At 62.0% G+C, this 55815-nt stretch carries 56 protein-coding genes and 1 pseudogene (1 of these 57 only partly in view); 17 read left to right on the plus strand and 40 right to left on the minus strand.

All coding sequences use genetic code 11. The annotated features are described in order from the left end of the window. Positions 1–110: 110 nt before the first annotated feature. From R4P70_RS19975 to R4P70_RS20000, 6 genes are all read right to left on the minus strand, one after another. Positions 111–875 carry an SDR family NAD(P)-dependent oxidoreductase gene (locus tag R4P70_RS19975; protein WP_003945543.1) on the minus strand — a complete coding sequence of 255 codons (765 nt, stop codon included), beginning with the start codon at positions 873–875 and terminating at the stop codon, positions 111–113. A gap of 146 nt (positions 876–1021) precedes the next feature. Beyond that, positions 1022–2074 carry an acyl-CoA dehydrogenase family protein gene (locus tag R4P70_RS19980; RefSeq protein ID WP_317831342.1) on the minus strand — a complete coding sequence of 351 codons (1053 nt, stop codon included), beginning with the start codon at positions 2072–2074 and terminating at the stop codon, positions 1022–1024. Continuing rightward, on the minus strand, positions 2071–3036 hold the full coding sequence (locus R4P70_RS19985; protein WP_084326859.1) for an acyl-CoA dehydrogenase family protein: 966 nt from the start codon (positions 3034–3036) through the stop codon (positions 2071–2073). Before R4P70_RS19985 ends, R4P70_RS19980 begins: the two co-directional genes overlap by 4 nt. Then, positions 3033–4193: an acyl-CoA dehydrogenase family protein gene (locus R4P70_RS19990; RefSeq protein ID WP_007734181.1), complete on the minus strand. Its 1161-nt coding sequence runs from the start codon at positions 4191–4193 to the stop codon at positions 3033–3035. The genes R4P70_RS19985 and R4P70_RS19990 overlap by 4 nt, the downstream gene beginning before the upstream one ends. Beyond that, positions 4193–5065, minus strand: a complete 873-nt coding sequence (locus R4P70_RS19995; protein WP_019746945.1) for an enoyl-CoA hydratase — start codon at positions 5063–5065, stop codon at positions 4193–4195. Before R4P70_RS19995 ends, R4P70_RS19990 begins: the two co-directional genes overlap by 1 nt. Further along, positions 5062–6603 (minus strand): FadD3 family acyl-CoA ligase, encoded by a 1542-nt coding sequence (locus R4P70_RS20000; RefSeq protein ID WP_317831346.1) that lies wholly within the window; start codon positions 6601–6603, stop codon positions 5062–5064. Before R4P70_RS20000 ends, R4P70_RS19995 begins: the two co-directional genes overlap by 4 nt. 55 nt (positions 6604–6658) lie before the next feature. On the opposite strand from R4P70_RS20000, the gene R4P70_RS20005 reads away from it, so the two are divergent. The 4 genes from R4P70_RS20005 to R4P70_RS20020 all read left to right on the plus strand — a co-directional run bounded on the left by R4P70_RS20005 (position 6659) and on the right by R4P70_RS20020 (position 10608). Next, complete coding sequence (locus tag R4P70_RS20005; RefSeq protein ID WP_020968470.1) at positions 6659–7888, plus strand: acyl-CoA dehydrogenase family protein; 1230 nt, start codon at positions 6659–6661, stop codon at positions 7886–7888. Then, positions 7888–8700, plus strand: coding sequence for an SDR family oxidoreductase (locus R4P70_RS20010; protein WP_003945582.1), 813 nt, complete (start codon positions 7888–7890; stop codon positions 8698–8700). Before R4P70_RS20005 ends, R4P70_RS20010 begins: the two co-directional genes overlap by 1 nt. A gap of 76 nt (positions 8701–8776) precedes the next feature. Next, positions 8777–9448, plus strand: coding sequence for a TetR/AcrR family transcriptional regulator (locus tag R4P70_RS20015; RefSeq protein ID WP_003945807.1), 672 nt, complete (start codon positions 8777–8779; stop codon positions 9446–9448). A gap of 11 nt (positions 9449–9459) precedes the next feature. Then, positions 9460–10608, plus strand: coding sequence for an acetyl-CoA C-acetyltransferase (locus R4P70_RS20020; RefSeq protein WP_317831351.1), 1149 nt, complete (start codon positions 9460–9462; stop codon positions 10606–10608). A gap of 54 nt (positions 10609–10662) precedes the next feature. Here R4P70_RS20020 and R4P70_RS20025 read toward each other — a convergent pair whose 3' ends face one another. Both R4P70_RS20025 and R4P70_RS20030 read right to left on the minus strand, forming a co-directional pair. Continuing rightward, entirely contained in the window at positions 10663–10980 is a 318-nt protein-coding gene (locus R4P70_RS20025) for a DUF4333 domain-containing protein (protein WP_073512010.1), read from the minus strand. A 97-nt stretch (positions 10981–11077) separates the two neighbouring features. Next, positions 11078–12478, minus strand: a complete 1401-nt coding sequence (locus R4P70_RS20030; RefSeq protein WP_317831355.1) for a cytochrome P450 — start codon at positions 12476–12478, stop codon at positions 11078–11080. 95 nt (positions 12479–12573) lie between these two features. On the opposite strand from R4P70_RS20030, the gene R4P70_RS20035 reads away from it, so the two are divergent. Next, positions 12574–13161: a TetR/AcrR family transcriptional regulator gene (locus R4P70_RS20035; RefSeq protein ID WP_317831356.1), complete on the plus strand. Its 588-nt coding sequence runs from the start codon at positions 12574–12576 to the stop codon at positions 13159–13161. A gap of 47 nt (positions 13162–13208) precedes the next feature. Here the strand turns inward: R4P70_RS20035 and R4P70_RS20040 are convergent, their stop codons facing one another. Continuing rightward, on the minus strand, positions 13209–14219 hold the full coding sequence (locus tag R4P70_RS20040) for an ABC transporter substrate-binding protein (protein WP_317831357.1): 1011 nt from the start codon (positions 14217–14219) through the stop codon (positions 13209–13211). A gap of 81 nt (positions 14220–14300) precedes the next feature. Then, positions 14301–15179 (minus strand): bile acid:sodium symporter family protein, encoded by an 879-nt coding sequence (locus R4P70_RS20045; protein ID WP_020968475.1) that lies wholly within the window; start codon positions 15177–15179, stop codon positions 14301–14303. Positions 15180–15311: 132 nt separating this feature from the next. Here R4P70_RS20045 and R4P70_RS20050 point away from each other — a divergent pair, with 132 nt between their 5' ends. Genes R4P70_RS20050 through R4P70_RS20060 form a run of 3 tightly spaced genes read left to right on the plus strand, consistent with a single transcriptional unit; the run spans position 15312 to position 17526 of the window. Then, positions 15312–15584 carry a DUF2277 domain-containing protein gene (locus R4P70_RS20050; RefSeq protein ID WP_003945457.1) on the plus strand — a complete coding sequence of 91 codons (273 nt, stop codon included), beginning with the start codon at positions 15312–15314 and terminating at the stop codon, positions 15582–15584. Positions 15585–15589: 5 nt separating this feature from the next. Then, entirely contained in the window at positions 15590–17011 is a 1422-nt protein-coding gene (locus R4P70_RS20055; protein ID WP_317831359.1) for an alpha/beta hydrolase, read from the plus strand. A gap of 23 nt (positions 17012–17034) precedes the next feature. After that, positions 17035–17526, plus strand: a complete 492-nt coding sequence (locus R4P70_RS20060; RefSeq protein WP_317831360.1) for an NUDIX hydrolase — start codon at positions 17035–17037, stop codon at positions 17524–17526. Positions 17527–17894: 368 nt separating this feature from the next. Here the strand turns inward: R4P70_RS20060 and R4P70_RS20065 are convergent. The 11 genes and pseudogenes from R4P70_RS20065 to R4P70_RS20115 form a co-directional block, all read right to left on the minus strand. Beyond that, a pseudogene (locus R4P70_RS20065) lies at positions 17895–18221 on the minus strand (transglycosylase family protein); the annotation flags it as partial. 475 nt (positions 18222–18696) lie between these two features. Next, positions 18697–19602, minus strand: a complete 906-nt coding sequence (locus R4P70_RS20070) for an oxygenase MpaB family protein (protein WP_020968478.1) — start codon at positions 19600–19602, stop codon at positions 18697–18699. 24 nt (positions 19603–19626) lie between these two features. Next, positions 19627–20184, minus strand: a complete 558-nt coding sequence (locus tag R4P70_RS20075) for a hypothetical protein (RefSeq protein ID WP_019746957.1) — start codon at positions 20182–20184, stop codon at positions 19627–19629. Continuing rightward, positions 20171–21391, minus strand: a complete 1221-nt coding sequence (locus tag R4P70_RS20080; protein ID WP_020968479.1) for an MlaD family protein — start codon at positions 21389–21391, stop codon at positions 20171–20173. The genes R4P70_RS20075 and R4P70_RS20080 overlap by 14 nt, the downstream gene beginning before the upstream one ends. Beyond that, positions 21388–22452 (minus strand): MCE family protein, encoded by a 1065-nt coding sequence (locus tag R4P70_RS20085; protein WP_070385842.1) that lies wholly within the window; start codon positions 22450–22452, stop codon positions 21388–21390. Before R4P70_RS20085 ends, R4P70_RS20080 begins: the two co-directional genes overlap by 4 nt. Next, positions 22449–23546 (minus strand): MCE family protein, encoded by a 1098-nt coding sequence (locus tag R4P70_RS20090; RefSeq protein ID WP_317831364.1) that lies wholly within the window; start codon positions 23544–23546, stop codon positions 22449–22451. Before R4P70_RS20090 ends, R4P70_RS20085 begins: the two co-directional genes overlap by 4 nt. Further along, the gene (locus R4P70_RS20095; protein WP_042950848.1) at positions 23543–24598 is read right to left on the minus strand and encodes an MCE family protein; all 1056 of its coding nucleotides are present in this window, start codon (positions 24596–24598) and stop codon (positions 23543–23545) included. Before R4P70_RS20095 ends, R4P70_RS20090 begins: the two co-directional genes overlap by 4 nt. Beyond that, positions 24598–25629, minus strand: a complete 1032-nt coding sequence (locus tag R4P70_RS20100; RefSeq protein WP_020968483.1) for an MCE family protein — start codon at positions 25627–25629, stop codon at positions 24598–24600. The genes R4P70_RS20095 and R4P70_RS20100 overlap by 1 nt, the downstream gene beginning before the upstream one ends. Continuing rightward, positions 25626–26819, minus strand: a complete 1194-nt coding sequence (locus tag R4P70_RS20105; RefSeq protein WP_317831365.1) for an MCE family protein — start codon at positions 26817–26819, stop codon at positions 25626–25628. The genes R4P70_RS20100 and R4P70_RS20105 overlap by 4 nt, the downstream gene beginning before the upstream one ends. Positions 26820–26852: 33 nt before the next feature. Beyond that, entirely contained in the window at positions 26853–27710 is an 858-nt protein-coding gene (locus R4P70_RS20110) for an MlaE family ABC transporter permease (RefSeq protein WP_029254503.1), read from the minus strand. Next, positions 27710–28519: an MlaE family ABC transporter permease gene (locus R4P70_RS20115; protein WP_019746964.1), complete on the minus strand. Its 810-nt coding sequence runs from the start codon at positions 28517–28519 to the stop codon at positions 27710–27712. Before R4P70_RS20115 ends, R4P70_RS20110 begins: the two co-directional genes overlap by 1 nt. A gap of 531 nt (positions 28520–29050) precedes the next feature. On the opposite strand from R4P70_RS20115, the gene R4P70_RS20120 reads away from it, so the two are divergent. Further along, entirely contained in the window at positions 29051–30325 is a 1275-nt protein-coding gene (locus R4P70_RS20120; protein ID WP_317831367.1) for a TetR/AcrR family transcriptional regulator, read from the plus strand. Between the two features lie 68 nt (positions 30326–30393). Next, complete coding sequence (locus R4P70_RS20125; RefSeq protein ID WP_317831369.1) at positions 30394–31629, plus strand: winged helix-turn-helix domain-containing protein; 1236 nt, start codon at positions 30394–30396, stop codon at positions 31627–31629. Positions 31630–31851: 222 nt separating this feature from the next. Here the strand turns inward: R4P70_RS20125 and R4P70_RS20130 are convergent, their stop codons facing one another. Then, positions 31852–32961 (minus strand): Rieske 2Fe-2S domain-containing protein, encoded by a 1110-nt coding sequence (locus tag R4P70_RS20130; RefSeq protein WP_317831619.1) that lies wholly within the window; start codon positions 32959–32961, stop codon positions 31852–31854. 323 nt (positions 32962–33284) lie between these two features. Between R4P70_RS20130 and R4P70_RS20135 the strand changes: the two genes are divergently transcribed. Then, positions 33285–33965, plus strand: a complete 681-nt coding sequence (locus R4P70_RS20135) for an IclR family transcriptional regulator (RefSeq protein WP_223257971.1) — start codon at positions 33285–33287, stop codon at positions 33963–33965. 77 nt (positions 33966–34042) lie between these two features. Here R4P70_RS20135 and R4P70_RS20140 read toward each other — a convergent pair whose 3' ends face one another. Genes R4P70_RS20140 through echA20 form a run of 4 tightly spaced genes read right to left on the minus strand, consistent with a single transcriptional unit; the run spans position 34043 to position 37545 of the window. Beyond that, a complete protein-coding gene (locus tag R4P70_RS20140; RefSeq protein WP_003945751.1) occupies positions 34043–35104 on the minus strand; it encodes an NAD(P)H-dependent flavin oxidoreductase in 1062 nt (353 codons plus the stop codon). After that, a complete protein-coding gene (locus tag R4P70_RS20145; RefSeq protein WP_019746968.1) occupies positions 35101–35856 on the minus strand; it encodes a CoA-transferase subunit beta in 756 nt (251 codons plus the stop codon). The genes R4P70_RS20140 and R4P70_RS20145 overlap by 4 nt, the downstream gene beginning before the upstream one ends. Beyond that, entirely contained in the window at positions 35853–36761 is a 909-nt protein-coding gene (gene ipdA / locus R4P70_RS20150; RefSeq protein ID WP_195791483.1) for a cholesterol ring-cleaving hydrolase subunit IpdA, read from the minus strand. Before ipdA ends, R4P70_RS20145 begins: the two co-directional genes overlap by 4 nt. A gap of 7 nt (positions 36762–36768) precedes the next feature. Further along, entirely contained in the window at positions 36769–37545 is a 777-nt protein-coding gene (gene echA20 / locus R4P70_RS20155) for a (7aS)-7a-methyl-1,5-dioxo-2,3,5,6,7,7a-hexahydro-1H-indene-carboxyl-CoA hydrolase (protein WP_003945611.1), read from the minus strand. A 102-nt stretch (positions 37546–37647) separates the two neighbouring features. Here echA20 and R4P70_RS20160 point away from each other — a divergent pair, with 102 nt between their 5' ends. Beyond that, the gene (locus tag R4P70_RS20160) at positions 37648–38562 is read left to right on the plus strand and encodes an SDR family oxidoreductase (RefSeq protein ID WP_020968488.1); all 915 of its coding nucleotides are present in this window, start codon (positions 37648–37650) and stop codon (positions 38560–38562) included. 67 nt (positions 38563–38629) lie between these two features. On the opposite strand, the gene R4P70_RS20165 is transcribed toward R4P70_RS20160, so the two are convergent. From R4P70_RS20165 to R4P70_RS20180, 4 genes are all read right to left on the minus strand, one after another. Then, the gene (locus R4P70_RS20165) at positions 38630–39301 is read right to left on the minus strand and encodes a GNAT family N-acetyltransferase (protein ID WP_019746972.1); all 672 of its coding nucleotides are present in this window, start codon (positions 39299–39301) and stop codon (positions 38630–38632) included. 94 nt (positions 39302–39395) lie between these two features. After that, on the minus strand, positions 39396–39809 hold the full coding sequence (locus R4P70_RS20170) for a hypothetical protein (protein WP_021342917.1): 414 nt from the start codon (positions 39807–39809) through the stop codon (positions 39396–39398). Between the two features lie 57 nt (positions 39810–39866). Further along, positions 39867–40355 (minus strand): nitroreductase family deazaflavin-dependent oxidoreductase, encoded by a 489-nt coding sequence (locus tag R4P70_RS20175; RefSeq protein WP_029254509.1) that lies wholly within the window; start codon positions 40353–40355, stop codon positions 39867–39869. Between the two features lies 1 nt (position 40356). After that, positions 40357–41520, minus strand: a complete 1164-nt coding sequence (locus R4P70_RS20180; protein ID WP_046377965.1) for a steroid 3-ketoacyl-CoA thiolase — start codon at positions 41518–41520, stop codon at positions 40357–40359. A 174-nt stretch (positions 41521–41694) separates the two neighbouring features. Here R4P70_RS20180 and R4P70_RS20185 point away from each other — a divergent pair, with 174 nt between their 5' ends. Continuing rightward, positions 41695–42945, plus strand: a complete 1251-nt coding sequence (locus R4P70_RS20185) for a cytochrome P450 (RefSeq protein WP_003945573.1) — start codon at positions 41695–41697, stop codon at positions 42943–42945. Between the two features lie 194 nt (positions 42946–43139). Here R4P70_RS20185 and R4P70_RS20190 read toward each other — a convergent pair whose 3' ends face one another. From R4P70_RS20190 to R4P70_RS20215, 6 genes are all read right to left on the minus strand, one after another. After that, positions 43140–43520 carry a VOC family protein gene (locus tag R4P70_RS20190; RefSeq protein ID WP_020906296.1) on the minus strand — a complete coding sequence of 127 codons (381 nt, stop codon included), beginning with the start codon at positions 43518–43520 and terminating at the stop codon, positions 43140–43142. Positions 43521–43693: 173 nt separating this feature from the next. Continuing rightward, the gene (locus tag R4P70_RS20195; RefSeq protein WP_019746977.1) at positions 43694–44104 is read right to left on the minus strand and encodes a nuclear transport factor 2 family protein; all 411 of its coding nucleotides are present in this window, start codon (positions 44102–44104) and stop codon (positions 43694–43696) included. 9 nt (positions 44105–44113) lie between these two features. Beyond that, positions 44114–44977 carry a TIGR03619 family F420-dependent LLM class oxidoreductase gene (locus R4P70_RS20200; protein ID WP_019746978.1) on the minus strand — a complete coding sequence of 288 codons (864 nt, stop codon included), beginning with the start codon at positions 44975–44977 and terminating at the stop codon, positions 44114–44116. A gap of 35 nt (positions 44978–45012) precedes the next feature. Further along, positions 45013–46194: a thiolase domain-containing protein gene (locus tag R4P70_RS20205; RefSeq protein ID WP_003945946.1), complete on the minus strand. Its 1182-nt coding sequence runs from the start codon at positions 46192–46194 to the stop codon at positions 45013–45015. Then, positions 46194–47264, minus strand: coding sequence for a thiolase domain-containing protein (locus tag R4P70_RS20210; RefSeq protein WP_003945801.1), 1071 nt, complete (start codon positions 47262–47264; stop codon positions 46194–46196). Before R4P70_RS20210 ends, R4P70_RS20205 begins: the two co-directional genes overlap by 1 nt. Before the next feature lie 10 nt (positions 47265–47274). Continuing rightward, complete coding sequence (locus R4P70_RS20215; RefSeq protein ID WP_021342921.1) at positions 47275–48252, minus strand: Zn-ribbon domain-containing OB-fold protein; 978 nt, start codon at positions 48250–48252, stop codon at positions 47275–47277. A gap of 73 nt (positions 48253–48325) precedes the next feature. Between R4P70_RS20215 and R4P70_RS20220 the strand changes: the two genes are divergently transcribed. Together R4P70_RS20220 and R4P70_RS20225 are read left to right on the plus strand one after the other, a co-directional pair. Continuing rightward, the gene (locus R4P70_RS20220) at positions 48326–49363 is read left to right on the plus strand and encodes an LLM class F420-dependent oxidoreductase (protein WP_019746980.1); all 1038 of its coding nucleotides are present in this window, start codon (positions 48326–48328) and stop codon (positions 49361–49363) included. Positions 49364–49534: 171 nt separating this feature from the next. Next, positions 49535–50509: a hypothetical protein gene (locus tag R4P70_RS20225; protein ID WP_020968491.1), complete on the plus strand. Its 975-nt coding sequence runs from the start codon at positions 49535–49537 to the stop codon at positions 50507–50509. 125 nt (positions 50510–50634) lie between these two features. Here the strand turns inward: R4P70_RS20225 and R4P70_RS20230 are convergent, their stop codons facing one another. Continuing rightward, on the minus strand, positions 50635–51459 hold the full coding sequence (locus R4P70_RS20230) for a crotonase/enoyl-CoA hydratase family protein (protein WP_070796348.1): 825 nt from the start codon (positions 51457–51459) through the stop codon (positions 50635–50637). Between the two features lie 79 nt (positions 51460–51538). Between R4P70_RS20230 and R4P70_RS20235 the strand changes: the two genes are divergently transcribed. Next, complete coding sequence (locus R4P70_RS20235) at positions 51539–53212, plus strand: acyl-CoA synthetase (RefSeq protein ID WP_317831374.1); 1674 nt, start codon at positions 51539–51541, stop codon at positions 53210–53212. After that, positions 53212–54327: an NAD(P)H-dependent flavin oxidoreductase gene (locus R4P70_RS20240; protein WP_003945863.1), complete on the plus strand. Its 1116-nt coding sequence runs from the start codon at positions 53212–53214 to the stop codon at positions 54325–54327. Before R4P70_RS20235 ends, R4P70_RS20240 begins: the two co-directional genes overlap by 1 nt. 55 nt (positions 54328–54382) lie before the next feature. Here the strand turns inward: R4P70_RS20240 and R4P70_RS20245 are convergent, their stop codons facing one another. From R4P70_RS20245 to R4P70_RS20255, 3 genes are all read right to left on the minus strand, one after another. After that, a complete protein-coding gene (locus R4P70_RS20245; RefSeq protein ID WP_019746984.1) occupies positions 54383–54538 on the minus strand; it encodes a hypothetical protein in 156 nt (51 codons plus the stop codon). A gap of 67 nt (positions 54539–54605) precedes the next feature. Next, complete coding sequence (locus tag R4P70_RS20250) at positions 54606–55343, minus strand: FadR/GntR family transcriptional regulator (RefSeq protein WP_024487763.1); 738 nt, start codon at positions 55341–55343, stop codon at positions 54606–54608. Between the two features lie 60 nt (positions 55344–55403). Next, a protein-coding gene (locus R4P70_RS20255) for an ABC transporter ATP-binding protein (RefSeq protein ID WP_283309522.1) crosses the window boundary here: on the minus strand, positions 55404–55815 show its 3' portion. Its footprint extends 407 nt past the window's final position; the window shows 412 of its 819 coding nt (coding positions 408–819); its start codon lies off the right edge, out of view; its stop codon occupies positions 55404–55406.

Genomic DNA, 55815 nt, shown 5'->3' on the forward strand with positions numbered 1-55815 from the left:
CGCCCGCGGCGCCGGGGCGGGGGGGGCGGGGGGGGCTCGACTGGGGGGCGGGGTGGGGGGGGTGCGCCGACCCCCCGGGGGGGGTTAAAACCCCGCCCCACAGCAGGGGATCACATATGCGTGCCGCCGTCGATGCGGATTTCCGTTCCGGTGACAAACGAGCCGTCCTCGGAAGCGAGCATCGCGATCACACCGGCGACCGCGGACGGGGGCGCGAAACCCTCACCGATTGCCGGGGCCAGCTTGCCGAGCAGCGTGAAGTCGATGTCGGCCGGGAAACCGGGATCGGACGTCATGCCCGACGCGATGCTGCCGGGTGCGACGGCCACGGCGCGAAGACCCTGCTTGCTGTACTCGAGTGCAAGTGCGTGCGTAAAGGATTGGATTCCACCCTTCGACGCCGCATATGCCGTCATGTACGGGTGGGCGAAGGTCGCCGAAGTGGAACTGAAGTTGACCACGACACCTGCTCCGCTTTCGAGCAGTGCCGGCAGGGACTCCCTCGTCATGAGGAATGTTCCGGTGAGGTTGACCCCGATGACGGTGTTCCAGAAATCGAGTGTCATCTCGTGGGTGTGTGCGGAGCGCAGAATGCCCGCCGCATTGACCAGCACGTCGAGCCCGCCCAGAGCCTTGATCGCAGCGCCGACCTGTTCGCGAACAGACTCTTCGCTGGAGATGTCGACCTTCACCGTGGTGAGGCGATCGGAGTGGCCGGCGTCCTTCGCGGCGTTCAGCGTCTGTTCGAGGCCGGTCTCGGAAATGTCGGCGGCGACGACGGTGCCTCCTTCTGCCAGGATGCGGGCAACGGTGGCCTGGCCGATTCCGGACCCTGCGCCGCTGATGAGGACGCGCTTGTCGTCGAATCGATTCACGAGAAAACTCCGGTCTGTGAGATGGACAGCTGTCTGGTGACCGATTCTGCGTGATCCAGCCGCATAAATCTGCGGTTCATTCCACTGACTGGGCAGCATCGGTGCTTGTTCGCCCGGGATTGCGAGCGAACAAGCACCGATGTGTCTTAGAGACCCGCGGCCTGAGCGAGGCTCGGCAGGTAGGTGCTCGGCTGTCCGAAGAGCTGAGCGCTGCCGTGTGCACGCTTGAAGTACAGCTGAGCGTCGTGCTCCCAGGTGATTGCGATTCCGCCGTGCAACTGAACTGCTTCGGAGGTGATCTGCTGCAAAGCTTCCGAGCAGTAGACCTTCGCCACTGCCGCGTCGTCCGCCGACTGCGTCGCCACGGCGGTGTACGTCATCGACCGCGCCGTCTCGACCAACGTGTACATGTCGGCCATCCGGTGCTTGAGGGCTTGGAAAGAACCGATCGCGCGACCGAACTGCTTGCGCGACTTGGTGTATTCCACGGTCTGTTCGACGATCGCTGCGGCCGCTCCGACCTGTTCAGCGGACAACGCGATCAGAACGACGGTTCGGATGCGATCGACCAGATCTTCGGACCACTCCAGTGGCCGACCACGAACACCGGAGAACGTGACCTCCGCCAGCGTTCGCGTCGGATCCATGGTGGGGACGCGTCGGCGGGAGACGCCCTCGGCCGCGGGATCTACTTCGTAGAAGCCGTCGGCCGTGAGAACGAGCAGGGTGTCAGCGACGTGTCCGTCGAGGACGTACGACGCCGTGCCGGTCAACGCATCCTCGGTTGCCTCGACGCCGAAGGTGCTCCAACCCGCAGCCCCTGCCCAGCACAGGGCGAGCGTGCTCTCGCCGGACGCGACACCGGGCAGCAGTCGCGAGCATGCGTCGTTGTCACCGGCAAGCAGCAGTGCCTGTGCGGCAAGAATCGCCGAACCCAGCATCGGTGAGGGGGTCAGCGTGCGGCCCAGTTCCTCCTGGACCACATGTACCTCGCCCAAACCTGCTCCGACGCCGTCGAACTCCTCCGGAATCGCCAGCGCGGCGACGCCGATCTGCTCGCACAGCTTGCTCCACAACGCGGCGTCGTAGCCGATCTCTGTGGTGATGGCAGCGCGGACGGCCGCGGAGTCGGAATGCTTGCTCAGCAGATCGCGTACCGACGCACGTAGTGCTGCCTGGTCTTCGGTGTCGATGCTCATGATGCAACCAGCGCTTCGACGACGCGCGCGCGATGCTCGGACGGTGTGCCCCATGCGGTGAGCAATGCTCGTACCTTGGTGAGCCACAAGGAGAGATCGTGTTCCATCGTGTAGCCGATGGCGCCGTGAACCTGGAGTCCGACGCGGGCGGCCTTGTAAGCAGCATCCCCGCACGCGACCTTGGCGGCAGAAATGTCACGCGAGGCGTCGGCCGACTGATCGCGAACCGACAGAGCGGCACCGTGGAGCAGGGGGCGAGCCATTTCGAGCGAAACGGCAACTTCTGCCAGGTGGTGCTTCATTGCCTGGAACTGTCCGATGACCTTGCCGAACTGCTTGCGCTGCTTCGCGTATTCGGTGGTGACCTCGAGCAGTGTCTGGCCGAGACCTTGCAACTGCGCGGCAGTGGCAAGAGCGCCCATGTCGAAGGCTGCGGAGAAGTCGGCGGAGCCCAGCGATTCGCCGGCGGAAACCTCGTAGAGCTTGCGGGAGAGATCCACCGATGCCTTGGCTTCGCCAGGGATGCCGAGTGAGACGGTGCCGTCCTGCGCGAGTAGAACCAGATCGACCGCATTGGCGTCGAGCGCGAACGGTGTGCGCGGGGGAGCGGCGACGGTTGCCAGCGAACCCTCGGCGAGAGCAGAGAGACGTTCCGGTGCAACGGAAGCCAGGAGCGTCGGTGCTACTGCGATGGTCTCGACGACCGGTCCGGGTACTGCGTGCCGACCGAGCTGTTCGAGTGCAACGACCAGGTCCACGGCGTCGGCGCCGAGTCCGTCGTGTTCTTCGGATATGACGAGGCCGTTGACGCCGGTCTCGGCAAGGCGCTGCCAGAGCTTCTTGCCCGGCTCGGTGTCACCGTCGTTCCACGAACGGATGACGGAGGGCATGTCGGACTTGGTCAGCAGTGCATCGATGCTTGCAGCGAAGTCCTGGTGGGAGGAGTCGAGCGCGAATCTCATCGGTCCGCCTTCGGTAGGCCGAGCAGACGCTCAGCGATGACGTTTTTCTGAATCTCGTTGGTGCCTGCGTAGATCGGGCCGGACAGGGAGAACAGGTATCCGTCCATCCAGTTGTCGGCCAGCTCTGCTTCAGGGCCCTGCAGTTCGAGAGCAGTCTCGTGGGTGGCGATATCCCACTCGGACCAGAAGACCTTGTTGATCGAGGACTCGGCGCCGAGTTGCCCTCCGTCAGCGAGACGGGTGACGGTACCGAATGTGTTGAGCTGGTAGGCGCGAGCGCCGATCCAGGCGTCGGCAACCTGGTTACGCAGAGCGCTGTCGTCGGTTCGTCCGCTGGACTTGTACAGTTCGAGCAGTCGGTCGACGGTGGCGAGGAAGCGGCCGGGGCTGCGCAGCGAGAGGCCACGCTCGTTGCTCGCGGTGCTCATCGCGACGCGCCAACCTTCGTTGACGTTGCCGATCACACCCGACTCACCGGGGTTGGCCGGGTCGTCTGGCACGAAGACGTCTTCGAGGAAGATCTCGGCGAAGCCGGGCTCGCCGTCGAGTTGATCGATCGGGCGAACGGTGACGCCCTTCGAGCGCAGGTCGAACATGAAATACGTGATGCCCTTGTGTCGCTGCGCATCCGGATCGGAGCGGAACAAGCCGAAGCCCCAGTCGGCGTAGCTTGCGCGTGAGCTCCACGTCTTCTGACCGTTGAGCAGCCAGCCCCCGTCGACCTTCTTCGCACTCGAACGCAGGCTCGCGAGGTCGGAACCGGATTCGGGCTCGGACCAGGCCTGGGCCCAGATGTCGTCGGCACGAGCCATGCGCGGCATGATGCGAGCCAACTGCTCGGCATTTGCATGCTCGAACAGTGTGGGAGCCAACAAGAAGATGCCGTTCTGGCTTACGCGCCCGGGTGCGCCCGAGCGGTAGTACTCCTCCTCGAAGATGACCCATTCGAGCAGGGACGCATCGCGTCCGCCGAGTTCCTTGGGCCAGGAGACGACGGCGTAGCCGGCGTCGGCGAGAGTGTGCTCCCACTGACGGTGCTCTTCGAAGCCTTCGGCGGTATCCATCGACTTCAGGGGAGTGGCGGGCACATTCGCCTCCAGGAACGAGCGGACCTCGTCACGGAATGCGGTTGTGGCGTCGTCGAATACGAGATCCACTAGTTTGTTCCTTCCTGCGGTGCGCGAGCACTGGCAGCCATGGCTTTGGCGTCGAGACCACCAAGCGAGTCTTTGCCGACCTCGGCGTTGTGAGCGTGAGCGAAGTGATGCAGACCGAAGACGGAGTCGATGCCGTTGCGCATCCCCATCTGATCCTCGCACTGGTTGACGGCCTTTTTGGTCAAAGCCAGTCCGAAGCGCGGCATCTCGGCGATACGTCCGGCGAGCTCGAACGTCTCCTTCTCGAGATCCTTGCGGGCGACGACGCGATTGACCATGCCGATTTCGTAGGCGCGTTGCGCGGTGAACCGATCGCCGGTGAAGAGCATTTCCTTCGCGAAACGTGAACCGACCATCCACGGGTGCGCGAAGTATTCGACGCCGGGGATGCCCATGCGGACAACGGGATCGGAGAAGAAGGCGTCGTCGGCCGCGACGATCATGTCGCAGACCCATGCGAGCATGAGCCCACCGGCAATGCAGGCGCCTTGGACCATCGCGATGGTGGGCTTGGGGATCTCCCGCCAACGGCGGCACATGCCCAGGTAGACCTCCATTTCGCGGGCGAAACGCTGGTCACCGCCTGGCTTGTCGACGTGATCCCACCACATGGTGGCCTTGTTCTCGTACTCGACGTGATGGTCGCGTCCCGGAGTTCCCAGGTCGTGTCCGGCGCTGAAGTGAGGTCCGTTGCCTGCCAGGACGATCACCTTCACGTCGTCGTCCTCGACGGCGCGCTGGAATGCCGCGTCGAGGGCGTACGTCACGACCGAGTTCTGGGCGTTGCGGTAGTCGGGTCGATTCAAGGTCACGACGGCGACCGAGTCACGAACCTCGTAGGTCACGACGTCGGCTTCGAAGGGAACGGTCATGATTGTTCCTCGCGCAGAACCGTTTTGAGGACCTTGCCCGAAGGGTTACGGGGCAGGTGATCTACGAAGCGCACCTCGCGGGGCACCTTGAAGCCTGCGATCTTCTCCTTGAGGAAAGCGATCACCGACTCTTCGGTGAGGCCGGCACCGTCGAGTTGGGCGATGTAGACGCGGCCCACCTCTCCCATCCGGTGATCGGGGATGCCGATGGCAGCAGACTCGTGGACGCCGGGCAGGCGAGCCAACATGCCCTCGATCTCGGCGGGGTAGACGTTGAATCCGCCGCTGACGTACATGTCTTTCAGACGGTCGGTGATGTCGAGATAGCCACGCTCGTCGAGGGTTCCGACGTCTCCGGTGTGCAGCCAGCCGTCGGCGTCGATTGCCTTGGCGGTGGATTCGGGGTCGTCGAGGTATCCGAGCATGACGTTCGGTCCACGAAGTAGGATCTCACCCTGGTCACCGATCTTGACCTCGAAATCGGCTGTCGCGCGGCCGGAACTGGTGGAGACGGTGACCGGGTCGTCGTCGGTGCGGCACATGGTCGCGACCACTGCCTCGGTCAGACCGTATGCCGTGAGGACGGCGTCGAAAAGCTCTGCCTGCATGCGCTCGACGAGAGCAACCGGCACGGGTGCTGCGCCGGTGATCGCGATGCGGAGCGAGGACAGATCGTATTCGCTGCGGCGGGGGTGATCGAGGATGGTCTGGTAGATCGTCGGGGCGCCAGGCAGGATGCTGATCTTTTCGCTGTTGACCAGGGCAAGAGTGTCGTCGATGTTGAAGACGGACACCGGCACGATCGTCGCACCATTCAGCAGGCAGACCAGGATTCCGGCCTTGTACCCGAAGGTGTGGAAGAACGGGCTGATGATGAGGAAGTTGTCGTCGGCGGTGACCTCGGCGCATTCACCCCACGACTTGGCGACAGCGATGGACTGACGATGCGCGGTGATCGCACCCTTGCTGCGTCCCGTGGTGCCGGAGGTGAAGAGGATGTCGCTGACGTCGTCTGGCTGCACCTTCGCAGCACGCGCATCGGCTTCGGTGCGGGCGGCGTCGGTGGCGAGCGCGAGGAAGTCCTCGAACTCGATGACGCCGTCACGGTCGTCGTCCCCGTCGATCGGTACCTGGATGACGGTCGGGATCGACAGGTCCGGGTTGGCGTCGAGCAACTGCTGATACCGATCGGCCTTGAGGAACGTGCCGACGACCACCAAGGCCGCGGCGTCGACGCGCTCGATGATGTCGAGCGCTTCGGTGCCGGTGTATCGAGTGTTGATCGGGATGATGGCCGCGCCGGCGTATTGAGCGCCGAGCAGGGCGATCACCCAGTGATACGTGTTGGGTGACCAGATGACGACGCGATCGCCTACCTTCACCCCACGGTTGATCAGCGCGCCGGCGAAATCGCGGACACGTTGATGTAGCTGTGCGAAGGTCAGTCGGGTGTCGCCATCGGCGATAGCCGCGCGCTCACCGAACTCCTCGGCGGCCCGGATGAGGGCTGATGGGATGGTTCTCGGTTGTTCGGTCACTGGACTCCTACCTGACACGCTACCTAGCAAGTGCTTGGTAGGTTATCTTACATATGTGGACCAGAGCGAGAGCCCGGACGGGCAGATGACGGACGACGAGTTTGCGGCCACGGTCGCGCAGTGGTTGGCCGAGAACTTGACGGGCAAATTTGCCCAGCTCAAGGGTAAGGGCGGCCCCGGCAGTGAGCACGAGTTCTTCGAGCAACGCCTCGAGTGGGACAAGCACCTCGCAGCCGCAGGGTGGACGTGCCTCGGGTGGCCGAAGGAGTTCGGCGGGCGGGGAGCAAGCATCTCTCAGCAGGTCATCTTCCATCAGGAGTACGCGAAGGCCGGTGCGCCCGCTCGCGTCAGCCACATCGGTGAAGAGTTGCTCGGCCCGACGCTGATCGCGTACGGAACCGACGAGCAGAAACGCCGATTCCTTCCTGGCATCAACACGGTCAGCGAACTGTGGTCGCAGGGCTACTCCGAGCCTGGCGCCGGTTCAGACCTCGCGAACGTCTCCACCACCGCACGCCTCGAAGGCGGCAAGTGGATCATCAACGGCCAGAAGGTGTGGACCTCACTGGCTCACGTCGCGCAGTGGTGCTTCGTGGTCTGCCGCACCGAGGTGGGCTCCAAGCGTCATCAGGGCTTGAGCTTCCTGCTGGTCCCGTTGGATCAGCCTGGTGTGACAGTTCGGCCCATCCAGCAGCTCACCGGTACGTCGGAGTTCAACGAGGTCTTCTTTGACGACGCCGTCACCGACGCCGATCTGGTGGTCGGGGAACCTGGCGAGGGCTGGAAGATCGCGATGGGGCTGCTCACCTTCGAGCGCGGGGTATCGACGCTCGGACAGCAGATCGGATTCGCTCGCGAGCTCCAGGGCGTCGTCGACCTGGCGAAGGCCAATGGCAGTGACCAGGATCCGCACATTCGCGAGAAGATCGCTCGCGCCTGGGTCGGACTGCGCGTGATGCGCGCCCACGCGATGCGTACTCTCGACGCGGTCGACGCCGGAACCGGTGGCGGAGAAGCGTCCGTCGCAAAACTGTTGTGGGCCAACTGGCATCGTGACCTGGGACAGCTGGCGATGGACGTGCAGGGTGCGTCGTCGTTGGTTGCACCGTGGGCGGATTCCGAAGGCAATGCCTCGGACATCACCGACCCCGAGCATCTCGAACTCGACGAGTGGCAGCGCCTCTTCCTCTTCACCCGCGCCGACACGATTTATGGCGGCTCCAACGAAATTCAGCGCAACATCATTTCCGAGCGCGTGCTCGGTCTTCCCCGAGAGGCTCGTTAATGTCTGACACCAAAGCCGCGTCCCCGCTTTCCGTTGCGCCCGAGGAAACCCCGGGCCACGGACTGCTCGCGGGCAAGAAGGCGATCATCACCGCCGCAGCCGGAACCGGCATCGGCTTCTCTACCGCGCGCCGGGTGCTTCTCGAGGGCGGCGACGTTCTCGTCTCCGACTTCCACGAGCGTCGGCTCGGCGAGACGGTGGAGAAGCTGAAGGCCGAGTTTCCCGGCCAGCAGGTCGAGTCCATCATCTGCGACGTCTCCAGCACCGAGCAGGTCGACGCGTTGTTCGTCGGCGCGGCCGAGAAGTTGGGACGTATCGACATCGTCGTCAACAACGCGGGCCTGGGCGGCGAAACTCCCGTCGTCGACATGACGGACGATCAGTGGGATCGCGTTCTCGACATCACCCTCAACAGCACCTTCCGTTCGACGCGTGCCGCGCTGCGGTACTTCAAGAGCGTTCCCCACGGCGGTGTTCTGGTGAACAACGCGTCCGTTCTCGGTTGGCGGGCGCAGCATTCCCAGGCTCACTACGCCGCAGCCAAGGCGGGCGTCATGGCACTGACTCGGTGCAGTGCTATCGAAGCCGCGGAGTACGGAGTCCGTATCAATGCGGTCTCGCCCTCCATTGCGCGACATGCGTTTTTGGCGAAGGTCACCAGTGAGGAACTGCTCGACCAGTTGGCTTCCGGCGAGGCCTACGGCCGCGCCGCGGAGGTCTGGGAGATCGCAACGGTCATCGCGATGCTCGCCAGCGATTACTCCACCTACATGACCGGCGAGATCGTCTCCGTTTCTTCGCAGAGGGCCTAGCGTCCCCGTGCGCGGTTAAGGAGTCCCCGGACTCGCTGACCGCGCACAGGGGAAGGCCCTGGATAGGATTGAATACATGACGCCACCTCGAAATTCCGACGAATCAAACGGCAAGTCCGGGCGCCGCGACGAGCTGCTCGAGATCGCGGCGGGGCTGTTCGCCGATCGCGGAGTGCGCGCGACGACCGTCCGCGACATCGCCGACGCCGCCGGGATACTGTCCGGCAGCTTGTATCACCATTTCGATTCCAAAGAGTCGATGGTCGACGAGATCCTGCACCAGTTCCTCGACGAACTCTTCGGAAAATACCGCGAGATCGTCGCGGCGGGGTTGGACAGTCGCGCGACGCTCGAAGCGCTGGTGGTGACTTCCTACGAGGCCATCGACGCCTCACATTCGGCTGTGGCGATCTACCAGGACGAGGTCAAGCACCTCGTCGGGAACGAGCGCTTCGCTTACCTGGCCGAGCGCAACACCGAATTCCGGGACCTGTGGGTCGGCGTCCTCGAAGCCGGCGTCGCGGACGGGACCTTCCGTTCCGACATCGACGTCGAGTTGGTCTTCCGATTCATGCGAGACACCGTGTGGGTCGCGGTTCGCTGGTACCGCCCGGGTGGATCCCTGTCGGCTCACGCCGTCGCGGCTCAATATCTCGCGATCGTGCTCGACGGGCTCTCCGATCCGGCTACAACTTCAGACGCTATTGCTGAATCAACTTCAAGAACTATTGCTGCACAACGAAACTAGGAGCTAACGCTATGTCCGAGGTTTACATCGTCGACGCCATTCGCACACCGATCGGCAAGAGGGGTGGCGCGCTGTCCGGCGTGCACCCCATCGATCTCGGTGCGCACGTCGTCAAGGCACTGGTCGAGCGCACCGGTATCGACCCCAGTGACGTCGACGACGTGATCTTCGGTTGCGTCGACGCCATCGGCGGCCAGGCCGGCAACATCGCCCGTATGTCCTGGCTCGCAGCGGGATTCCCGGAGCACGTTCCCGGTGTGACGGTCGACCGTCAGTGTGGTTCGAGCCAGCAGGCAGTGCACTTCGGCGCTCAGGCCATCCTGTCGGGCACCGCGGATCTGATCGTTGCCGGCGGCGTTCAGAACATGAGCCAGATTCCGATCTCGGCAGCGATGATCGTCGGTCAGCAGTACGGATTCGACACGCCGACTTCGGGTTCGGTCGGTTGGACCGAGCGTTACGGTGACCAGGAAGTCTCGCAGTTCAAGGGCGCTGAAATGATCGCCGAGAAGTGGGACATCAGCCGCGAAGAGCTCGAGAAGTGGGCCCTGCAGAGCCATGAGCGCGCCAAGGCTGCAATCGCCGCGGGTCGCTTCGACAACGAGATCGTCGCCATGGGTGACGCGACCGTCGACGAAGGACCCCGCGAGACCAGCCTCGAAAAGATGGCGACGCTCAAGGTTCTCGTCGAAGACGGCCGCATGACCGCAGCGGTGGCCAGCCAGATCTCCGACGGTGCGAGTGCGCTGCTGCTGGCGTCGGCGGAAGCGGTGGAGAAGTACAACCTCAAGCCCCGCGCCCGGATTCATCACCTCAGCGCCCGCGGCGACGACCCGATCTTCATGCTCAGTGCGCCGATCCCGGCCACGAAGCATGCTCTCGCGAAGGCCGGTCTGAGCATCGAGGAAATCGACATCGTCGAGATCAACGAAGCTTTTGCCCCGGTCGTCCTGGCCTGGATCAAGGAGATCGGCGCAGATCCGGCCAAGGTCAACGTCAACGGCGGCGCGATCGCACTCGGTCACCCGCTCGGCGCGACCGGCACCAAGCTGATGGCAACCCTGCTCAACGAACTCGAGCGCACCGGCGGTCGTTATGGCCTGCTGACCATCTGTGAAGGTGGCGGCACCGCAAACGCGACGATTATCGAGCGGCTCTGACGCCTTGCTGTGCGCCTTTATTAACCGCCGGCGGTTAATACAGGCGCACAGCAGTTAGTTGTTCGGCGCATCCGCAACCTTGATGTCGAAGTTCGCACTTTCACCGTCAACGCTGGTCACGGTAGCTGTGACGTCGTATTCGGTGCCCTGCTCGGTCAGGATGCACGTGATCGATGCGCCGACTTCTGCGTCGAGGTTCTCCGGACACGTCACGTCGTCAGGTGGCTCGCCGATCTTCTCGGCGAGTTGAGTGGAGATCTGACTTGCGACTTCGGACTTGTCCACTTGCGGCGTCCCGACGCTTGCCGAGCAAGCTCCCGTGGCCAATGCCGCCGAGAGCAAGACGATTCCAACTGCAGGCCTCTTTGTCATGTGAACTCCCAGGGTGCGCCGGTGCTCGCTGCTGCCACCTCAGGGATTACCGCTTTTGGGACTGTTCAACCGACTTACTCGACGCCGTTTGCCGAGCTCAGCGTCGGCGGACCGTCAAGTTGAAGCCTTCGGGCATCAGGGTGAGCCGTTCGGCCACCTTCAACTCGTAGTCCGGATCGGCTTCGATCGTATATTTCTGCAAGATGGTGCCCAACACGAGGACGGCTTCGTGAATGGCGAATTGTCTTCCGATGCAGGCGCGTTCACCTGTTCCGAACGGCTTGTACACGTGCGCCGGCCTGGCCTTGATATTGGCAGGTAGGAAGCGATCCGGATCGAAAGCCTCGGGATCGTTGCCCCACACGGGATCGCGATGAAGTGACGGGATGAGCACGAGCATCCAATCACCCTTTTTCATAGGATATTTGCCGACGAGCGTGGTGTCTTCAAGCGCCGCACGGCCGTAGGCGGGAGCGGTCGGCCACAGACGCAATGATTCGTCGAGGATGCGTCGTACGTATCGAAGTTTCGCGATCTTCTCGAAGGCGGGCTCCTCGCCCTCCCAGACCTTGTCGACCTCGGCTTGCGCCTTGGCCAGCACGTCAGGGTTTCGTGACAGGTAGTACAGCGCGAACGATAATGCGCCGGAAGTGGTTTCGTGTCCCGCGACGAGGAAGGTCACGACCTGATGGCGGATGTTCAGTTCGTCGATACGGTTGGGATTGTTTTCGCGTGCCGCCCGCAGCATCAGTTCGAGAAGATCTTCCGGCCCCGGTTCGGTACTTGTCCGCCGGGCACGGATCACCTCGTCCACAACCTCGGCCATGTACGCCTTGCGGACCTCGTCACGTTGATCGGCGCGACGTGCGAGGACTCGCCCCAGGGCCGTCGACTTCAAGAACGTCGTGCGTTGTGAATGGGAGAGAGCGCCGACCATCGCCTTGACGAACGGGTGCTGCTCTTCACGCTCGAAAGAGTCGAACGAGTAGCTGAATCCAGTGCGTCCGATGGTCTCCAACGTCAGCTTGGTCATGTCTGCGGAGATGTCGACGGGGGAGTCGCTGTCACGACTGTCCCAATGGTCGACCAGCTCTCCGGCCACGTCGAGCATGGTGCGGTGGTACGAGCGCATCGCAGTCTGGCTGAACGCCGGGGCCAGGAGATTGTGCGCCTTGCCCCAGTTGGGTTCGTGGTTGTACGCAGTGAACAGTCCGTCGCCGCCGATTCCGCGGAGTGCTTTGACTCCAGGCGCAAGGTGCTTCGCGAACCGGGACTCGTCGGACAGTTCTGCCACCATGTCCGCGCCCGAGGCGAAGACGAAGCGATTTCCCAGGACATTTCTCTCGAAGATCGGGCCGAGTTCGCGCCCGATGCTCACGGAGTTCTGCAGCGGCGTCCGGATATTGATCCCGAGGACGTCCCCGAGGACTGGCAGGCGCCATGCCGGATGCGGGATCCGAGCATCGGTCGTCGCCTCTGGAGTGGTGTCGACGCTCATGGTGTGTCCCCCGGGTGAGATCGCTTACTGAATTGGTGTCTAGTACGCAAAGTACGCCTTACTGAATCGGTGTCAAGTAGTAATCTGACTTGTCTATGGTCGCACCACGAAAACGCCTGGACCGAGAGCAGCGGCGCACGCAGTTGCTCGACATCGGCGCGCAACTTTTTGCCGATCGTTCGTACGAGGACGTCTGGATCGAAGAGGTCGCCGAGATTGCGGGCGTCTCGCGCGGGTTGATGTACCACTACTTTCCAACCAAGCGAGACTTCTTCGCCGCAATCGTCGAGCGCGAATCGCAGCACCTGCTCGAGGTGACCGCACCGGACGCGACGCTACCGGTGCGCGAACAGGTGGCGGCCGGGTTGGACGCCTACTTCGCGTACGTGAAGTTGCACAGCAGGGGAGTACGCGCCATCAACGTGGGGACGCTCTCCGCCGAGGCCGGTATCCGAGCGATCGTCGAACGCGAACTCGAACAGCAGCAGATTCGAATCCTCGACGCACTGGAATTCGAGGGTGAAAGAAGACAGATCGCTGCCGTCGCAGTTCGGGGATGGATCGCATTCGTCCGAGCTGTCTGCCTCGACTGGTTCGATCAACCTTCCATACCGCAGGAAGAGTTGAGAGTGATTTGTCTGCGGACCCTCTCCGGAGCGTTGGGCATCGACCTCGAAACGTGAAATGCCGACCGCGTGGGAGCGGCCGGCATTTCCACGGACAAGTCTGATCAGTCGAGCGTCGAATAGAGATCGTCCCAGCCCTTGGCTACGTACATGTTGGTGTAGATGGATCCGTAGTACGTACTGCCGCGCAGAACGGTGACGTTCCCGGCCTGCACAGCCGGAAGTCGTTGCCACAACTTGTTGTCCGAGAGCTGATCGAAGGTGGTGTCGCTGCTGTCGGTGACGGAAACCATGAACGCGTCGCAATCGCGAAGGCGATCCATCTCCTCGATGCTCAGTCGCCCCTGATTGTCGAAACCGGTTGTGTTCAATGTTCTTCCACCGATGTCGGCGAGCGTCATGTCGGTGGGCTGGCGATTCTTCTTACCGGTTTCCTCCGACACGGGCAGGCTGTCGATGTAGATCGTGGCCTTGTCCGGACTGTAGGACAAACTCGCGACGGTCTTTCCCGCGATCGCCGAAGCGTGTCGAGAGCGGATGTCGGTGATCAGAGCGTCATAGTCGGTGATCAGGCGATCCATGGTGGGTGTTCGGCCCAACCAATCGGAGAGTCGCGTGAGATTTTCTCGCCACGTCTGCTTTGATTCGGTTGTCAGGACAGGAGCGATGGCTTGGAGTTTTGCAGCGGGCCAGTACTCGTTGTCGGCGTTGACGCAGATGATGAGATCGGGTGCGAGTCCGAGGATCTGCTCCAGATTGGGCTTGTCGCTGAGGTATTCGGCCGAGCCGTCGACGGGGACCCACTCGGTGGCGGGCGAGATGTTGTATCCGAAGACCGGTAGTTCCAGGGCAATGGCGAGCTCGAGGTCGGTGCGGGCGTCGACGGCCAAGACCCGCTTGGGGTTGGTCGGTATGTCGTAAGTTCCCAACGGTGTGGTGACGGTGCGCATTTGAGTGTCGTCAGTTGTACCCGAACCGTCACTGGAACTGCAGGACGACAGAATTGTTGCTACTGCTGCCATCCCGGCTCCGATGCCGAATTGGCGGCGGGTCAGTGCGTCGACTAGCTCTTGCCAGGCGCGTTCGTCCAGCACGGTAGGTGTGGTGGTCAGCATTTTTCGATACCCTTCGGTCTGAGTCCGTATCGATCGTAGGGTCGGCGATACCAGATCACCTATATCGAAAACCGCCTGATATTAGTCGATTTCGGCCATTGTCCGTGACTTGCGGGTGATCGTTGCGCCGAAGGCAGCGGCGAGCGGGAACATGAGAACGCCGTACACCGCAGCCGGCACTGCCAATTGCACGTTGTTCAGGAGACTGACGGCGATGGTGATCGCCAACGTGCTGTTGTGGATGCCGATTTCCATGGAACTGGCGATTGCCTGACGATCCTCGATGCCGAATATCCGGGGAACGACGTAACCGATCGATAGGCTCAGTAGGCAGAACAAGGCAGCGACGACGCCGATGTCGACGAGATAGTCCGCGATGTTCTCGCGCTCGGAAACAACCGTTCCGACGATCACCAGTGCCAGAACCACCGCGGATCCGATGCGGACGGGCTTGTCCATCCGCTCGGCAAAGGCGCTCGAGCGCAACCGAACCCACATTCCGAGGGCGACAGGAATCAATACGACGGCAAAGACCTGAAGCACCTTCGTGAACTGAAGCCCGAGAGTGCCGTCCGCGTCCTCAGGTTCGAAGTAACCCAACGCGAAGTTGGTGATCAGGGGGAGAGTGACCACCGCTATCACCGAATTGACCGCTGTCAGCGTCACATTGAGAGCAACGTCGCCGCGGAACAGATGGCTGAACAGGTTTGCCGTCGTGCCGCCCGGTGATGCGGCGAGGAGCATCATGCCGACCGCGAGCAGTGGGTCGAGGTCGAACAACGTGACCAATCCGAAGGCCGCGGCCGGGAGCAACAACAACTGACAGATCAGGGCGATCGAAACGGCCTTCGGCGCTTTTGCCACGCGGGCGAAATCTCCGACCGTCAGGGAAAGCCCGAGGCCGAACATGATGATGGCGAGTGCGGCGGGTAGGCCGACGGAGGTGAGTGCAGAGTCCATGAGTTAGTGGCTACTTCCAGTCACTGGGGGAATTTCACTGAAACTACCGTGATGCCCGGATCTGCGTGGCAGTTTGGATACATTGGTGTATCGAACCGTGACGGCGTCGGTGAGCAGGGTTATCGTCGAATTATGTGCCGAAACATCACTGAACTTCGTGGACTCGAGCCCGCTGCTACGCCCGAGGAGATCGAGGCCGCCTCTCGCCAATACGTACGTAAGGTGAGTGGAATAGCCAAGGTGTCCGACGCGAACCGAGACGCCTTCGAACAGGCGGTGCGTGAGGTGACCGAAACGACGACGCGCCTGCTCAGCGCATTGCCGCCTCGCAGACAGCCACCTCAGACCGTCCCGCCGTTGCGTCGTCCGGAAGTACAGGCGCGGATCGCTGCTCGTTCGTCCTGACCCGAGTGGATCTCACAGATATCGACGTATGGGACGTCGAACCGTTGGATCAGCTGTCAGCTGGGCTGGAGGGCGTTCTGGTCGCTCATCGTGTCCGCGACATCCGGCGACGGCTGGATACGCTGCGCAAAGAGGCCGTCGCCGACGACTTGCATATTCGTCAGGACGGAACGGTCTCTGCCGTTGCGCCCATCGCCGACGGCCACCCGCTCCACGTGCATGCCCAGTTGCTCGAGGTCGCGGTGCGAGAACTGATCGGTGAGGCACTGCTGGTCAGCGCGGATCTTCAACATGCGTTGTCTCTGCGGTCTCAGGTCGGCACCGACCTCCGTGACAAAGCTGTGCGTGTGGGGGAGGAGTGGCGAGCGTTCAGCCCTGATCGGCAGCGTCAGATGTTGCGTCATGCACCCGGCCTGATCGCCAACCTCGACGGAATTCCTTCTGCGGTTCGTAGTCCGGCCAATCTCGATCGAATTCAATCGGAACGAGCACGGCTGCAGGATGATTCAGTCCGAATCTCGCAAGAACTCCACCGTGAGTTCTTCGGCGGCAGGCTGAGTAACACAGGGGCGGGCCAGTGGTACGCCGAACGCAAACTCGAGGATCTGGACGCGCTCGACGAGTTGTTTCGCGCCGAACCTTGTCGACGGTTACTGCTCATGGACATGCGCTCGGGTGAACGCGGCTTCGCGGCAATCGCGATCGGTGATCCGGACACAGCGGATCACATCTCCGTGACGATTCCCGGACTGAACACCAACGTCAAGGACTCGATGCGCGGAATGGTCGGCGAGGCAACACGATTACGAGCCGAGGCGATGCGCCAACTCGAGCTGGCCGGCCGAAAGGAGAGCGTGGCCACCATCGCCTGGATCGGATACGACGCGCCACAGGTGATCGGGCCGGGAAAGTTCGACATCGGTCGGGCCAGCTTCGACGTAAGTCGATCGTCCAAGGCAGGCATAGCCGCCGACGCATTGGGTAGCTTCTTTCACGGTCTTCGTGCTGCGTCGGTCAACGACCGAGTCCATATCACCGCGTTGGGTCACTCCTACGGATCGCTTGCGACTTCTCTTGCGCTGCAACGCGGGGCAAGCGCAGCGGTCGACGACGTGGTGTTCTACGGTTCACCCGGCGTGCGGGCCAAGGTGGAGTCGGACCTCGGTATCGCCGACCGCCACGTCTACGTCATGAAAGCGGAAGGCGACAGTATCGCGGGGTTCGGCCGTTTCGGTGGCGATCCGACACGCACCGAGTTCCACCGATTGTCCACGGCCGAGGGGATCACCCTGGACGGTGTCAAGCACGAGCGGGCTTTCGGTCATGCGGAGTACGCGAGAACCGGGGACAACGGAGAACTGCGGATGTCGGGTTACAACCTCGCGGTTGTGGTTGCCGGACTGCCGGAGTTGGCCGTTGTGGCCTGACCTGCTGACTTACAGTGGCACTCATGCGTCTGAGGCATTCGGCCAGGGGGTTGGTCGTTGACGACCAGTCTCGTCTTCTGCTCTACCGATACATCGCACCCGGGGGCGGGCTGACGGTCTGGTGTCCTCCGGGCGGAGGCTTGGAAGGAGACGAAACCCCGCCCGAGGCGCTCGCGCGCGAATTGGACGAGGAGATCGGCTTGCGTGACTGCGGCGCCGCCACCCATGTGTGGCATGAGGAGATCCATGATCCGACGATATTGCCGGGTTGGGACGGTGCGATCAACGACTACTTCCTCGTGCCGGTGGCGGCCGCATTCGAGCCCTGTGGGTCGTTGGGGCGCGAAGCGCTGGCCGCCGAGCTGGTCGAGCACTTCGAGTGGTGGAGCGTTGACCGCCTTCTGTCACACAATGGTCGAGAAGTGTTCGGGCCACGCGATTTACCCGACCGGTTTGTACGCCTGGCCAAGGATGGGCCGTCGGGTGCGCCGGATCGATTTGTTCGGTCGCCGTGAGGGATGCGAGGTAGTGATTGAAATCGAACATTTCGGCATCGAAACACGGCTACGCTGGGGTTATGGAGCACTACGTGCGCAAGGAGCCCATCCCGTACGCGTCTACGGCTGCGCCGGTCAGTTCTCGCAACCGGTTCAGAAGGATGCTCCAAAGGTTGTCGATAATTCTTCGCGGGATGATGGGGGATCGGAAGGCGAGTCGATATACCTCGCTCGCACCGCGTCATCCCGACGGATCACGCACCGCTGTAACATCTTTCAACAGTAGTGGTGGTGGGAAATAGGTATCGGTGTACAACACTGCCCGGCGGCCGTCGAATTCTCGACGAACACCGGGCAGTGACGCACTACTTGGGCTGGGGTCAGCGGAGGTACTGTCCGCAAACCGGCCACGCGCCGGCACCTTGACCGGCAAGGACGTTTTCCGCGACGCGGACCTGTTCTGCCTGGCTGGCGTTGGCGGCACTGCCGGCTCCGCCGTAGGCTTCCCACGTGCTCTGGCTGAACTGGAGCCCGCCGTAGTAGCCGTTTCCGGTGTTCGCGGCCCAGTTGCCCGAAGATTCGCATTCTGCGACACCCGACCAGTCGTGGGTGGCTGCGGACGCGGTGCCGGCGCTCAGTCCGAGGGCTCCGGCTGCGAGGGCTCCGGCTGCGGCGACAGAGGCAAGGGCACGGGTAACGGTGGTCTTGGTCATTTTTGGTAAATCCTCTCGAGTCCCGCCGACGGAGGACGGTGACCGTCTCAGCTCCGCTCCCACCACTAGGAATGTTGTCGAGTCCGAACCGCGGGGTGGGACGGGCGGTGGCGATTCGGTAATGCCCGGTTGATCGGGCTGTCACCAACCATAAGAGATGATTACGGATTGGTCACGGGTCGGCGTGTCGACGCATGTTTGTGCAACAGAAATGCATCAAAGAGCGTTTTCCCAGGTCGCGTGGCGATATGCCACCTCGCTCGGCGTTACATAATCGAGATAAAGTGTGATGCAAGTCACTGGAAAAGCGTCTTGATGGCGTCGGTATGTGGCGCTCGATCGGCCGGTTTTGTCGATTTTCCGGCCCCAGTTCTGGTCACACAGGAGGCTGTGTCGAACCGCGATTTGTTGTCGACCGACCGCCCCGATTTACCTGTGGGGCAGCAGAATTGAAAACGAATTACGCGCTGCTGGCTCAGACGAGATTCTTGCTCGCCTTGATCCGACGACGGATGTCGCGCATCTGAATGGTGTTGCCGGCCTGACGAACGGAGCGTGGAATGAACCTGTTGACGAACGACACGAAAATGAAGAGGTGTTCGAACCGGCGGCGGTCGTCTTCGGTCCACTCGAGGTCGAGTTGGTCGCGGTAGATCGGTGGAAGGAATCCGACCGTCAGGAACCGCAACAAGTTTCGGAATACCAGGCGTATCGGCCAAGCGATCATCTGTAGATTGACCAGGTCGATCAGATACTGCTTGGTGCGTTCGTCGATGACGACGCGTTCGCAACCGAGGTTCCAGTAGCGCTCGAAATCTGCGCGTGTGGCCGGCCACATCTCTTCGGTGACCTGCAGTGTCGTTCCCAAAGTTGATGCGGACTGATAGAACGACTCCGCCTGTTCTTCCGACATCTTGCCGTGCAACAACTGATGACTGTCTTCGAAACCGATGAACAGGCAAGCAGCAACCCATAATTGGAGTTCGCGATTGAAGGCGTTGTACTTGACCGGGCTGTTCGCATCCGACTTCACATGTCGGTGTACCGAATTCACAGCCTCGCGGTAGGCCTTTCGCTCTTCCTCGTTGCCCAGGATCGCGACCGTCAGGTACTGCGTTGTGGTTCGTGCGCGCTTCCACGGATGCGCTGTCAGAGCACCAGATTCGACCTTGCTCTCCATGACGCCGTACGCCACCTCGGGCCAACCGAGTTGCAGGATGACGTTGGCAGCGGCTCCGGCGAACGACCAGAAATCGAGTGCGTCGGTGATGTGTGCGGGTTTACGTGCCCACCGCCTACGCTCCGCCGTGATGGTGATGCGTGTCTGATCGGTCCGAAGAGACGACTCGGACTTTTCCGAATCCAGGTAGTGAGTGGGCATGGATCTTCCTCCGCGCGTGGTGAGTTACTTGGTCTCGACGTTGCTCACGAGCCACCGGTCGTCCGAGCGGACCAGGGACACGACCATGCGGTACTTCTGTGTGTTTCCCTCTGGCGCTGCGACATTCTTCGCTTGTTGGTCGACGAACACGAGCACCTTGGCCGACGAATTGTCCAGCGATTCGATGCCGACGTCTGTCGCCGTTGCGCTCGCCTGGCCTTGCCCCCCGGCGACGACTTCGCGCAGTGAATCGACCATCGTTCGGTAGGTGCCGGCAAACTCGTCGGTCGACATCGAGGCGATGCTGTCTTTGTTGGCATCGAGGTTCTGATAGTCGAAGGAGGACATGATGGTCGAGTAATCCCGCGCGGTGTCCAAAGCCTCCTGCCGCAGCGTGTCTTCCTGATTCGCCGAGTACATCTGGAATCCGAGCACCACCAATGCTGCGACCAGCGCTACCGCTATGAGTGAGATCAGTGCGTTGCGTGGCTCCTTGAGGCGGCGAAGTAGCGACGGAGAAGTCGGATGTTCGGCCACCTCGGCTTCAGCCTCGTCGAGTAGTGCGTTGTCACCGTGTGCCATTTCCCAGTCCTTCCAACATCAATCTCCAGTAGTTCAGGGCTTCGACTCCGGTCGGGACGAGAATCGGATCTGCGACGACGGGCGGTCCGATCGGCGTACCGGGGACCGTCGAGTTCTGCAATCCGAGGTCGTTCGGGCGGGGAGCATTCTGTGCTCCGCGTTGGACGAGGTCGTCGGCGGGGGGACAGTACATCGCCAGACTTGGACTGGTGGGAGACAGATCGCCGACCTCACGCCGAGGGGTGTCGTAGTTACAGACCGGCCCCTGTGTGGCAACCAATGCAAAGTCGGCGCGATCGCCTTTGACGATGGATGCCAGTTTGGCGAGACCTTCAGGAATCGTGACAAGTCCGGTTTCGAGGGCGTCTGTGCGGTCGGAGATGATCGGTGCGACAGTGACGAGATTGGCCAGGACCGCTCCGAAAGTGTTGTGGTACTTGTCGAACAACTGTTGAGCGCTGTTCAGGGCGGCGGGCGAATGATCGGTGAGGTAGATCAGTACCGGAGCGTTGGATTCGAGTTGTTCGGTGAAGTTCTTGGCAGCTGCCATTCCTCGGACGAACGAATCCGATTGTGTCGCCATGGAGTCCACCAACGTGGAGGTTCGCGACAGCAGCGCGGCGAGTTCGGCCGACTGGTCGTTCAACTGCGCGGACATGGTCCCACCGTTGTCGATCATCGTCGCCAAGCTCGGGCCGAGCCCGTTGAACGAATTTCCCAGTTCGGTCCCGATGTCGCTGATCGCTTGCGGATCAATCCCTTCCAGGACACCGGACGCCTGAAGCATCAACTGGCTCATCTGGACCGGTTGCTGATCCGCGGGCATGGCGATTTCGTCGCCGTCCCGAAGATACGGGCCGTGGTCTGTGTTGGGATAGATGTCGACATTCTGAATTCCGGCTGCGGTCCCCATCGTCACCTTGGCGACGCTGTCGGTAGGTATCTCGGTGTTGTCGTTGAGTGAGAGTTCCACCCGAGCCGAGCGGGTGCCTGCGTCGAGTTCGACTTCACTCACTTTCCCCACCTGTACGCCGCGATACGTGACGACCGTGCCCTTGGTCAGCCCGAAGGCGTCGGACATGTTGGCGTGCAGCCGGATTTGGCCACCGAAACCCTGAGGGCCGACCACGTAGACGATTCCGAAAGGGATTACCACAGCAGCGATCAGAGCGAACAGGACAAGTTGAACAAGCGCAAGGCGACTCAACGCAGACCTCCCTGAAGTAGATCGGTGAGAGTTCCCGCCGGTGCGATCGATTGACCGGCCATCCCGCCGCTCCAGAGCTTGTCGATCGTTCCCGGAATATCCAGGGCGCCGTCGAAAACGAGGTAGTCACCTTGGACTGCACTGGTGAAGTTCTCGAGCAGTCCGTTCATATTCGCCAGTGTCTGACCGATCTCCGAGTTGAACGAATCCAGAGTCCCGACAACGGTCGACGCATCGTGCAGCATCGCGTCGAGGCCGTCGGGTGACGAGTCGAGGATGGTGTTTGCGTTGGTGGCGAGCTGAACGGTCGAGTTCAACAGGCTTGCAATCTGATCCTTCTGTCCCACGAGAATCGACACCACCTGTGGAACGGAATCGAGGTAGTTGTCGACAACTACGCGTTGGCCGGCCAGTTGGGAGGAGACCCGGGCAGCGAGGTCGACGGCCTCGTCGAACTCGCTGCGGTGACTGCTTGCCTCTGCCATGAGCGAGGTCAGGGTGTCGGTCAGAGAACGAACTTCACCGGAGCGCCCGGAAAACGCGGTGTTCAGCTCGCGCACCACGGTATCGAGTTGATCGATGCCGCTTCCGGTCAGAACCGTACCGAGCGTGGCAAGCGCACTTTCGACTTGCGGACCGATCTCGGTGCGAGACTCCGGAATTGTGTCGCCGTCGCTGAGCATCGAGCCGGACGGAACCTCCGGCACCAATAGTCTGATGAACGGGTTGCCCAGTGCGGACGGGAGTTCGACGGATGCTTCGACGTTGTTCGGCAACGGCGTCGCGGCGTCCAGACTCAGCGTCACATCGGCTCCGACGACGTCGGCGGACAGCGCGGATACTCGACCGATGACTTTCTGGCCGCTGCGGACGTCTGCCCCCAACACCAGGCCGTCGGCGCCGGCCAGCTGCAGCGCCACGTTGTACGCATCACCGTCGGCCGAACGACCCAGGGGTAGGTCTTGAATGCCTGCGCTACAGCCGCCGAAGGCGAACACGGCCACAGAACCCACGCCGATGATCACGAGACCGGCGACTATTCGAACCGATTGCCGCGTCAATTGCCACCTCCGGGGACGGCTCCGCCGGAAATCGCGGAGGCGATTCCGAGCGGATCAGAAGTGCTGAGGGGGAAGGAAATCGGATTCGTGAACCCGGCTCCGGTACAGATCGGCAACTTGTAGGTGTCGCACAGCGGTTTCGCAACCGCGAACTGAGTCAATGCAGTCGAGACGTTGAGCCGAATGCGCCCGCGCTGATCAGGACCGATTGTCTGGGAGAGGTTCTGCATCATCAACGGCACCAGGTCCATGAACTCGGCGAGGCGGGGTTCTTTGGCAGCCAGAGTGTCACCGAGAACTCGCACGTTGTCGGCTATGGCACCGACATCATCGCCGTGAGTTGTCATGAAACTGTTCAACTGGTCGAAGACCACCTGCAGATCCTGCAGAGGCTGTGAGATGTCCATGTTCTGGTTCGCCCACTGATCGCCCAATGTGCCGAGGTCACCGACAAGTTCGTCGAGGCTGACCTGCCGTGCGTCCAGAGCATTCATCAAGGTGTTGAGATTGTCGACAAGGGCACCGATGTCTTCCGACCGAGCGCCGACAACTCCGGTTGCCGTGCTGAGGTTGCGAATTGCGGTGTTGAATTGATCACCCTGGCCCTGCCATCCGGCAGCGCCGCGGCTCACGAGATCGCCGAGATTGCCCCCATCCCCGGCAAATGCGTCGGCCAAAGTGCTGACGCTTCCCATCAAGCCGTCGAAATCTATGGGGGAGTGGGCACGTTCGATCGGAATCTGGTCGCCGTCTTTCAGCGTCTCTCCGCCGGTGTAAGCCGGGCCGAGTTCGATGTGGCGATCGCTGATCACCGATGGATTGAGGACATAGGCCGAGGCGTCGGCGGGCAGGTCCACGGAGTTGGGCATCGACATCGCCACTCGAACAGAAGTTCCGCGAGGTTCCACCGACGTGACCGTCCCGACGCCGACTCCGAGGACGGTGACCTTGCTTCCCTCGTAGATTCCGCCGACGTAGCTGAAATCGGCGTAGACGGTCTTGGACTGATCCGTTCGTCCGAAGATGTACCAACCGGGGAGTGCAATCGCCAGGGTCACGACCAGCATGGCCGTGACGGCTTTTCGTGTATTCACTTGCAGCCCTCCATGATGCCGAGCGCGCAGAGCAGATTGTCCGGGATCACGGCGGCCGGCGCGTTGACGTCGGTCCAATTGCCGGTGCCGGTGGAATCGGTGACCGAACGCAGCGCGGAAGGAAGACGAGTCAACAGCAGGTCGATCTGATCTGCATTGTTCTTCAGCGTGGTGGTGACCTCGACGAGGTTGTCGGTCATGGCTCCGAACTCGTCCTGACGATCGACGAAAGTGGTGGAGAGCTTCGAGATGATGATTGTCAGGTTGTCGACCAGCTGAGTCAGTGCGTCCTTGCGCATCGCAAGAGTACGAACGATCGTCTGAGCATTGGCCGCAGTACCGACTATCGAATCGGTTTGTGCCGCAGCCATGTCCGACAGCTCGCGGGACATGATGAGAATCTGGTCGATCTGTTCACTGTTCTGCGCGAAAGCCGCCGAGGCGCCGCTGATTCCGGCCAGAGCCCGGCCCACCTGATCGGAATCAGTTGGAATCACCTGCGAAAGGGTGTTCATCATGGACTCCATCGCCTGTAGGTCGACGCCGGTGGCCGCAGTGGTGGCATCACTGCTGACGTCGTCGAGGCTGTACGGCACGGTTGTGCGGGAGAGCGGGATGACCCGTGCATCGGACTCGTCGACCACTCCGGCCGGCACGATCTCCAGGTAGCGCTTGCCAAGGACCGTCTTGAGCCTGACAGTCGCCGTGCTCTGGTTTCCCAAAGGCTGGTCCTTGTCCAAGCGGAAGTTGACGACGACGTGGTCGCCGGCAAGGTCGATCGAATCCACTCGGCCCGCGGGAACCCCGGCCACGTAAACCGGATCGGTGTCGGAAAGCCCGCTGGCATTGGCCAACTCCGCTGTGTATGCCGACGTGCGTACGTTGTACCAGAGCTTCGGAATGCCCAAGGCGGCGCCGAGTCCCACCACCAGAACGAAGATTCCGAGACTACCCAGGGCGAGAGCGGTGCCGCTACCGCTGCGACGGCGATCCCCTTTGAACAGGAAGAGCATGATGCCGACGAACACGTCGATCAGCTTGACCAGGAACATCATGAGCACACCGGCGAATGTGTCGGACCGAAGATGTTGGCTTCCATGTCGCCTGCCTTCAGAGTGAAATTGCACAGATACAGGCTGATGAAACTTCCGTAACTTCCGATCCGGTTGGCGGCGTCGGCGAACTGGGGAAGGTTGGCGAGAAGTCTGTTGAACTCGTCGGTGCTCGCAATCCAACTCCCGGTGACACTTTCGAGTTGTTGCACGGTCTGACCGAATGCGCCGTTCGACCCGGCCATGATCTGAGCCAACGACGAGACAGTTCGGTTTCCCTGATCCAAGAGCGAGACCAGTTGATCGTTCTGCCCGACGACGGAAGTACTCAGATCGTTCAAACCGTCCAGCAGACCGACCAATTCGGGTTGACGTTCGTCGACGGAGGTGAGAAGAGTGTTCATGTTCGTGAGTAGTTGTGCGAAGACGTCCTGACGGTCGACAAGGCCGGAGCTCATGGTCGCGATCTGGTCGAGGAGGGTGGTCATCGCCTGGCCCTGGCCGTTGAAGGTTTCGACAAAACTTCGCGTGAGCGTGTTCACCTGCTCGGGCTGCAGCGCGGCGAACAACGGTTTGAACCCGTTCATCAGTGCCGTCAAGTTGATCGGCGGTGTTGTCTGCGCCAGCGGTATCGTGTCACCTGGTTCGAGCTGTCGTGCGGATACCGTTGTCGCGCTGTCGTCCTGCGTCAGTGCCAGATATCGAGCACCGAGCATGTCGCCGTAGCGCACGGCGGCACGGACATCCGACTCGAGGGAATATTGCGACTCGATTTCGACGTCGACGATCGCCTTGCTCGTGCCGCCGCCGTTGTCGGCAAACGCAACCGAGTCCACGCGGCCGATACGCACACCGGACATCGTGACCGGGTTACCCGGGTTGAGGCCTTCGACATCGGTGAACTCGAACGAATACGAATCGGTGCTTCCGCGAACCGGGACCGACAACGTGTTCGCCACGAACGACGCACAAGCGACGCCGGTGAGACAGAAGAGTGACAACCGAATTACCTGGCCAGGACGGACCTTCACGGGACGGTCACCTCATTGCCTCTGACCATCGGCCCCAACATCAGTGTTGTTGCCGTATTTGGGGTGTCCGAGCGTTCCGGCGATCCGCCCAGTAGCTGATCTTCGAGGTAGCGCAGCGTGGCCGCTTCGGCTTCGCCGCCCACGACCGGGGCACTGACGGGTTGTGCAGGCGTCAGGTTGGAGCCTGAACACTGCGCGCCGCGCGAGTCCCCGTACTGCGGGCAATCATCGCCCGTGTATGGGAGCGGTTCGGCGAACGTGGCAACTGCTGTGATGTCGAACTTACCGGTGGCGAAGACCCGCGCGCCCGCGGCGCCGAACGTACTGGCATTGGCGAGGGTGGAACGCAGTCCTCCGGGATTGGCCGCGGTGGTTGCGAGTATCTTTCCGGCGGAATCGATCACAGTGATGATGTTTCGGTTGTTCTCCACGACAAAATCGTCGACGGTAGCGGCGAAGACTGCGGCCGCGCCGATCGAGGACTCGAGATTCGCTCTGTTGGCGACCATGTTGTTCGAGACGGTTGTGGCGGCTGCCAAGGTATCGAGAATGTCGGGGGTCGCGCGGTCCAACGCGTCGACGACCGACTTGAATTCGGGTGTCGATTCGAGGAATTGGTGTGCGGCGGGTGTCAGTACGCCGGACGCGGCACTGAGATTGTCTATCGTGGTACCGATCTCGGCTCCGTTTCCGTCGAGTGCCTGGCCCAGCGCAGTCAGGGCTGTCTGCAGCTTCTCGGGCTGCATGGCGGTGAGGACGCCCACCAACTTGGTGTACACGTCGTAGAGCGCAACGGCTTCGGGACCGTCGTCCATGTGGATCTCGTCTCCGTCCGACAGAGTCGTCTGGCCCTGCTCATTCGGACTGTCCACGAGCTGCATGTAGATGTCGCCGAAGAACGTTCGCGGAACGACGCGGGCCACCACGTCGGCGGGAATCTTCGACGCGTCATCGGTCTGAATCTGCAACTGCACAACGGATTCGGCCGTGCCTGATTCGATTTCGCCGATTCGGCCGACGTTGACGCCGTGGTACCGCACCGGAGCTTCACCGCTGATGAGACCGGCTGTGGCTGGAACAGCGACGAAGATGTCGGTGCTCTGCTCGAGGTTTCCAGAACCGCGTAAAACCATTGTCACAGCGGCGGCGACGGCTACCACTATGGCGATCGCGCCGCGAAGGGCGTACACGATCTTTGTGTGTGTAGTGAGTCTGTCCACGGCTCAGACCCCCATTCCCGGGATCTGGGGCACGAGGCCCCACAGCGCGAAAGTCATCAGTACGTCGAGGATTCCGATCGCGAGGATCGCAGTCCGAAGCGCGCGCCCGGCAGCCTGCCCGACGCCGGCCGGACCACCGGAGGCATAGTAGCCGTACGCGCAGTGAACCAGCGCGACAACAGCGGCGAACACCACGGCCTTGAGGCCCGAGTACAGGAGATCCTGCGGCGAGATCGCCAGATGGAAGAAGTAGTCGTAAGTACCTGCCGATGCACCGTTGAAGAACACGACGACCAGTCGGGTCGACAGGTAACTGGCGAGCAGCCCGATCATGTAGATCGGGATGACGCAGATCATGGCAGCGATCACCCGCGTACCCGCGAGGAAGGGGATGGATCTGATCGCCATCGAGTCGAGGGCGTCGATCTCGTCCGAGATGCGCATAGCCCCGATCTGGGCAGTGAAACCCGTTCCGACCTTGGCAGCCAACGCGATAGCGACGACAACAGGGGCAAGCTCACGGGTGTTCGCGACCGCAGACAGCATGCCCGAGAGCGAGGTCATCCCGACGAGTTCGAGGCCCCGGTGAGTCTCGACGCCCAACATCATTGCCGCGGCGAGCGACATCGCGAAGACGATCCCGATGGTGCCGCCGCCGGACAGCAAGGAGCTCGTGCCGAAGCTGACCTCGCTGATCTGACCGAGTACGTGCTTGCGGTACTTGGTGAGCGCAAAAGGGATCGATGCGATGGTGCGGACGTAGAAAGTGACGTGCTGACCGAGGGAGACGAGGCCGTCACCTGCGGTTCGCAGGGGTCTGCTCGCTTGACGGGCTCGAACACGGAGATCGACGAGCGACATCAGAATTCACCGACTGCCGGGACGATTACGGTGTACAACGCGGACAACACTGTGTTCACGATGAAGACGAGCGCGAACGCAATGACGACGGCCTCGTTGACTGCGTCGGCAACGCCGCGGGGGCCGCCTTTTGCATGGAGACCTTTGAAAGTGGCCACCAAAGTCGAAGCGAGGCCGAAGATCGCGGCTTTCACCAAAGCCATGACGAAGTCGGACGATCGACCGTATTGGCTGAACGTTGCCATGAACGTTCCGGCCGGAAGATGCTGCACGTAGATGTGGTACAGATAGCACGCGATCACTCCGCCGAAGGTCACCATCGAGCACAGTGCGAGGGAGACAATCACTGCCGCAACCAATCTCGGAGCTACCAGGCGTTCGATCACATCGATGCCCATCACTTCCATGGCATCGATCTCTTCGCGAATCTTTCGCGAACCAAGATCGGTGCAGATCGCCGACCCGGCAACACCGGCCATCATCAACGCGCACACCAGTGCTGCGGCCTGTCCGACGATGATGAATGCCACGACGGCGCCCGAGTAGCCACCGGCACCGATGCGGCCGGCCAGTTCGCCGACCGACACCGCGATGAAGACACCGATCGGAATCATGAGGAGCAGCGACGGACCAGTGCTGACGCGACCGATGAAGAGCGTCTGAGTGACCGTCTCGTGCAACGAGAGTCGCCTGCGGAGGATTGCCGTGAACAGGCCGAACAGTGCCTGCACCGAGAATCCGATCAGATAGCCCCCCTGCAACGCTACGTCTCGTACCGGGCCTTTCGGGGCTGGTAGCTCGTACGTCATCTAATTGAATTCCTTTGCAGATCAACATGGTTCAGCACGAAAGTCGAACTGTTCGGACGCTGGCGGTCGAGCGAACTGCTTGTGAAGCATCTCACACATATATGTGACGTGGCAAGCATTATGTGAACGAAAATTCTCGGGTGAGTTTTCGGTGTAACTGCGACGGTCAGCGCGTTGACGTGGCAATATGAGTTCTGTCGGGTGGTGTCCTCGGCTTAAGTTCATCGAAATTCCGGAAGCCGTCGTCCGATGTCCCGATCGGGGAGGGAGGGGCCGCTTCGAGCGGTGACCCTACCCCTGGTTTCGACCACAGGGCAAGGCTTTGTTAACGAGAATTCTCTCGAGCTTCAGCATCGATGATCGGGGCGATGCAGTTGATGGCAACCTAAAGTTAGGGCAGCTAGCAGCGTATATAGAACGTGGATACAGTGGAATCTCGAAAGTTTCCGATGGCGCGCAGCGATTATGATTATGCTCATTCGCAAAAGGATCGGTTTGGTGTCTGGTGGGGCTGAGAGAGGGGGTGCGCGAGTGAGCCCGAGACAGCAGTCTGTCGATGCGCAGACAGTTGACGAACAGACCTCGCGTGTAATCCTTCGAGCGGCGGGATCGGAGTCGGTCAAGCGACGTCCGAAGGACCGCAAGGCGAAGATCGCCGCTGCGGCTGCAATTGCGTTCAGCGAACGGGGATATCCTGCCGTAGGCGTCGAGGATATTGCGTCGTCCGTCGGTATTTCGGGTTCGGCACTCTATCGGCATTTTCCGAACAAGTATGCGATGTTCCGCCACGCGGCACTGGAATTGACCGACGCGCTCGAGAGTGCACTCGATGCGGTCTCCGTCGCCGCCGATGCAACTGACCGGGAGTGCCTACGCGAGGATTTGCTCGCTGTGATCCGAACGACGGTGCGTAATCGGCGCACAGCCGGGATCTACCGGTGGGAGAGTCGGTTTCTCGACGCTGCCGATCGGAAATCGGTCCGAGCTCAGGCAGCTGCTGTCAATCGCCGAGTTGCACTGCATCTTTCACGCTCCGAACCGCCGGCGAGTACTCGTGCCGAAACCATCCTCACCTCAGCGATGTTCAGCGTGATCGGCAGCATCACCGCTCACAATCTGATACTGCCCCAACGTCGGATGGAGCAAGTTCTTCTCGACGCTTGTCTGTCGATCGAACACGGTGGGAGTGCAATTACATCGCGGCGGTCGGAGCAAACTGTGTCGACGCGACCGGTGACGACGAACAAGCGTGAACGTCTGCTGCAGGAAGCCGTGCGGCTCTTCGATTCTCGCGGTTACCACGACGTCAGTATCGAAGAGATCGCAGCGGCTGCGGGTTTGAACGCTTCCGGGATGTACCGCTACTTTCCGAGCAAAGCGGAACTTCTCGGGGCGGTGTTCTATCGAGCGGCAGACCGTCTGGACCTTGCGACGGCAGCAGTATTCGAGTCTGCGACGTCGCCGGAGGAAGCGCTGCGCGCACTGTCGGCGATGTACGTGGAGTTGTCGTTTGCACAACATGAATTGATGTCGGTCTATTTTTCCGAGATGAACAACCTTCTGCCGGGACATCGAAGCGATCTGAAGAATCGGCAGAAGCTGTACGTGGTCGAGTGGGCGCGGATACTTCGCGAAATTCGTCCGGACCTTTCGGCGATAGAGGCGAAGTTCCTGGTTCACGCTGCTTTGAACCTGGTTCCCGACATCGGACGCCTGATGAAGTTCGATGTTGCAGCAGAAAACGCCTCCACACTTCAGACGTTCATGTCAGCAGTTCTCTTCGGCCGCCCGGCTCCGCCGCCCTGAACTTCTCGCCGCCCTGAACTTCTCGCCGCCCTGAAACTTGTCGGACGGCGTGCGTAGTGTGGTCGGCTATGAGCGAAGTCGTGTCTCTGGCAGCTGCCCGCCGAATAGCGCTCGCCGCTCAAGGGTTCGGCAAATCACACCCGGCAACGGTGACGCGGCGCAATCTGGTCAGCGTGATGGACCGGCTGCAGGTCTTGCAGATCGACTCGGTCAACGTTTTCGAACGCAGTCACTACCTGCCCGTTTATGCGCGACTGGGCGCGTACGACAAGTCCAGGCTTGATCAGCTGACCTTCTCCCCGGAGTCGGGGTACCTCGAATACTGGGGACACGAAGCGACGTTCCTGCCGGTGGACATGTGGCCGCTCTTTCGTTGGCGCATGGACCAGTTTCGTGACAAAGCGTTGAGCGACAAGAACGGATGGGCGTCTGATCGGCGCCACTTCCTCGACTGGTTGCGCAACGAACTGCGTGAAAACGGTCCGATGGCGGCGAGCGAAGTCGAGCATGAAGCGAATACACGCCGCGGCCCGTGGTGGGGGTGGTCGGACGTGAAAGTCGGGCTGGAGACTCTGTTCCGTTGGGGCGAAGTGGTATCGGCGGGTCGCGCAGGATTCGAACGTCGATACGGCCTTGCCGAACACATGCTCGCGCCCGAGATCCTCGATGCGAGGATCGATCGATCGGACGCGATCCGTGAGCTGGTGCTGCGCGGTGTGAAGGCCCACGGACTCGGTACGCTCGACGATATCGCCGACTACTTTCGGCTGCCGAGCGCTGAGGCACGAATTGCCTTGCGTGAGCTCGAAGACGCCGGCAATGTGCGCAGTATTTCCGTCGAGGGCTGGGAGCGTCGTGGCAAGCCTCGCGAGGTATGGATTGATCCACAGGCAAAGCGTCCAAGGTCGATCCGAACCGAGGCTCTGTTGTCGCCCTTCGATCCGGTAGTGTGGGCGCGCGATCGAGCGTTGCGGCTCTTCGACTTTCACTACCGGATCGAGATCTATACTCCCGCACATAAGCGGGTTCACGGCTACTATGTGCTCCCCGTGTTGATCGACGACAATATCTGCGCGCGAGTCGATCTCAAGAACGACCGACAGAACCGTCGGCTACTCGTGCGCGCTGCTTGGGCCGAGCCCACCGCCGATGCCGACACTGCACCGCGTCTGGCTGAGCTCCTTCGTAGAACCGCAATGTGGCAAGGCTGCGACACCGTAGTCGTGGAGAACAATGGAACATTGGCATCAGAGCTGGCCGCTGTGATGGCCGGCGACGAGGTGGATGCGGTGGGCGCGCGCTAGGTCAATCTGGAACGGTGAGTCTCCCGTCTACTGCAGCTCGGTTGATGGAATCTCTTAATGCCGAACAAGTTCCGGTGCGAATTTTCGGCGACGCCTTGTCTTCGCGATACTCCGAACACACGTTGTGCGGATCCGATCGCCATTGAGTCGAGGTATGTTGCCAGCTGTTCTTCTCGACGAGGACATATGTTCCACACCTCTCGCAGTCCACTGGTTCCATGGTCACCGCGCTGCTCCTGCACGGCGTGCGAGGTTGTCTGCAACCTCCTGTTTCCACACCTCGATGGGTTTGCTTGTGTCCATCTCGAATTCGAAGCGATCGATCATCTCGGGCGTGACGTCGGCGACGTCGACGTAGAACTGTTCGTACCACCGCCTCAGTTGGTAGACCGGACCGTCCTCGGTGCAGAGTAGTGGGTTGTCGATGCGGGTCTTGTTCTTCCAGATCTCGATGTCCTGCTCGAATCCGACGCCGATGTAACCGATCATCGCGTCAACAGTTTGGTCCGCTATCCCGGCGGGAAGTTCCTCGGTCTTCTTGACGGTGATGCCGTACATCAGGACAAACTTGTTCGGGCTGACCGGATAGTGGCAGTTGATCAAAACCGAATCCACCTTGAATGTTTCGTACTGGTACACCAGATCATCGATCATGAACGACGGTCCGTGATAGGCGGCCACCGAGAAGTTCGAGACCAACTTCGGCACGTCGGGATCCGTCCAGGTCACGATGTCGTCGCGGTTGATACCGCTCTGCTCCTGGATGGCGACATGCCCCTCGAAGACGTTCTTGAAGTAAGTGGGAAACGAAAAGTGCACGTAGAAGAAGTGCGCCATGTCCACGACGTTGTCGACGATTTCTCGACAGTTGGTGTCGATGACGATTGACTTCCATACCCAATCGGTCCATTCGTGGTCCGGAGTTTTGATTATCGGTATGGCGACTTCGGCCGGAGGCGGATTGCCTTCGGGGTCATGCCAGACGAAGAGCAGTCCGTCTTGTTCGAGGGTGGTCCAGGCGCGAGTTTTGGCAAGCGGTGGAACGCGGCGTGCATAGGGGATCGCGGTGCATTTGCCGTTGCCGCCCCAACGCCAGTCGTGGAAGGGGCAGGCGACTGAATCGCCCTTGACCGTGCCCTGACTGAGGTCGCCGCCCATGTGACGGCAGTAGGCATCGAGGACCTTCAATTCGCCCTGGCTGTCGGCAAATACGACAAGCTTGGTGCCGAAGGCCTCGATCGGATGTGGGTTCCCGTCGTGGAAATCCGTTGCAAGTCCGAGGCAGTGCCATCCGCGGGCAAAACGTTCGGGCGCAGCGCCCTCGTCGATCATGCGGATCTCGTCGACTTCGCCGAGGTCCGTTGTGGTCGTCACGTCTGTGGTCAACACGTCGTCCTTTGTTCAGTGATCTGTGTTGGCCACTGTGGTGAGGAGTTGGTCCAGGTTCAACGGGGGTAACCGGTGATCGGTATAGCTGCAGGTGGAGTGGCCAGGCAGGTTTGTCTCCCGCACGGTGGGAAATGCCCTGGCGGTTCGTCCGGTGAAGGCCCAGATTTGCAGTCAGCAGAGCACGCCCAGCGCTGTCCTCTCGACGGGCGGATCACCGAAACGGAGATGCCATGTCGGTCGGACCGATCACAGAAGAGCCCATCCCTATGTCAACCCTCGACAGGTTGGCGATGGTGGTGGATTGCTTTCGTGACACGCCGCGGTTGACGCTGGGCGAGGTGGCCCGTCGAACCGGGATTCCGCGATCGTCCGTGCACAGGATGCTTCTGAAGCTAGTGAGGATGGATTGGCTTCGCAGAGAAGGCCTCGAGTACGAAATCGGCGACAAACTCGGCGATCTTGGGGCAATCTCGTTGTATCGAAACAAGTTCGAGAGGGTGGTGGTGCCGTTGTTGTACAACCTGCACCTCGTCACCAATCAGGCCGTACATCTCGGGGTCCTCGAGGGAAGCAACGTGCGATACCTTCAGAAGATCGGCAGCCAGGCGATACCTGACCTCCAGACAGGCGTTGGCTCTCGCATCCCGGCGCGATCCTCGGCAATCGGCAAGGCACTCTTGGCAGCGGGCCGCCGTTCGACGGTCGCGCAACATTCCGCAATAGCCAACCATCGGTACGGCGTCGTATTCGGTACGTGTACTTCGGGTCTCGGCTGCATCGGTGTGAGGGTGGGTGCGCTGGGCGAAGCGGAAGTCGGTCTGTCGATCAGCGGCCCACTCGTTCGAGGCAAGATCGACGATCGACACGTTGCACCGGTACAGATGGCCGCGGTGGCAATCTCCCAGTATTTCGAGGTGCCGGGTGGTCGTCACCAGCAGACCGGTTAGCTCGGCAATGCGCAGAGTGCGCCTCCTCCGACTCCGCGTAAAGCGCAGTGGGGGAGACGCACTCGGATGAATCTGCGTCAGCGAAGAGCCGCAAGCGCGTCGATACGCTTGGCCGCGTCCTCCATGATGTTCTCGATCAGTTCCTTGCAGCTGGGCAGATCGTTGATCATTCCGACAACCTGACCCGAGGCAAGCACACCGGCTTCCGTATTGCCCTCGACCAGACCGGCCTTGAGCAACATCGGGGTATTCGCCGCCATGATGATTTGCATCAGCGTGCGGTCACCCGAGCGCTTCATCGCGAGGCCGTCCTTGGCGAGCGTCGACCACTTCATACCTGTCATTGCCTTGAACTTGGTGGCGTTCTTGGCAGCAGCGATCAAACCGGTTGCATAGCTGGAACCTTCGAGGCTGTTGACCAGGTCGGTGTTGAGCACACGATGAGGCATGCCGTCGACCTTGCGCGAGACCGTCGTATCCGTCAGTCCTCGCTTGAGGTATTCCTGCTTGACGGAGTCCGGCACCGAAGAGTCACTGGTGAGCAAGAAACGCGTCCCCATGGCGACACCGGCAGCGCCGTACGCCAACGCTGCGGCCAGCCCGCGGCCGTCGAAGAATCCGCCACCGGCGATGACCGGAATATCGACCGCGTCGAGAACCGAGGGGAGAAGCAATGTCGTTGCCACACCGCCGGTGTGACCACCACCTTCGCCGCCCTGGACGATGACGGCGTCCGCGCCCCAAGATGCAACCTTGACCGCATGCTTCGCGGCACCGATCGACGGTACGACGACGATGCCGTGGTCCTTGAGCTTGGTGATCAGTTCCTTCTTGGGAGCCAAGGCAAACGACGCGACCTTGACGCCCTCACGGATCAGCAGGTCCGCGCGCTGCGGCGCGTCGGTGGCGTCGGCACGCATGTTGACGCCGAACGGCTTGTCCGTGAGCTGCTTCGTCTTCTTGATCGCGTGCTCGAGCTCGTCGTAGGTCATCGTGGCCGAAGCCAGGATGCCGAGACCGCCCGCGTTGGCCGTCGCCGACGTCAGCGCGGGCCCGGAAACCCAGCCCATGCCTGTCTGCACGATCGGGTACTCGACACCGACCAGTTCGGTCAGTGCTGTCTTCAGAGTGGGGGTCATGCCGAGACCTCACGGTCCCGGAGGTTGCGCGGATCGAGGGTCTCGCGAATGAGGTGGAGTTCTTCGGCGGTGGGGTCACGGGTGATACCGGCCTCGGCGAGTCCGGCTACCTCGAACGAGGTGTTCTCGGCTACCTCTTCGGCGGTGACGCCGGGATGGAGGCTCAACGCGCGGAAGGTGTTTCCCGGTCCACCGAAGTCGAAGACACCGAGGTTGGTGACAACGCGTGGGATGTTCAGGTACTTGTATGCCGGGTTCTCGGGATCGATCTGGTCGTAGCCGACACCGCACACCACGTCGACCTTGTCGACGAACACTCGCTTGGAGTGCTTGGGGACGAAGTAGCTCGTCGCGTGGTTGATGGTGTTGCCCGGGGCGCCGCGCACACCGAACATCTGACGCGTCGGCTGCTGAAGCGGGCCGAAGGCGGAGAGGTTCTGGTTGCCGTGGCGATCGAGCTGATTGGCGCCCATGACTACGTGGCGACGGCCCGAAGCGACGACGTCGAACACCTTGCGGAAAGGCATCCATCCTTCGATGGGGCCCTTCGTTCCGACAGCCGGAGTGTCCTCGAGGATGAGGGCTTCACCATCGGTGATCAGCAGGTCGGGTTCGGTGGTGAGCCGAGCCAGGCGAGCGCCGATGGTGGACGACGTCGACATCGGGCTGGCCATGATTTCGCCTGCACCGGAGAAGATTTCAGCGCACGCGAGAACAACGTACTCTGCGCGGGTGACGGTGGATTCGCTCATTTTGCCTGCTCCCCTGCCTTTGATGAATCGGCAAACTTCTTTACTGCGGCTTGGTAGTCCTCTTCGCTGCCGGAGAGGAAGGTGTCGACGAACGTCTGCCACGACTCGGGGGTCTTGGCGGCCTCGGCGTAGTGACGCTGGAACTTCTCGTCGCGGCCGTAGCTTTCGCCGGCCAACGTGAAGTGGGCACCGTTCGGGGCCTCGACGACGGCGTCGACCATCATGCGGTTGATCAGAAGATTCTGCAGTGGAACGGATTTGACCAGTTCCTCGGTCTCGACAATGCGTTCGACGGAGACGTAACGCTTTTCGGCGGCCATGCAGTACAGGTCGTCGAAGTACGGGTCGACACCGTTGTACGCGGCATTGCCGTGCTTGTCACCGAGATTGAGGTGAACGAACGACGCATCGAGGTTGAGTGCAGGCATCGCGATCAAGGTCTCGGAGCGGCCGTCGGCCTCGGGGTACGGGGAGGTGACGGTCTTGAGTTCGTCGCCCCAGAAGTTGCGAACGTCCGAACCGAGGCCTGCGCGGATCGGGAGGAAGGGGAGGCGAGCGGCAGCGGCTTCGAGGCCGCACTTGACCATTCCCTCGTCCATCTCGCGGACTTCGATCTCACCGGCGGTGCGCGCCTTGGCAAACCACGGATCGTAGAACGGTGCGGAGTCCAGGGACACGAAACCGTAGTACGCCTTCTTGACCTTGCCGGCCGAGCACAGCAGCCCGAGATCCGGTCCGCCGTAAGTGACCACGGTCAGGTCCTTGATGTCCGAACGCAGAATCGCACGCACGAAGGCCATCGGCTTGCGGCGAGATCCCCAGCCGCCCAAGCCGATCGTCATTCCGCTGCGGAGCTCGCCGACTACCTCGTCGAGCGACTTCGTCTTGTCACGCTTGCTAGCCATGTTTGTCTCAGCCTTCCTTCTGGGTTGCGTTCTCGCGCGGCTTGCCGGTGGCGACGAACTCGTCGCGGTGTTCGTCGGACACACCGAGGAGGTTGAGTTCGAAGGTGTAGCCCTGCTCGAGGCGGTAGCTGCCCTTGACGTCGACCGGGTCGATGCCGTTGATGGCTTCCTTGGCGCACCGGATGATGCGGGTGTCCTTCGCGGCGATCTTTGCGGCGATCTCGCGAGCGCACTCGTCGAGCTTCTCGCGCGGGACCACGTCGTAGACGCTGCCGAACTGTTTGAGTGTGTGGGCGTCGACGCTCTGTGCGGTGTAGTAGAGCGTGCGCATCATGTGTTGCGGCACCAGCCGTGAGAGGTGCGTCGCAGCGCCGAGTGCACCGCGGTCGACCTCGGGGAGGGAGAAGATCGCGTCGTCGGAAGCGACGATCACGTCCGCGTTGCCGACCAGTCCGATGCCACCGCCGACACAGAATCCGTTGACGGCCACGACGACGGGTACAGCGCAGTCGTAGACGGCTGCGAAGGCCGCGGCGCAACCGCGGTTGGCGGCGACCAGCGCGTCGAATCCCTCGGTCGCCTGCATCTCCTTGATGTCGACGCCGGCGTTGAATCCGCGTCCCTCGGCTCGCAGGATCACCACGTGAGTGTTGAGATCCTTGCCCGCGTCGAGGATGGCGTCGGCAAGCTCGAACCATCCCTTGGACGGGATTGCATTGACCGGCGCGTAGTCGATGGTGACCGTGGTGATGCCGGTTCCGTCGGAGGAGGTGCTGATGCCCATATCGGGATTCCTTACGTCTGTGTACCAAACCAAGCGATTGCTTGGTAAGTTAGCACACAAGCGGAGCCGACAAGCCCGAGCAGAGTGCATTAGGAGACAAATATGAGTGGATTGGTCGACGGACGCGTAGTCATCATCACCGGGGCTGGTCGCGGGATCGGGCGTGCGCATGCATTGGCGTTTGCTGCCGAGGGCGCCAAGGTCGTCGTCAACGACATCGGTGCGGGTGCCGACGGTTCCGAGACCGGTGAGAGTCCGGCCGAGCAGGTTGTCGCGGAGATCATCGCCGCCGGTGGCCAAGCAGTGGTCAACGGAGACGACGTGGCCGACTGGGCGGGCGCCGAGAATCTGATCAAGACCGCGATCGACACCTTCGGTGGCCTGGACGTACTCGTGAACAACGCGGGCTTCCTGCGGGACCGCATGCTGGTCGGCATGAGCGAAGGCGAATGGGACGCGGTGATTCGCGTGCACCTCAAGGGGCACTTCGCGCCGCTGCGTCACGCTGCTGCCTACTGGCGCGCTGAGTCCAAGGCGGGCAAGACCGTCGACGCACGCATCATCAACACCAGTTCGGGTGCAGGACTGCAAGGTTCGATCGGCCAGGGTAACTACGCTGCCGCGAAGGCCGGTATCGCCGAGATGACCATCCAGGCCGCAGCCGAGCTCAAGAATTACGGCGTCAGTGTCAACGCGATCGCGCCTGCTGCGCGCACGCGCATGACCGTCGGCGCGGGTGGGGCGATGGCCGAGTCGATGGCAGCTCCCGAAGAGGGCTTCGATGCCATGGCGCCCGAGAACATCTCGCCGCTGGTCGTCTGGCTCGGTAGCGCCGAGTCCAAGGACGTCACGGGGCGGGTGTTCGAGGTCGAGGGCGGAAAGATCACCGTCGCGGAGGGCTGGCGTCACGGCCCGAGCGAGGACAAGGGTGACCGTTGGGACCCGAAGGAGATCGGGCCCGTCGTGGCAACGCTGTTGGAGAAGGCGGAGATTCCGACGCCGGTGTACGGGGCGTAGGGCCTCCGGCCCTGTGAGTGGTTAAGGAGTGCAGGGACTCCTTAACCACTCACAGGTGGTGTGCCGCCTACGCAGGCGCCCGAACCACCAACACGGTGCCGGGGAACTCTGCGGCGAGCTCGCGCCGCGAATGCTTCACGCAGGCTGTGCCGTAGCCCTTCTTGCGAGATTCCGGCGCGATCCAGATCGCCACGTTGACCTCTTGGCCGTCGAGTTCGCCGAATACCAGGCCGACGCTCTTCGAGCCGTCACCGGAGACGTCCTCGGCGACGAACCAGGCAGCGGTCTCGTCGTCGATCCGGCCGAGGCCACCGACGCGCTCAGCTTCGATCCGATCCTCGCTCCACGGCTTGCCGTCTTCGCCGAGCTGCTCGCCCGAACGAATCGTGAACAGCGACTTGTCTTCTGCGCTGTCGCTGAACGGACGCAGGGTGAAGTTCTGCCCGCTGCTCGCGGGACGATCGAGCGTCGTCCATTCGAGAGTGGCGTCGAGATTCTCCAGCTCGCCCTGGATGCGATCGCGCGCAGCCTTGGTGAGTGCACTGAACTTGAGGCTCAGAACTGCTTCGGCATTTGCTTCCGACGTGCCGAGGAGTTCCGCGACGGTGGTCAGTGCCTCCTGGTGGTCCTTGCTGTCGACCACTGCGTCCAGCACCTCGTGGCGACGCTCCAGCGCACGCACGAGGGCTGAGGTGATCTCGCGTCGGTCCAGGATTTGATCTTGAATATGCGTCGTCATATATGCGACTCCTTGCTGTGTTCGAGGCTCTGTCGAAACGCCGTGCGGACCGTACGAGTCAATAGTGCTCCAACTCGCTCGTTATGGCACGTGTTCAGCCTCCGGTGCGGCGAACGAGCCGTTCGTAGCGCTGGCGGGCAGCTTGAGTGCTGCCGAGCCCGAGTCCGAAGGCAATATCTTGCCAGGTCATGCCCCGTTCGCGGGCAATTCCGAGGAACAGCGCTTCCAGCTGTTCCATTTCGGCTCGGGCCTTGGGAATCAGAGTCAACGCAGCCATGACATCGGCGTCGTCGACCTCGGGTTCGTTCGGCTGCGGTGTGTCGGTGCCGCCGGCAAGACGAGCCACGACGCGCACCGCGCCGTAGGGCTCGAGCATCTCCGGATGAGATTGCCGCGCGCGCTGGCTTTGGGTCGCGCCGTGGCGCTCGCTGATCCGAAAGAGTCCGGCGTACTCGCGATGTGCGCGTTCGCGGCCGGAATCGATCGGTCTGAACTGGTCATCGGTCATGAACCCAGGCTGGCACGAACCCGGGCCGATGTAAACGTTTTGTTGTAAACAGTCCGTTTATTTCTTCAGCGGCTCGCACACGATGACGGGAATGATCCGGTCGGTCCAGGCCTGATAGTTGTCGAAATCCGGATACATCGCCGTCAACATCGGCCACAGCCGAGCGCGCTCGTCCTCGGTGGAGACGCGGGCTTTCATCGATCGGATCCGAGACTTGATCTGCACCGTCACCACCGGGTCCGCCTTGATGTTGAGATACCACATCGGGTTCTTCGGAAGACCACCTTGCGACGCCACCAGAATCACGTTCTCGCCGTCCTCGAGGAACAGCAACGGACTGATCCGCTCCTCGCCGGATTTGCGACCGGTGGTGGTGAGCAGGCAGATCGGCAGCCCGCGTGGGAACGCGCTGCCGACCCGCCACTTGCTACCCAGCCGCCCGTCGGTGGCGCGATACATGGCGACGTTTGCCTTCGACATCCACTTGATGATCTTGACCGTCGCCGGAGCGTCGAGTCCCTTGGGTTTAGCTGGGGGAGTAGTCATCTCAGATACGCTCGATGATGGTTCCGGTGGCCAGCGCGCCGCCGGCGCACATCGTGATCAGAGCCGTCGAGCCGTTGCGACGCTCCAATTCGTGCAGTGCGGTGGTGATCAGTCGAGAGCCCGTGCTGCCGACCGGATGGCCGAGAGCGAGCGCGCCGCCGTTGACATTGACGTTGTCGAAGTCAGGTTCGTGTACCTGAGCCCAGGACAGTGCGACGGATGCGAATGCTTCGTTGATCTCGAACAGATCGAGGTCGCCGATCTTCATTCCGCTCTTCTCCAGGACACGGCTGGTTGCCTGCACCGGTCCGTCGAGGTGGAATTCCGGTTCCGAGCCGACCAGTGCCTGGGCGATGATGCGGGCTCGCGGCTTCAAGCCGAGTGCGCGGGCCTTGTCCTCGTCCATGAGCAGGACTGCGGCCGCGCCGTCGGAGATCTGGGAAGACGTTCCGGCCGTGTGAATCCCGCCTTCGAGGACGGGCTTCAAGCGCGCTAGGGACTCGGCCGTCGTATCGCGCAGGCCCTGATCGCGATTGACGAGCTTCGTCTCGCCCGTGAAGTTTCCTTCCTTGTCGACCTGGGGCGCCGAAAGTTCGAGAACTTCGCGGTCGAAACGCCCTTCCTCCCAGGCCTGCTTGGCCAGCGCCTGCGAGCGGACGCCGAGGGCTTCGATGTCGTCGCGGGTCAGTCCGCGTCGACGCGCGATGCGTTCCGCTGCTTCGAACTGGTTGGGCATGTCGATGTCCCACGTCGCCGGCCGACGCGGTCCGGCCTGATCGCCGACGTTTGCGCCGAGGGGAACCTGGCTCATGGCTTCGATGCCGCAGGCGATGCCGGCGTCGATGGCGCCGGTGGCAATCAGTCCGGCGATCAGATGGTTCGCCTGCTGGGCCGAACCGCACTGGCAGTCCACGGTGGTTGCGCCGGTCTGCCACGGAAGTCCGGCGTGCAGCCAGGCCGTGCGCGTGATGTTGTTGGACTGAGCGCCGGCCTGGGTGACGCAGCCGCCGATCACCTGCTCGATCAGCAACGGGTCGATTCCCGACCGGTCGAGAACGCCCTTTTGTGCCGCTCCGAGGATCTCGGCGGCGTGCAGACCGGCGAGCCAACCTCCGCGCTTGCCGATCGGTGTACGGACAGCCTCGACGATTACTGGTGTGCCCACAGCGGGCTCCTTTCCTTGTAATGAAAAAGTAGAACAGGTTCTCTGCGGGAAGCAAGACCTGTCGACGTTTCCTTTCCTAGTAAGCAGGCTTGTGTTTCAATGAGAGTAGAACGTGTTACACATCACGGATCCCCATCACCCCTGTGATGAAAAGGCTTAGGGCAGGAGACATCAGTGGCACAGCCCGCATTCCCCGAGGGAATCGACTTCACGGACCCCGACATCTACGCGGAACGCATGCCGTTCGAGGAGTTCGCCGAACTCCGGAAGACGGCCCCCGTGTGGTGGAATCCGCAGCCCCCGGAAATCGGTGGATTCCAGGACGAGGGCTTCTGGGTGGTCACCCGTCATGAAGAGGTCAAGGAGGTCTCGCAGCGAAGCGACATCTTCTCGACCCACGAGAACACTGCGATTCCTCGCTTCGCCGACGACATCCCGCGCGAGAACGTCGAGATGCAGCGATTCATCCTCATCAACAAGGACGCTCCGGAGCACACCAAGCTTCGCAAGCTGGTTTCGCGTGGATTCACCCCGCGAGCCATCAACAGCCTGCGCGAAGAACTGACCGAGCGCGCCGAAAAGATCGTCAAGACTGCGGCTGCCGGTGGTGCCGGAGACTTCGTGGTTCAGGTCGCGTCCGAACTTCCGCTGCAGGCAATCGCCGAGCTTCTCGGTGTGCCGCAGGAAGATCGAATGAAGCTCTTCGACTGGTCCAACCAGATGACGTCCTACGACGATCCTGAGTTCGACATCGACCCGCAGGCAGCGTCGATGGAGATTCTGGGATACGCGTACCAGATGGCGGATCAGCGCAAGAAGTGTCCCGCCGATGACATCGTCACCAAGCTCATCGAAGCTGACATCGACGGAAATGAGCTCTCCCCAGAGGAATTCGGCTTCTTCGTGATTTTGCTTGCGGTCGCGGGTAACGAGACCACTCGCAATGCCATCACACACGGCATGGTTGCCTTCCTCGACAATCCCGACCAGTGGGAGCTGTACAAGAAGGAACGCCCGAAGACTGCGGCCGACGAGATCGTTCGTTGGGCCACCCCGGTGACCTCTTTCCAGCGCACCGCGCTCGAAGACACTGAACTCGGGGGACAGAAGATCAAGAAGGGCGATCGCGTCGTGATGATGTACGCGTCGGCCAACTTCGACGAAGACGTCTTCGAGAACCCCACGAAGTTCGACATCATGCGTGACCCCAATCCGCACCTCGGATTCGGCGGCACGGGTGCGCACTTCTGCATCGGCGCCAACTTGGCTCGTCTCGAAATCGATCTGATCTTCAACGCGATCGCCGATCACCTACCCGACATCACCAGGCTCGGCGATCCCCGTCGCCTGCGCTCGGGCTGGCTCAACGGCATCAAAGAGTTTCAGGTTGATTACAAGACATCGGGCTGCCCGGTCAAACACTGATCCGGACATATACTGAACTGGTAACCGGCGAGTAGGTTCTGTGTAGGTTTTCGGGAGTTGCCTCTGCACTCTCGAACACGCAGAACTACAGTAGACGTTCCGGGGGGCCACTAGTTGGCAACCTGGAACTGCGGCGGCGTCTGCGGGATCCCTCATCTCCCGTAGGCGCCGCCGTTTATAGTTCAATCTCTAATTCAGCCGCCGTATGGCTTGGTGATCGCTTCCAGGAAATGTCCCGACGGGTCGAGGAAGTAGACCCCACGCCCACCGTCGTTGGTGTTGAAGCCGGTACTCGACTGGCGCGGATCGGCCCAGTGATCAAGTTTCAACGCCTGTATCCGCTGGTAGATGCCGTCGAAGTCATCTTCGGAGACGAGGAAAGCGTAGTGCTGAGACGCAACCTCGGCGCCCTCTTCCACCTGTGCAAAGTCCAGTGTCACCCCGTGCTCGAGTTCGACGCCGAGAAAGTAGCCGGCCTCGACCGGGCCTGGCAGACCGAACATGTGAGTGAAGAACCACGCAGACTCTTGTCGGTCTTTTGCGGCGATGATGGTGTGGTTGAACGAAATGGTCATGAGTGACCCCTTGCAGTACGACGCCTCCATGCCTGACGCAGTCCGTCATCGACACGCGACGTTGGCAACCAGGAAACCATTTCAGGGTTCTCGGTGCAAGTACGACAGGCTGATTCGAATACGACGAGAGCGGCCCCGGTCGATGACCGGGGCCGCTCTCGTACTGTGGGCTCTCAGGCTTTGCGTGCCGTCTTCATCGCACGGTCCACTTCCCAGAATGCTCGAAGTGACGCGATCTTGCCTGCGTCGTTCACGCGATAGACGAACACGCCCTCGGCGTCGATGATCGAGCCGCCGATGGTGGTCCGGATCTTGCCGATGTTGACGTTCTCGTTGCCGCACACCAGTGAATCGTCGATCAGAAACTCGAGCTTGTCCGCGGTCGCGATCGTCATGTCGTAGAACTTGGAGATCGCTTCGCGGCCGTGATGGCCTTTGCCCTCGGGATCGAATCCCGACGGCCCGACCGGATCCTCCACCCAACCGTCCTCGGCGAAGAGGTCCAGCCAGGCTTCCTTGTTCTTGCCACTCGCTGCGGCGCGCGAAGCGTTACCCGCGACGCGGGCGGGGTGTTCGTCAGTCATCGCGACTCCTCAGTTGATGTACTGCTCGGCGAACTTACGCATCGAATCCTGCTTTGCCTCCAGCGGGGCATCGAAGCCGATTCCGTCGAAAACCCAAGGTACGGTGATGATGTCCGTGACGCCGGCATCTTCGAGTTCTGCGTAGCCGTCCTTGCCGAAACGGTCGATGCACACCGTCTGGATTTCGAACGGCTCGTTCTCGCGGCCGTACTCGGCGCGCAGTTCGCGTAGTCGTGCGATCACACCCACCAGGTCGTCGAACTTGATCATCGCCGAGGTCCAACCGTCGCCGACTCGCGCAGCACGCTTGAGTGCCACCTCGGTGTGGCCGCCGACGTAGAACGGAACCGGCTTGGTGGGAGCTGGACTCATCTGCAGGCGATCGAAATCGAAGAACTCGCCGTGATACTCGACCATCCCGCCGCCGAGAATAAGTTTGAGAACGTCGATCATCTCGTCCACTCGGGCGCCGCGACGCTTGTACGGAGCGCCGCACCACTCGAACTCTTCGGGAGCCCAACCGATTCCGACGCCGAAGCCGAAACGGTTGTTCGTCAATGCCGCTACAGATCCGACCTGCCGCGCGAGCAGGACCGGATTGCGGCTACCCAGCTTGAGCACCTGGGTGTAGAACTCGATCTTCTCGGTCACCGCGCCCATTGCAGCTGCGGCGATCAGCGGATCGACCCAGGGGGTCTCGGCATTCCACATCCGAGACCCGTCCGGGGTGTAGGGGTAATCCGCCGCCTGCGTTTCCATGAAGAACAGTGAATCGGGGAGAGCGATCGACGAAAAACCGCATTCTTCGGCCGTTTTGGCGATACCGGCTAACTGGTCCAAGGGGTTCATGGCAACCCCGACGGTGTACTTCATCTTCGGCCTCTTCCTGATCGGCGTGTGTGCTGCTGTTACGTGGTGGGACGTTCGGAGCCGACGACCCACATCGAGAAGTACTGCGAGCCACCGCCGTAGGCATGGCCGAGAGCCTTGCGCGCGTCGGCCACCTGGTGATCGCCGGCGCGGTGCATGACCTGCATCGCCGACTCGGCAAAACGGATCATGCCCGAGGCGCCGATCGGGTTGGAAGAGAGAACACCGCCCGAGGCATTGACCGGGAGCTTGCCGCCGATCGCGGTTTCGCCGGCCTCGGTCAGCTTCCAGCCCTGGCCTTCCTCCGCGAAACCGAGGTTCTCGAGCCACATCGGCTCGAACCACGAAAACGGGACATAGATTTCGGCGCAGTCGATTTCGTTGAGCGGATCGGTGATTCCCGCGGACTTCCACAGCGCGGCCGCGGCGTCACGGCCGGCCTGCGGATTGACCTGATCGCGTCCGGCATAGAAGGTCGGCTCGGTGCGCATGGCCGTCGCGTGGATCCACGCGACCGAACGACCCTCGGCCTCGACCTGTGCGGCCGCTTCCTCGTTGCCGATCACCAGAGCGCACGCGCCGTCCGAGGACGGGCAGGTCTCGTCGTAGCGGATCGGATCCCAGAGCATCTGAGATGCCTGCACCGATTCGAAGGTGATGTCCGGCTGCCGCAGGTGCGCATACGGATTGAGGCTGCCGTTGAGCCGATCCTTCACCGCGACGAGGTAGCCGATGTGCTCCGGTGCGCCCGATCGACGAATGTACGAACGGACGTGCGGGGCGAAGTATCCACCGGCGCCGGCGCCAACAGGCATGTTGAACGGTACCGGTGTGGACAGCGCCCACATGGCGTTCGACTCGGACTGCTTCTCCCAGGAAACCGTCAGAACGCGCTTGTGGACACCGGATTTGACCAGGCTGGAGGCGACGATAGCCGTCGAACCACCCACCGAGCCGGCAGTGTGAACACGCAGCAACGGCTTTCCGTTGGCGCCAAGGGCATCCGACATGGCGAGTTCGGGCATCATCGAACCCTCGAACAGGTCGGGGGCCTTTCCGATGACGACGGCGTCGATGTCGTCCCAACCGACGTTGGCGTCGAGCATCGCGGCGTCGATGGCTTCACGAACCAAGCCCGCCATCGAGACATCATGACGCTTTGCGACGTAGTGAGTTTGGCCGGTGCCGAGCACGGCCGCGAGTTGAGGCGTTCCGGCCATCAGTTCCGTCCCTCCAAGACTGCTACCAGGTTCTGCTGCAGCACAGGGCCGCTTGTTGCATGGGCCAGAGCGCGATTCGCCTGGCCGTCGAAGATTGCCTTGGCGGCGTGGCCGATTCGTTCCAGACCACCGGCGAACAGTGGGTTGCCGCTGAGCGGACCGCCGGACGGATTGATCGTGGTGGCGTCGGTCAGGCCGATCGCTTCCTTCAAGATCAATTCCTGGTGAGTGAACGGCGCGTGCAGTTCGGCGACGTCGATGTTGCCGACCTCGCCGCCTGTTGCCGCCTTGGCTGCCGACGTAGTGGACGGCGACGTGGTCAGGTCACGTGCACCCAGGTTGGGGGAGTCGATGCGATGCTCGAGTCCGGTGATCCACGCCGGCCGCTCGCAGAGATCGCGGGCGCGGTTACCCGAGGCCAGGACGATTGCTGCCGCACCATCGGTGATGGGCGCACAATCGTGTGCGCGCAACGGATCTGCGAGGAACGGACTGGCGAGTAGTGCCTCGATGTCGACCTCGCCTGCGAGCTGAGCCTTCGGATTACTCAGCGCGTGACGACGGCTACGAGCGGCAACCTCCGCCATGTCCTCTTGCGTCCACTTACCCGCGTCGAGTCCGAGTCGGGCTTGAAGTCCGGCGATCGAGACGGAGTCCGGCCACAGCGGAGTGACGAGGTACGGATCGAGCTGCATGGACAGGATCTTGCGCAGGTGCCCGGCGGAGGATTTGCCGAAGCCGTACACCAGCGCGGTCTCGACCTCGCCGGTCAAGATCTTGATCCACGCTTCGTAGAAGGCCCACGCAGCATCCATCTCGACGTGAGATTCGTTGATCGGCGGGACCGCTCCGATGGAGTCGATGGCCGAGATGAAGGAGAACGCTCGTCCGGCCAGGTAATCGGAAGATCCGGAGCACCAGAAGCCGATGTCGGACTTGGTGATTCCCAGATCGCTGTAGAGCTGCTGGAAGCACGGGACGAGCATCTCGACGCCGTTGGTGGTGCCGTTGGTTTCGCGGACGTGGGGTGCCTGAGCAAAGCCCACGACTGCGATGTCTGCAGAAGTCATTTCAGGAGCCTCACAGGTGGTGTTGGAAGGTGGAGTACTCGGCGTCGGGTTCACCTGTCGGCCGGAAGTATTCGATGTTCTCGAGGGTGTAACCCCACTCTTCGCGAGGCTTCCACTTGGCTTCGACGCGCATGCCCATGCGTACGTCCGCGGCGTCACATTCGAGGATCAAGTGCAGGAACGGAATGTCGGCTCCGTCGAGAAGCACGTAGGCGGCCACGTAGGGCGGTTTGATTCGCTGCCCGAGGAACGGGACGTTGACGATGCAGAAGGTGGTGACAATTCCCTTGTCGGGCAGTTCGATCTGCTCGCTCGTCGGCTTCCCGTTGGTGGGATTCGCGCCGCGCGGTGGGATGTAGATCTTGTCTTCGGGTCCGCTGCGACCACCGATCAGTTTGCCTTCTGCGAGACCACGGAGGTAGAAACTCTCCTCGGCCGAAGCGGAATGCATGAAGTGCAGGTCGACAGGCGTCGTGATCATGGTGACAGGATCGGCGGTGGAATCGACTGTCGCGATTCCATTTTCGCTCTCACCTGGTTCGAAGCACTCGATGTCCTTGATCTGCCCGATCCGCTCCGACGCCCAGCGAGCACGAACCCGCAGGCCGGTGCTTATGTCGTCGGGGGAGTCGACGTCGACCGCGTGGAGCATGGACGTGTCCGCGCCGTCGAGCTTGATCAGGGCCCACGCGAAAGGCTTCGTCAGGGGTTGACCCTCGATGGGTTCGGGCATCCACGTCCAACTCACGACCGTTCCGCCGTCGGAGACTCCGACGAAGTCGGTCAGTGGTTCGGCCGTATCCGGATCGAATTCCGGTGGCGGCACGAAGACACGACCGTTCGACCCACGTGCGCCGATCACCTTGCGATCACGCAGGGCAGTCACGAACGCGCCGATGGTCGGTCCCGTCGATCTGGTGTAGTCGAAATGGAGATTCAATGGTGCGCTCAGGGGCTTGTCGGCCACCCCGCTCTTTCCGATGGTCACAAGATCGAGTAGAACAGGTTCTAGAGATTGTGGCAAGAGTCACTTCTGATCACCGGCAATGTGGAGGCCTGCGATGAAGCTTGGGTTGCAACTCGGATACTGGGGCGCACAGCCGCCGGCAAACGCCCCGGAACTGATCGAGGCCGCGGAAGGCGCGGGATTCGACGCGGTCTTCGCGGCGGAGTCGTGGGGCTCGGACGCCTTCACCCCGCTCGCCTGGTGGGGATCTCGGACCGAAAACGTCCGTCTCGGCACCTCCGTCGTACAGATTTCGGCGCGAACACCGACCAGCTGTGCCATGCACGCGCTCACTCTCGATCACCTCAACGGTGGGCGAACGATCCTCGGGCTCGGCGTATCCGGACCGCAGGTCGTCGAAGGTTGGTACGGCCAGCCATTCGAGAAGCCGCTCGCGCGCACCCGCGAATACGTCTCGATCGTGCGCCAGGTCCTCGCCCGTGAAGCGCCCGTCACCAGCCCCGGCCCCCACTACCCTCTGCCGTATGCGGGACCGGGCAGTTCGGGACTTGGCAAGCCGCTCAAGCCCATTACGCACCCGCTGCGTGCGGACATCCCGATCTGGCTCGGCGCCGAAGGGCCGAAGAACGTCGCGCTCGCCGGTGAAATCGCCGACGGGTGGCTGGCGATCTACTACACCCCGCGCCTGGCGCCGATGTACAACAAGTGGCTCGACGAAGGCTTCGCTCGCGCCGGGGCCCGTCGTAGCCGCGAAGACTTCGAGGTGGCCGCCACGTGCCAGGTCATCGTGACCGACGATCGTGCCGCGGCCATCGCCGCTCTCAAGCCGATGACCGCCCTCTACGTCGGCGGAATGGGCGCCCCGGAGTTGAACTTTCACGCACAGGTCTACAAGCGGATGGGCTACGAGAAGGAGGTCGACGAGATCGGTCGCCTCTTCATGTCGGGCCGCAAGGACGAAGCTGCTGCCGTCGTCCCCGACGAGATGGTCACCGAGACCATGATCATCGGCAACGTCGACGAGGTGCGCGCGGACGTGAAGCGTTGGGAGGAAGCCGGAGTCACGATGCTGCTGGTGACCTGCCGCGACGCCGACCATGTGCGAGAGCTCGCGGCCGCGGTGGGTGGTTGAGCGGGGCACCCCCTTTTTTCGAGCGGGACCCCCCTTTTTTCGAGCGAACGGCACGTTCAGCGCATCTGAGGCGCTCAACGCGCCTTTCGCTCGCCGAAAGTTATCCACAGGGCCGCCAAAACCCCAGGTCGCCGCCGGGGCCCGCGGTGCTACTCGAGTCATGCTGCGACCATGCGGCGTGGAATGTGGGGCGATGATCTGGACGCGATCTACCGCGTCAGTCGAAGCGGAGTGATCCGAACGGCCGAGTTGGCGCGATTGGGCGTCTCCAACTCCGCCGTGCACACCCGGTGTCGAGTGGGTGGACCCTGGCAGCGCATATTGCCAGGAGTGATCCTGCTCCGAAATGGTCAACCGACGCCGCGTCAACGATCGATCGCTGCGCTCATGTTGAGCGGTGACGAGTCTCTGCTGACGGGGCGATCTGCCATGTCGGAGTACGGATATCGGACGCACGCCGGGGATGTGCAGGTGCTCATCCCCATCGACCGTCGTGTTCAATCGGTTGGGTTCGTCACGGTGGAGCGCACTGTTCGACTGCCTGAGCCGGAGATTCGCAACGGTCTGCGCTGTGCGCCGCTGCCGAGGGCACTACTCGACGCTGCGAGGCGGTGCAGGGCCCTCGATCCCACACGGGCACTCATTGCCGAGGTCGTTCAGCGTGGCGACGTCTCGGTGCGCGAACTTGCGAAGGAACTCGAGGCGGGCAGCAGTCGGGGGTCCGCGCTACCTCGGGTCGTGTTGCGCGAAGTGAACGCGAACGTCCACTCGGTTCCGGAGGTTCACGCGCGAAAACTGTGGCAGCGGAGCGGGCTGCCGGAAATGTTGTTCAACCATGAGATCCGGGATGCTGACGGAGACTTCATCGCAATTCCGGACGGATGGATCGATTCGGTTGCCTTCGCGTGGGACATCGACTCCTTGGAATGGCATGCCGCGCCGACGGACTACAAGCGCACGGTGGAACGTCGGACGCGTATGCAGAATGCGGGAATCATCGTGTTGCCGACGGTGCCCAGTGCACTGCGAACGGACCCTGATCGTGTGATCGACGACCTGCGTGCGCACTACAGATTGGCGCAGTCACGTCCCCGGCCACAGGTGTTCGCGAGGTCGAGGTGGGTCAAATTGGACGAAACCGGCTGAGCGAAAGTGCCTTTCGGCGCACTGAAGGCGCCGAAAGGTACGTTCGCTCGAAAAGGGGGTGGGTGCACCGAGAGGGGACGGGAAGGGGGGTGGCTCAGGCAGGGGTGGGGTCAGGCAACCCTGACTCAGATGCCCTTGAACTGGGGCGCCCGCTTCTCACCGAAGGCTCGCGGGCCCTCCTTGGCGTCCGCGCTCATGAACACCTTCATGCCCAGCTGCGCGTCGATCTGGAAGGCCTCTTCCTCGTGCATGCCCTCGGTGTCGCGGATGGTCTTGAGAATCGCCTGCACGGCGAGGGGGCCGTTTGCACTGATCAGGTCCGCGAGCTCCAGCGCCTTGTCGAGGGCCTGACCGTCCGGGACGACGTGGCCGATGAGCCCGATCTCCTTGGCCTCCGGAGCCTTGATGTGACGACCGGTGAGCAGGATGTCGGCTGCGATCGTGTACGGAATCTGTCGAACGAGACGCACCGCGGAACCGCCGAGCGGGAAGAGCCCCCACTTGGCTTCGGAGACGCCGAACTTGGCGCTCTCGCCCGCGACGCGGATGTCGGTGCCCTGCAGGATTTCGGTTCCGCCGGCGATGGCTGCACCCTCGACCGCAGCGATCAGCGGCTTGGTCAACCGGCGACCCTTGAGTAGACCTTCGATCTTGGACATGTCGACGCCGCCGCCCGCGAAGGAATCTCCCGGAGGCTTGGCGGACATGTTCTTGAGGTCGGCGCCGGCGCAGAAGTCGCCGCCAGCTCCGGTGAGGATCGCGACGCGGATTTCGGGGTCGTTGTCGACCTGATCCCAGGCGTCGACCATGATCGCCATCATTTCGCCGGTGATGGCGTTCTTACGCTCGGGGCGATTCATGGTCACGATGAGAACGTGGCCGCGCTTCTCCACGAGGCAATGCGGCGCGGTTTCCGAAATGTCTGATTTTTCGGTCGTCGAAGTGGACACTGATGGCTCCTGGCGGGTCTGTGAGCTGGCTCTCAAATTGGGTCTTGCCAGAAACGGTAACACGTTCTACTTTGAACTCGTGGCCCTTAACATCGCAGACTTCGTAGAGCACGCAATCGACCTCGTTCCGGACCGCGTTGCGCTGGTCTCGGACAACCGCGAGATGACTTATGCGCAGTTGGAGGACCGAGCAAACCGCCTCGGTCACTACCTGCGTGAACATGGCGTTCAGCCGGGTGACAAGGTCGGCATCTACTGCCGGAACGTCATCGAGGCGATCGAGGCCATGGTCGCCGTTTTCAAAATCCGGGCCGTGATGGTCAACATCAACTACCGGTACGTCGAGAACGAGTTGCAGTACATCTTCGACAACTCCGACATGGTTGCGCTCATTCACGAGCGCCGCTACTCGGACAAGGTCGCGAACGTCCTGCCGAACACTCCCAAGGTCAAGTCCGTCATCGTGGTCGAGGACGGCACCGATCTGGACTTCAGTGCTTTCGGCATCGGCTACGAGGACGCACTCGCGCAGAGTTCGGGTGAGCGTGATTTCGAAGAGCGCAGCAACGACGACATCTTCATGCTCTACACCGGCGGCACCACCGGAAGTCCCAAGGGCGTCATGTGGCGCCACGAGGACTGGTGGCGTGTTCTCGGCGGCGGCATCAACTTCGTCACCGGAGTTCCGGTCGAGGACGAGTACGAGATGGCGAAGGTCGGCGCAGCCAACCCGAGCATGATCCGCTACCCGATCCCCCCGATGATTCACGGTGGTTCGCAGTCTGCGGTGTTCCACAGCCTCTTCGGCGGCGGAACCTGTTTGATGCACCCGGAATTCGACGCCCACGAGGTGTGGCAGAACATCGACAAGCACAAGGTCAACCTGATCTTCATCACGGGTGACGCGATGGGCCGTCCGATGCTCGACGCACTGATCGCCGGCAATCCGAAGACGGGTGAGCCGTACGATCTTTCGACGCTCTACGTGATGGCCAGCAGTGCTGCACTCTTCTCGCCGAGCATCCAGGAGCAGTTCCTCGAACTGTTGCCCAATCGCCTGCTGACCGACTCCATCGGAGCATCCGAGACCGGCTTCGGCGGACTCGCCGTGCTGAGCAAGGGTCAGAAGCACACTGGCGGTCCGACGGTCAAGATCGACGCCTCCACAACGGTTCTCGACGACGACGGCAACGAGGTCGAACCCGGATCGGGCAAGCGCGGCATGCTCGCGCGCAAGGGCAACATCCCGCTCGGCTACTACAAGGACGAGGTCAAGACGGCCGAAACCTTCCGCACCATCAATGGCGTTCGCTACTCGATCCCCGGCGACTACGCGCAGGTCGAAGCCGACGGCACGGTCACGATGCTCGGCCGCGGTTCGGTGTCCATCAACAGCGGCGGCGAGAAGGTTTACCCGGAAGAGGTCGAGGGCGCGTTGAAGGCGCACCCGGACATCTTCGACGTGCTGGTGGTCGGTATCCCCGACGAGCGCTTCGGTCAGCGGGTTGCCGCAGTGGTTCAGGTACGTGAAGGCACGTCGCCGACGTTGCGCGACATCGCCACCGCAGCGCGCAAAGAGATTGCCGGATACAAGGTTCCGCGCAGTGTGTGGTTCGTCGACCAGATCAAGCGCAATCCGGCCGGCAAGCCCGACTACCGCTGGGCGAAGGCCGAAACGGAATCGCGCGAGGCCGATGATCACAACGGAAACGGCGCTCCTCTGTCGTCCGCAAACGAAAGCGTGGAAGCCTGATGCGTTCGGATCTCGCCGACAAGTTCGGCATCGAATACCCGATTTTCGGATTCACTCCTTCCGAGCACGTCGCGGCCGCCATCAGTCGCGCGGGTGGTCTCGGTGTGCTCGGTTGTGTCCGGTTCAACGACCCGGAAGAGCTCGAAGCCGCACTGACGTGGATGGACGAGAACACCGACGGTAAGCCGTACGGCGTCGACATCGTCATGCCTGCCAAGGTGCCGACCGAGGGCGGCGCCGTCGATCTCGACAAGCTGATCCCGGAGGAGCACCGCGCCTTCGTCAACCGCACGCTCGACGAACTGGGTGTGCCGCCGCTTTCCGACGACGTCGAGCATGCGACCGGCGTACTGGGATGGCTTCACTCGGTGGCGCGGTCTCACGTCGATGTTGCTCTGGGACACCGGATCGCGTTGATTGCGAATGCACTGGGATCGCCGCCGAAGGACGTTATCGATCAGGCACACGAGAAAGGCGTTCCGGTAGCAGCACTGGCCGGCGCCGTCGAGCATGCACGTCGTCACGTCGAGAACGGTGTCGACATCGTGATCGCGCAGGGCTACGAGGCCGGCGGTCACACCGGCGAAATTGCGTCGATGGTTCTCGTTCCGGAAATCGTTGATGCGCTGGGCGATTCAGCTGCCGTACTGGCTGCCGGCGGTATCGGCAGCGGCCGTCAGGTGGCTGCTGCACTTGCACTCGGTGCGTCCGGAGTGTGGATGGGCTCGTACTGGCTCACCACATCCGAGTACAAACTCGGCAGTGCGTCGGGCGAAGGCCCGTCCGCTATTCAGCGTGCACTGTTGGGCGCGACGTCGGCCGACACCGTACGTTCGCGCATCTACTCGGGTAAGCCCGCTCGGTTGCTCAAGACCAAGTGGACGGAAGCCTGGTCGAACCCGGGAGCACCGGCGCCCTTGCCGATGCCGCTGCAGAACCTACTGGTCAGCGACGCTCATCAGAGAATCGCTGCATCGGAGAACCCGGAAGTTGTGGCAATGCCCGTCGGTCAGATCGTGGGACGGATGAACGAGATCCGACCGGTCGCCGAGGTCATGGCAGAGCTGGTGTCGGGGTTCGAGGACGCGCGAACCCGACTGGATTCGATGAAGTAGTAGATGACACGTACGTATGCCCTCGGCCGAGTTTCGGCCGAGGGCATACGTCGTTTCAGCCGGCGAGGTCGTCCGGTCCGACGCTGTCCGACAACCATTCTCCGCGGCTGAGGGCGCCGTCGTCACGGCGACGTGCGATCACGAAAATGACCAGGGCGGCAGCGAGGACAACTGCGAGAACGCGCGAAGGCGTCAGGTTCGGGTTCTTCATACCCGTAATTTTGCCGGAAGAACGGGCGCGATGGTGAGACAGCGGAGCAAAATCACGCGTTTCGAAACTACTGCGCTTCGGAAGCATGAAGGCCGGCGATCCGCTCGCGCAGGCCACCGAAGTGCACATCGAGAGTGTGCGCCGCCTCGACGGCATCACCCGTACGGATCGCGTCGAGAATCGCACGATGCTTCGACGCGATGTCGATCAGTGGTGTATCCGAATGCCCGATAGCCTGCTGGATCTCGCTGTACACCTGCCAGAAGACGTCCATCAACTGAGCGAGGACCTGGTTGTCGAGCGGGGAGTACAGGCGGGAATGGAAGGTCGCGTCGATGTCGGAGAAGTTCTTCCCGGCGGCGGCACGGACCTCCATGCCGGTGACGAGTTCGTCGAGGTCGGCGTGGTCGGCCGACGTCATCTCGGCCATCGCCGCACCGATCAGTCCGGTCTCGAGTGCCTGACGAATGTCGACCAGTTCCATCGCCTCGTGCCCGGTGCCCTGCAACGACAACCGGCCACGGAAGGTCAGGCCGTCGGCGAGAGCGTCGAAGTTGCTCGGGGCGACGAACATTCCGAAACCGTGACGGATCTCGACGACGCCCAAGGCCTGCAGAACCTTGAGTGCCTCGCGGAGGGTGTTCCGGCCGATACCCAATTCCTCGGACAGTTCGGCCTCGGTGGGCATCGGGTCGCCGGGGGAGAGTCTGCGTTCGAGGATCAAGTTCATGATGTCCGTCTGAAGTGCGCGCATGCGGTTTTGCGCGCTGAAACGAGCGCCCTGTGTGCCACTCCGGACAGACATCGATTCCCCTTTTCTGATACGAACGTCCTTCATCCTATGTCCGGTCATCCGCTCCATTGGTCAACCCACGTCAACGGTGCGTTGCAGGAGACTGGGCGCCGCGCCCAGCAGTTTGGCCGTGTACGCATCCGACGGGTTGTCGAATACTTCCTGGGCCGTCCCCTGCTCGACGATCCGCCCGGCGTTCATGACGACGATCGTGTCGGAGACGTACCGCACCGTCTGGATGTCGTGCGAGATGAACACCATGCCGAGCCCCAACCGAGCCTTGATGTCGCTGAGCAGGTTCAGGATCTGCGCTCGCACCGAGACATCGAGAGCCGACGTCGGTTCGTCGGCCACGATGACGTCAGGCTCGAGCGCGAGCGCACGCGCGATCGCGACACGTTGACGCTGACCGCCGGAGATCTGGCTCGGGATGACTTCGAGCGCAGATTGGGGGAGTCCGACCAAACCGACCAGCTCGCGAACT

Origin of the sequence: Rhodococcus sp. IEGM 1241, from assembly GCF_033142365.1 — a bacterium.
Lineage (GTDB): Bacteria > Actinomycetota > Actinomycetes > Mycobacteriales > Mycobacteriaceae > Rhodococcus_F > Rhodococcus_F erythropolis.

What these genes read in the sequence shown, in the direction of transcription:
- R4P70_RS19980 (WP_317831342.1), bottom strand. Translation starts at nt 2,074, where the DNA reads ATGAGCATCGACACCGAAGACCAGGCAGCACTACGTGCGTCGGTACGC.
- R4P70_RS19985 (WP_084326859.1), bottom strand. Translation starts at nt 3,036, where the DNA reads ATGAGATTCGCGCTCGACTCCTCCCACCAGGACTTCGCTGCAAGCATC.
- R4P70_RS19995 (WP_019746945.1), bottom strand. Translation starts at nt 5,065, where the DNA reads ATGACCGTTCCCTTCGAAGCCGACGTCGTGACCTACGAGGTTCGTGAC.
- R4P70_RS20010 (WP_003945582.1), top strand. Translation starts at nt 7,888, where the DNA reads ATGTCTGACACCAAAGCCGCGTCCCCGCTTTCCGTTGCGCCCGAGGAA.
- R4P70_RS20015 (WP_003945807.1), top strand. Translation starts at nt 8,777, where the DNA reads ATGACGCCACCTCGAAATTCCGACGAATCAAACGGCAAGTCCGGGCGC.
- R4P70_RS20020 (WP_317831351.1), top strand. Translation starts at nt 9,460, where the DNA reads ATGTCCGAGGTTTACATCGTCGACGCCATTCGCACACCGATCGGCAAG.
- R4P70_RS20025 (WP_073512010.1), bottom strand. Translation starts at nt 10,980, where the DNA reads ATGACAAAGAGGCCTGCAGTTGGAATCGTCTTGCTCTCGGCGGCATTG.
- R4P70_RS20030 (WP_317831355.1), bottom strand. Translation starts at nt 12,478, where the DNA reads ATGAGCGTCGACACCACTCCAGAGGCGACGACCGATGCTCGGATCCCG.
- R4P70_RS20035 (WP_317831356.1), top strand. Translation starts at nt 12,574, where the DNA reads ATGGTCGCACCACGAAAACGCCTGGACCGAGAGCAGCGGCGCACGCAG.
- R4P70_RS20040 (WP_317831357.1), bottom strand. Translation starts at nt 14,219, where the DNA reads ATGCTGACCACCACACCTACCGTGCTGGACGAACGCGCCTGGCAAGAG.
- R4P70_RS20045 (WP_020968475.1), bottom strand. Translation starts at nt 15,179, where the DNA reads ATGGACTCTGCACTCACCTCCGTCGGCCTACCCGCCGCACTCGCCATC.
- R4P70_RS20050 (WP_003945457.1), top strand. Translation starts at nt 15,312, where the DNA reads ATGTGCCGAAACATCACTGAACTTCGTGGACTCGAGCCCGCTGCTACG.
- R4P70_RS20060 (WP_317831360.1), top strand. Translation starts at nt 17,035, where the DNA reads ATGCGTCTGAGGCATTCGGCCAGGGGGTTGGTCGTTGACGACCAGTCT.
- R4P70_RS20070 (WP_020968478.1), bottom strand. Translation starts at nt 19,602, where the DNA reads ATGCCCACTCACTACCTGGATTCGGAAAAGTCCGAGTCGTCTCTTCGG.
- R4P70_RS20075 (WP_019746957.1), bottom strand. Translation starts at nt 20,184, where the DNA reads ATGGCACACGGTGACAACGCACTACTCGACGAGGCTGAAGCCGAGGTG.
- R4P70_RS20095 (WP_042950848.1), bottom strand. Translation starts at nt 24,598, where the DNA reads ATGTTCCTGGTCAAGCTGATCGACGTGTTCGTCGGCATCATGCTCTTC.
- R4P70_RS20110 (WP_029254503.1), bottom strand. Translation starts at nt 27,710, where the DNA reads ATGTCGCTCGTCGATCTCCGTGTTCGAGCCCGTCAAGCGAGCAGACCC.
- R4P70_RS20115 (WP_019746964.1), bottom strand. Translation starts at nt 28,519, where the DNA reads ATGACGTACGAGCTACCAGCCCCGAAAGGCCCGGTACGAGACGTAGCG.
- R4P70_RS20125 (WP_317831369.1), top strand. Translation starts at nt 30,394, where the DNA reads ATGAGCGAAGTCGTGTCTCTGGCAGCTGCCCGCCGAATAGCGCTCGCC.
- R4P70_RS20130 (WP_317831619.1), bottom strand. Translation starts at nt 32,961, where the DNA reads ATGATCGACGAGGGCGCTGCGCCCGAACGTTTTGCCCGCGGATGGCAC.
- R4P70_RS20135 (WP_223257971.1), top strand. Translation starts at nt 33,285, where the DNA reads ATGTCAACCCTCGACAGGTTGGCGATGGTGGTGGATTGCTTTCGTGAC.
- R4P70_RS20140 (WP_003945751.1), bottom strand. Translation starts at nt 35,104, where the DNA reads ATGACCCCCACTCTGAAGACAGCACTGACCGAACTGGTCGGTGTCGAG.
- R4P70_RS20145 (WP_019746968.1), bottom strand. Translation starts at nt 35,856, where the DNA reads ATGAGCGAATCCACCGTCACCCGCGCAGAGTACGTTGTTCTCGCGTGC.
- ipdA (WP_195791483.1), bottom strand. Translation starts at nt 36,761, where the DNA reads ATGGCTAGCAAGCGTGACAAGACGAAGTCGCTCGACGAGGTAGTCGGC.
- echA20 (WP_003945611.1), bottom strand. Translation starts at nt 37,545, where the DNA reads ATGGGCATCAGCACCTCCTCCGACGGAACCGGCATCACCACGGTCACC.
- R4P70_RS20160 (WP_020968488.1), top strand. Translation starts at nt 37,648, where the DNA reads ATGAGTGGATTGGTCGACGGACGCGTAGTCATCATCACCGGGGCTGGT.
- R4P70_RS20165 (WP_019746972.1), bottom strand. Translation starts at nt 39,301, where the DNA reads ATGACGACGCATATTCAAGATCAAATCCTGGACCGACGCGAGATCACC.
- R4P70_RS20170 (WP_021342917.1), bottom strand. Translation starts at nt 39,809, where the DNA reads ATGACCGATGACCAGTTCAGACCGATCGATTCCGGCCGCGAACGCGCA.
- R4P70_RS20175 (WP_029254509.1), bottom strand. Translation starts at nt 40,355, where the DNA reads ATGACTACTCCCCCAGCTAAACCCAAGGGACTCGACGCTCCGGCGACG.
- R4P70_RS20190 (WP_020906296.1), bottom strand. Translation starts at nt 43,520, where the DNA reads ATGACCATTTCGTTCAACCACACCATCATCGCCGCAAAAGACCGACAA.
- R4P70_RS20195 (WP_019746977.1), bottom strand. Translation starts at nt 44,104, where the DNA reads ATGACTGACGAACACCCCGCCCGCGTCGCGGGTAACGCTTCGCGCGCC.
- R4P70_RS20200 (WP_019746978.1), bottom strand. Translation starts at nt 44,977, where the DNA reads ATGAAGTACACCGTCGGGGTTGCCATGAACCCCTTGGACCAGTTAGCC.
- R4P70_RS20205 (WP_003945946.1), bottom strand. Translation starts at nt 46,194, where the DNA reads ATGGCCGGAACGCCTCAACTCGCGGCCGTGCTCGGCACCGGCCAAACT.
- R4P70_RS20210 (WP_003945801.1), bottom strand. Translation starts at nt 47,264, where the DNA reads ATGACTTCTGCAGACATCGCAGTCGTGGGCTTTGCTCAGGCACCCCAC.
- R4P70_RS20220 (WP_019746980.1), top strand. Translation starts at nt 48,326, where the DNA reads ATGAAGCTTGGGTTGCAACTCGGATACTGGGGCGCACAGCCGCCGGCA.
- R4P70_RS20225 (WP_020968491.1), top strand. Translation starts at nt 49,535, where the DNA reads ATGCGGCGTGGAATGTGGGGCGATGATCTGGACGCGATCTACCGCGTC.
- R4P70_RS20240 (WP_003945863.1), top strand. Translation starts at nt 53,212, where the DNA reads ATGCGTTCGGATCTCGCCGACAAGTTCGGCATCGAATACCCGATTTTC.
- R4P70_RS20245 (WP_019746984.1), bottom strand. Translation starts at nt 54,538, where the DNA reads ATGAAGAACCCGAACCTGACGCCTTCGCGCGTTCTCGCAGTTGTCCTC.
- R4P70_RS20250 (WP_024487763.1), bottom strand. Translation starts at nt 55,343, where the DNA reads ATGTCTGTCCGGAGTGGCACACAGGGCGCTCGTTTCAGCGCGCAAAAC.